Source organism: Kribbella pratensis, assembly GCF_004366075.1.
In the GTDB taxonomy this organism is placed as follows: Bacteria; Actinomycetota; Actinomycetes; order Propionibacteriales; family Kribbellaceae; genus Kribbella; species Kribbella pratensis.
Window position 1 is genome coordinate 1,579,561 of sequence record NZ_SODU01000003.1, and the last position, 52,309, is coordinate 1,631,869.

62 protein-coding genes, 5 tRNA genes and 1 riboswitch (2 of these 68 running past the window's edge) are annotated in these 52,309 nt (G+C 68.2%); of the genes, 29 read left to right on the forward strand and 38 right to left on the reverse strand.

All coding sequences use genetic code 11. The features are described 5' to 3' along the window. Positions 1-504, reverse strand: the beginning of a protein-coding gene (locus EV137_RS31815) for an L-serine ammonia-lyase (protein ID WP_134131813.1). 870 nt of this gene lie to the left of the window's left edge; only the first 504 of its 1,374 coding nucleotides appear in the window; its start codon is at positions 502-504; its stop codon lies off the left edge, out of view. 79 nt (positions 505-583) lie between these two features. Continuing rightward, a riboswitch (glycine riboswitch) is annotated at positions 584-676 on the reverse strand. Next, positions 674-1,027 carry a DUF3817 domain-containing protein gene (locus EV137_RS31820; RefSeq protein ID WP_134131814.1) on the reverse strand — a complete coding sequence of 118 codons (354 nt, stop codon included), beginning with the start codon at positions 1,025-1,027 and terminating at the stop codon, positions 674-676. It overlaps the preceding riboswitch by 3 nt. A gap of 97 nt (positions 1,028-1,124) precedes the next feature. Between EV137_RS31820 and EV137_RS31825 the strand changes: the two genes are divergently transcribed. Then, positions 1,125-2,540, forward strand: a complete 1,416-nt coding sequence (locus EV137_RS31825; RefSeq protein WP_134131815.1) for an alpha/beta fold hydrolase — start codon at positions 1,125-1,127, stop codon at positions 2,538-2,540. 4 nt (positions 2,541-2,544) lie between these two features. Here EV137_RS31825 and EV137_RS31830 read toward each other — a convergent pair whose 3' ends face one another. From EV137_RS31830 to EV137_RS31840, 3 genes are all read right to left on the reverse strand, one after another. Then, a complete protein-coding gene (locus EV137_RS31830; protein WP_134131816.1) occupies positions 2,545-2,772 on the reverse strand; it encodes a hypothetical protein in 228 nt (75 codons plus the stop codon). Between the two features lie 180 nt (positions 2,773-2,952). Then, entirely contained in the window at positions 2,953-4,383 is a 1,431-nt protein-coding gene (locus EV137_RS31835) for an aminopeptidase P family protein (RefSeq protein ID WP_134131817.1), read from the reverse strand. A 43-nt stretch (positions 4,384-4,426) separates the two neighbouring features. Then, entirely contained in the window at positions 4,427-5,188 is a 762-nt protein-coding gene (locus EV137_RS31840; RefSeq protein WP_134131818.1) for a GntR family transcriptional regulator, read from the reverse strand. Positions 5,189-5,279: 91 nt separating this feature from the next. Here EV137_RS31840 and EV137_RS31845 point away from each other — a divergent pair, with 91 nt between their 5' ends. From EV137_RS31845 to EV137_RS31855, 3 genes are read left to right on the forward strand one after another with little or no spacing between them, the layout of a single operon-like run. Next, positions 5,280-6,032 (forward strand): LamB/YcsF family protein, encoded by a 753-nt coding sequence (locus tag EV137_RS31845; RefSeq protein ID WP_134131819.1) that lies wholly within the window; start codon positions 5,280-5,282, stop codon positions 6,030-6,032. Further along, positions 6,032-6,637, forward strand: a complete 606-nt coding sequence (locus EV137_RS31850) for a 5-oxoprolinase subunit B family protein (RefSeq protein ID WP_134131820.1) — start codon at positions 6,032-6,034, stop codon at positions 6,635-6,637. Before EV137_RS31845 ends, EV137_RS31850 begins: the two co-directional genes overlap by 1 nt. Next, positions 6,634-7,473, forward strand: coding sequence for a 5-oxoprolinase subunit C family protein (locus EV137_RS31855; protein WP_134012413.1), 840 nt, complete (start codon positions 6,634-6,636; stop codon positions 7,471-7,473). Before EV137_RS31850 ends, EV137_RS31855 begins: the two co-directional genes overlap by 4 nt. On the opposite strand, the gene EV137_RS31860 is transcribed toward EV137_RS31855, so the two are convergent. Beyond that, on the reverse strand, positions 7,463-7,963 hold the full coding sequence (locus EV137_RS31860; RefSeq protein ID WP_134131821.1) for a VOC family protein: 501 nt from the start codon (positions 7,961-7,963) through the stop codon (positions 7,463-7,465). The two genes, EV137_RS31855 and EV137_RS31860, sit on opposite strands and share 11 nt — an antisense overlap. 37 nt (positions 7,964-8,000) lie before the next feature. Further along, entirely contained in the window at positions 8,001-8,978 is a 978-nt protein-coding gene (locus EV137_RS31865) for a GlxA family transcriptional regulator (RefSeq protein WP_134131822.1), read from the reverse strand. A gap of 70 nt (positions 8,979-9,048) precedes the next feature. On the opposite strand from EV137_RS31865, the gene EV137_RS31870 reads away from it, so the two are divergent. Continuing rightward, positions 9,049-9,681: an HD domain-containing protein gene (locus EV137_RS31870; RefSeq protein ID WP_134131823.1), complete on the forward strand. Its 633-nt coding sequence runs from the start codon at positions 9,049-9,051 to the stop codon at positions 9,679-9,681. Positions 9,682-9,729: 48 nt separating this feature from the next. Continuing rightward, positions 9,730-10,083, forward strand: coding sequence for a UBP-type zinc finger domain-containing protein (locus tag EV137_RS31875; RefSeq protein WP_134012405.1), 354 nt, complete (start codon positions 9,730-9,732; stop codon positions 10,081-10,083). A gap of 16 nt (positions 10,084-10,099) precedes the next feature. Here EV137_RS31875 and EV137_RS31880 read toward each other — a convergent pair whose 3' ends face one another. The 6 genes from EV137_RS31880 to EV137_RS31900 all read right to left on the reverse strand — a co-directional run bounded on the left by EV137_RS31880 (position 10,100) and on the right by EV137_RS31900 (position 15,800). Further along, positions 10,100-11,101, reverse strand: coding sequence for a proline racemase family protein (locus EV137_RS31880; RefSeq protein WP_134012403.1), 1,002 nt, complete (start codon positions 11,099-11,101; stop codon positions 10,100-10,102). Further along, a complete protein-coding gene (locus EV137_RS31885) occupies positions 11,098-12,000 on the reverse strand; it encodes a dihydrodipicolinate synthase family protein (RefSeq protein ID WP_134131824.1) in 903 nt (300 codons plus the stop codon). The genes EV137_RS31880 and EV137_RS31885 overlap by 4 nt, the downstream gene beginning before the upstream one ends. Beyond that, positions 11,997-12,275: a bacterioferritin-associated ferredoxin gene (locus tag EV137_RS40835; RefSeq protein ID WP_202871211.1), complete on the reverse strand. Its 279-nt coding sequence runs from the start codon at positions 12,273-12,275 to the stop codon at positions 11,997-11,999. The genes EV137_RS31885 and EV137_RS40835 overlap by 4 nt, the downstream gene beginning before the upstream one ends. Continuing rightward, positions 12,272-13,927 (reverse strand): FAD-dependent oxidoreductase, encoded by a 1,656-nt coding sequence (locus EV137_RS31890; RefSeq protein ID WP_166680064.1) that lies wholly within the window; start codon positions 13,925-13,927, stop codon positions 12,272-12,274. Before EV137_RS31890 ends, EV137_RS40835 begins: the two co-directional genes overlap by 4 nt. Continuing rightward, entirely contained in the window at positions 13,924-15,084 is a 1,161-nt protein-coding gene (locus EV137_RS31895; RefSeq protein WP_134131825.1) for an NAD(P)/FAD-dependent oxidoreductase, read from the reverse strand. The genes EV137_RS31890 and EV137_RS31895 overlap by 4 nt, the downstream gene beginning before the upstream one ends. A gap of 110 nt (positions 15,085-15,194) precedes the next feature. After that, positions 15,195-15,800 (reverse strand): helix-turn-helix domain-containing protein, encoded by a 606-nt coding sequence (locus EV137_RS31900; RefSeq protein WP_134012395.1) that lies wholly within the window; start codon positions 15,798-15,800, stop codon positions 15,195-15,197. A 57-nt stretch (positions 15,801-15,857) separates the two neighbouring features. Here EV137_RS31900 and EV137_RS31905 point away from each other — a divergent pair, with 57 nt between their 5' ends. Next, a complete protein-coding gene (locus EV137_RS31905; protein ID WP_238175676.1) occupies positions 15,858-16,754 on the forward strand; it encodes a hypothetical protein in 897 nt (298 codons plus the stop codon). On the opposite strand, the gene EV137_RS31910 is transcribed toward EV137_RS31905, so the two are convergent. After that, positions 16,755-17,807 carry an SDR family oxidoreductase gene (locus EV137_RS31910; RefSeq protein WP_134131827.1) on the reverse strand — a complete coding sequence of 351 codons (1,053 nt, stop codon included), beginning with the start codon at positions 17,805-17,807 and terminating at the stop codon, positions 16,755-16,757. A gap of 71 nt (positions 17,808-17,878) precedes the next feature. Here EV137_RS31910 and EV137_RS31915 point away from each other — a divergent pair, with 71 nt between their 5' ends. Together EV137_RS31915 and EV137_RS31920 are read left to right on the forward strand one after the other, a co-directional pair. After that, the gene (locus tag EV137_RS31915) at positions 17,879-18,772 is read left to right on the forward strand and encodes a LysR family transcriptional regulator (protein WP_134131828.1); all 894 of its coding nucleotides are present in this window, start codon (positions 17,879-17,881) and stop codon (positions 18,770-18,772) included. Continuing rightward, positions 18,765-19,697, forward strand: coding sequence for a cation diffusion facilitator family transporter (locus EV137_RS31920; protein ID WP_134012387.1), 933 nt, complete (start codon positions 18,765-18,767; stop codon positions 19,695-19,697). The genes EV137_RS31915 and EV137_RS31920 overlap by 8 nt, the downstream gene beginning before the upstream one ends. On the opposite strand, the gene EV137_RS31925 is transcribed toward EV137_RS31920, so the two are convergent. Next, positions 19,682-19,870: a DUF3099 domain-containing protein gene (locus EV137_RS31925; protein ID WP_134012385.1), complete on the reverse strand. Its 189-nt coding sequence runs from the start codon at positions 19,868-19,870 to the stop codon at positions 19,682-19,684. The genes EV137_RS31920 and EV137_RS31925 overlap by 16 nt on opposite strands. A 1-nt stretch (position 19,871) precedes the next feature. Beyond that, positions 19,872-20,321, reverse strand: coding sequence for a MarR family winged helix-turn-helix transcriptional regulator (locus EV137_RS31930; RefSeq protein ID WP_134131829.1), 450 nt, complete (start codon positions 20,319-20,321; stop codon positions 19,872-19,874). A gap of 118 nt (positions 20,322-20,439) precedes the next feature. On the opposite strand from EV137_RS31930, the gene EV137_RS31935 reads away from it, so the two are divergent. Further along, complete coding sequence (locus EV137_RS31935; RefSeq protein WP_134131830.1) at positions 20,440-21,624, forward strand: MFS transporter; 1,185 nt, start codon at positions 20,440-20,442, stop codon at positions 21,622-21,624. A 17-nt stretch (positions 21,625-21,641) separates the two neighbouring features. On the opposite strand, the gene EV137_RS31940 is transcribed toward EV137_RS31935, so the two are convergent. Both EV137_RS31940 and EV137_RS31945 read right to left on the reverse strand, forming a co-directional pair. Then, a complete protein-coding gene (locus EV137_RS31940; RefSeq protein WP_238175677.1) occupies positions 21,642-22,331 on the reverse strand; it encodes a class F sortase in 690 nt (229 codons plus the stop codon). Between the two features lie 46 nt (positions 22,332-22,377). Next, a complete protein-coding gene (locus EV137_RS31945) occupies positions 22,378-23,343 on the reverse strand; it encodes a hypothetical protein (RefSeq protein WP_134131831.1) in 966 nt (321 codons plus the stop codon). A 306-nt stretch (positions 23,344-23,649) separates the two neighbouring features. Between EV137_RS31945 and EV137_RS31950 the strand changes: the two genes are divergently transcribed. Then, positions 23,650-24,354, forward strand: a complete 705-nt coding sequence (locus EV137_RS31950) for a TetR/AcrR family transcriptional regulator C-terminal domain-containing protein (protein ID WP_134012380.1) — start codon at positions 23,650-23,652, stop codon at positions 24,352-24,354. A gap of 55 nt (positions 24,355-24,409) precedes the next feature. Here EV137_RS31950 and EV137_RS31955 read toward each other — a convergent pair whose 3' ends face one another. From EV137_RS31955 to EV137_RS31965, 3 genes are read right to left on the reverse strand one after another with little or no spacing between them, the layout of a single operon-like run. After that, positions 24,410-25,786, reverse strand: a complete 1,377-nt coding sequence (locus EV137_RS31955; protein ID WP_134131832.1) for a dihydrolipoamide acetyltransferase family protein — start codon at positions 25,784-25,786, stop codon at positions 24,410-24,412. Beyond that, positions 25,783-26,769 carry an alpha-ketoacid dehydrogenase subunit beta gene (locus EV137_RS31960; protein WP_134131833.1) on the reverse strand — a complete coding sequence of 329 codons (987 nt, stop codon included), beginning with the start codon at positions 26,767-26,769 and terminating at the stop codon, positions 25,783-25,785. The genes EV137_RS31955 and EV137_RS31960 overlap by 4 nt, the downstream gene beginning before the upstream one ends. Further along, the gene (locus tag EV137_RS31965) at positions 26,769-27,857 is read right to left on the reverse strand and encodes a thiamine pyrophosphate-dependent dehydrogenase E1 component subunit alpha (protein ID WP_134131834.1); all 1,089 of its coding nucleotides are present in this window, start codon (positions 27,855-27,857) and stop codon (positions 26,769-26,771) included. Before EV137_RS31965 ends, EV137_RS31960 begins: the two co-directional genes overlap by 1 nt. Positions 27,858-27,976: 119 nt before the next feature. Here EV137_RS31965 and EV137_RS31970 point away from each other — a divergent pair, with 119 nt between their 5' ends. Continuing rightward, positions 27,977-28,465 (forward strand): Lrp/AsnC family transcriptional regulator, encoded by a 489-nt coding sequence (locus EV137_RS31970; protein WP_130387870.1) that lies wholly within the window; start codon positions 27,977-27,979, stop codon positions 28,463-28,465. On the opposite strand, the gene EV137_RS31975 is transcribed toward EV137_RS31970, so the two are convergent. After that, on the reverse strand, positions 28,462-29,421 hold the full coding sequence (locus tag EV137_RS31975) for a LacI family DNA-binding transcriptional regulator (protein ID WP_134131835.1): 960 nt from the start codon (positions 29,419-29,421) through the stop codon (positions 28,462-28,464). The two genes, EV137_RS31970 and EV137_RS31975, sit on opposite strands and share 4 nt — an antisense overlap. 78 nt (positions 29,422-29,499) lie before the next feature. Here EV137_RS31975 and EV137_RS31980 point away from each other — a divergent pair, with 78 nt between their 5' ends. Continuing rightward, entirely contained in the window at positions 29,500-30,816 is a 1,317-nt protein-coding gene (locus tag EV137_RS31980; RefSeq protein WP_134131836.1) for a Gfo/Idh/MocA family protein, read from the forward strand. 12 nt (positions 30,817-30,828) lie between these two features. Here the strand turns inward: EV137_RS31980 and EV137_RS31985 are convergent, their stop codons facing one another. From EV137_RS31985 to EV137_RS31995, 3 genes are read right to left on the reverse strand one after another with little or no spacing between them, the layout of a single operon-like run. Continuing rightward, positions 30,829-31,332, reverse strand: a complete 504-nt coding sequence (locus EV137_RS31985; RefSeq protein ID WP_134131837.1) for an AAA family ATPase — start codon at positions 31,330-31,332, stop codon at positions 30,829-30,831. Further along, positions 31,329-31,673: a nuclear transport factor 2 family protein gene (locus tag EV137_RS31990; RefSeq protein WP_134131838.1), complete on the reverse strand. Its 345-nt coding sequence runs from the start codon at positions 31,671-31,673 to the stop codon at positions 31,329-31,331. Before EV137_RS31990 ends, EV137_RS31985 begins: the two co-directional genes overlap by 4 nt. Positions 31,674-31,689: 16 nt before the next feature. Further along, entirely contained in the window at positions 31,690-32,694 is a 1,005-nt protein-coding gene (locus EV137_RS31995; RefSeq protein ID WP_134012368.1) for a magnesium and cobalt transport protein CorA, read from the reverse strand. Between the two features lie 137 nt (positions 32,695-32,831). Here EV137_RS31995 and EV137_RS32000 point away from each other — a divergent pair, with 137 nt between their 5' ends. Together EV137_RS32000 and EV137_RS32005 are read left to right on the forward strand one after the other, a co-directional pair. Beyond that, entirely contained in the window at positions 32,832-33,794 is a 963-nt protein-coding gene (locus EV137_RS32000) for a 2-hydroxyacid dehydrogenase (RefSeq protein WP_134131839.1), read from the forward strand. A 53-nt stretch (positions 33,795-33,847) separates the two neighbouring features. Further along, positions 33,848-35,263 carry a serine hydrolase domain-containing protein gene (locus EV137_RS32005; RefSeq protein ID WP_134131840.1) on the forward strand — a complete coding sequence of 472 codons (1,416 nt, stop codon included), beginning with the start codon at positions 33,848-33,850 and terminating at the stop codon, positions 35,261-35,263. Here the strand turns inward: EV137_RS32005 and EV137_RS32010 are convergent, their stop codons facing one another. After that, positions 35,264-36,148: an RNA polymerase sigma-70 factor gene (locus EV137_RS32010; RefSeq protein WP_134012362.1), complete on the reverse strand. Its 885-nt coding sequence runs from the start codon at positions 36,146-36,148 to the stop codon at positions 35,264-35,266. A gap of 166 nt (positions 36,149-36,314) precedes the next feature. On the opposite strand from EV137_RS32010, the gene EV137_RS32015 reads away from it, so the two are divergent. Next, a complete protein-coding gene (locus EV137_RS32015) occupies positions 36,315-36,803 on the forward strand; it encodes a carboxymuconolactone decarboxylase family protein (RefSeq protein WP_134131841.1) in 489 nt (162 codons plus the stop codon). A gap of 1 nt (position 36,804) precedes the next feature. On the opposite strand, the gene EV137_RS32020 is transcribed toward EV137_RS32015, so the two are convergent. Beyond that, positions 36,805-37,329: a DinB family protein gene (locus tag EV137_RS32020; RefSeq protein ID WP_134012358.1), complete on the reverse strand. Its 525-nt coding sequence runs from the start codon at positions 37,327-37,329 to the stop codon at positions 36,805-36,807. Positions 37,330-37,392: 63 nt separating this feature from the next. Beyond that, positions 37,393-37,803, reverse strand: a complete 411-nt coding sequence (locus tag EV137_RS32025) for a VOC family protein (RefSeq protein ID WP_134131842.1) — start codon at positions 37,801-37,803, stop codon at positions 37,393-37,395. A gap of 119 nt (positions 37,804-37,922) precedes the next feature. Between EV137_RS32025 and EV137_RS40840 the strand changes: the two genes are divergently transcribed. From EV137_RS40840 to EV137_RS32045, 4 genes are all read left to right on the forward strand, one after another. Then, the gene (locus EV137_RS40840) at positions 37,923-38,297 is read left to right on the forward strand and encodes a VOC family protein (RefSeq protein ID WP_166680065.1); all 375 of its coding nucleotides are present in this window, start codon (positions 37,923-37,925) and stop codon (positions 38,295-38,297) included. Between the two features lie 332 nt (positions 38,298-38,629). Beyond that, entirely contained in the window at positions 38,630-39,388 is a 759-nt protein-coding gene (locus EV137_RS32035; protein WP_202871212.1) for an SGNH/GDSL hydrolase family protein, read from the forward strand. A gap of 43 nt (positions 39,389-39,431) precedes the next feature. Continuing rightward, positions 39,432-40,199 (forward strand): SGNH/GDSL hydrolase family protein, encoded by a 768-nt coding sequence (locus tag EV137_RS32040; RefSeq protein ID WP_238175678.1) that lies wholly within the window; start codon positions 39,432-39,434, stop codon positions 40,197-40,199. A gap of 315 nt (positions 40,200-40,514) precedes the next feature. Next, positions 40,515-42,407, forward strand: coding sequence for a heparinase II/III domain-containing protein (locus EV137_RS32045; protein ID WP_238175679.1), 1,893 nt, complete (start codon positions 40,515-40,517; stop codon positions 42,405-42,407). Positions 42,408-42,599: 192 nt separating this feature from the next. On the opposite strand, the gene EV137_RS32050 is transcribed toward EV137_RS32045, so the two are convergent. Then, positions 42,600-43,181, reverse strand: a complete 582-nt coding sequence (locus tag EV137_RS32050; protein WP_134131845.1) for a mycothiol transferase — start codon at positions 43,179-43,181, stop codon at positions 42,600-42,602. Positions 43,182-43,242: 61 nt separating this feature from the next. On the opposite strand from EV137_RS32050, the gene EV137_RS32055 reads away from it, so the two are divergent. Further along, the gene (locus EV137_RS32055; RefSeq protein WP_134131846.1) at positions 43,243-43,713 is read left to right on the forward strand and encodes an NUDIX hydrolase; all 471 of its coding nucleotides are present in this window, start codon (positions 43,243-43,245) and stop codon (positions 43,711-43,713) included. A gap of 20 nt (positions 43,714-43,733) precedes the next feature. Here the strand turns inward: EV137_RS32055 and EV137_RS32060 are convergent, their stop codons facing one another. Genes EV137_RS32060 through EV137_RS32070 form a run of 3 tightly spaced genes read right to left on the reverse strand, consistent with a single transcriptional unit; the run spans position 43,734 to position 45,273 of the window. Next, positions 43,734-44,126 (reverse strand): hypothetical protein, encoded by a 393-nt coding sequence (locus tag EV137_RS32060; RefSeq protein ID WP_134131847.1) that lies wholly within the window; start codon positions 44,124-44,126, stop codon positions 43,734-43,736. Then, complete coding sequence (locus tag EV137_RS32065; RefSeq protein WP_134131848.1) at positions 44,123-44,722, reverse strand: hypothetical protein; 600 nt, start codon at positions 44,720-44,722, stop codon at positions 44,123-44,125. Before EV137_RS32065 ends, EV137_RS32060 begins: the two co-directional genes overlap by 4 nt. Next, on the reverse strand, positions 44,719-45,273 hold the full coding sequence (locus tag EV137_RS32070) for a GNAT family N-acetyltransferase (RefSeq protein WP_134131849.1): 555 nt from the start codon (positions 45,271-45,273) through the stop codon (positions 44,719-44,721). The genes EV137_RS32065 and EV137_RS32070 overlap by 4 nt, the downstream gene beginning before the upstream one ends. A gap of 112 nt (positions 45,274-45,385) precedes the next feature. Between EV137_RS32070 and EV137_RS32075 the strand changes: the two genes are divergently transcribed. Then, entirely contained in the window at positions 45,386-45,745 is a 360-nt protein-coding gene (locus tag EV137_RS32075) for a YciI family protein (RefSeq protein WP_134131850.1), read from the forward strand. A gap of 94 nt (positions 45,746-45,839) precedes the next feature. On the opposite strand, the gene EV137_RS32080 is transcribed toward EV137_RS32075, so the two are convergent. The 3 genes from EV137_RS32080 to EV137_RS41805 all read right to left on the reverse strand — a co-directional run bounded on the left by EV137_RS32080 (position 45,840) and on the right by EV137_RS41805 (position 47,207). Further along, complete coding sequence (locus tag EV137_RS32080) at positions 45,840-46,217, reverse strand: hypothetical protein (protein ID WP_134131851.1); 378 nt, start codon at positions 46,215-46,217, stop codon at positions 45,840-45,842. 77 nt (positions 46,218-46,294) lie between these two features. Then, positions 46,295-47,032, reverse strand: coding sequence for a DUF4389 domain-containing protein (locus EV137_RS32085; protein ID WP_134012344.1), 738 nt, complete (start codon positions 47,030-47,032; stop codon positions 46,295-46,297). 49 nt (positions 47,033-47,081) lie between these two features. Beyond that, on the reverse strand, positions 47,082-47,207 hold the full coding sequence (locus tag EV137_RS41805; protein ID WP_255517859.1) for a hypothetical protein: 126 nt from the start codon (positions 47,205-47,207) through the stop codon (positions 47,082-47,084). A 235-nt stretch (positions 47,208-47,442) separates the two neighbouring features. Between EV137_RS41805 and EV137_RS32090 the strand changes: the two genes are divergently transcribed. Then, on the forward strand, positions 47,443-47,928 hold the full coding sequence (locus tag EV137_RS32090; RefSeq protein ID WP_134131852.1) for an NUDIX domain-containing protein: 486 nt from the start codon (positions 47,443-47,445) through the stop codon (positions 47,926-47,928). A 45-nt stretch (positions 47,929-47,973) separates the two neighbouring features. On the opposite strand, the gene EV137_RS32095 is transcribed toward EV137_RS32090, so the two are convergent. Further along, positions 47,974-48,540 carry a TetR/AcrR family transcriptional regulator gene (locus tag EV137_RS32095; RefSeq protein ID WP_134131853.1) on the reverse strand — a complete coding sequence of 189 codons (567 nt, stop codon included), beginning with the start codon at positions 48,538-48,540 and terminating at the stop codon, positions 47,974-47,976. Between the two features lie 121 nt (positions 48,541-48,661). Between EV137_RS32095 and EV137_RS32100 the strand changes: the two genes are divergently transcribed. After that, positions 48,662-50,119, forward strand: coding sequence for an MFS transporter (locus EV137_RS32100; RefSeq protein WP_134131854.1), 1,458 nt, complete (start codon positions 48,662-48,664; stop codon positions 50,117-50,119). Between the two features lie 267 nt (positions 50,120-50,386). On the opposite strand, the gene EV137_RS32105 is transcribed toward EV137_RS32100, so the two are convergent. After that, positions 50,387-50,932 (reverse strand): GNAT family N-acetyltransferase, encoded by a 546-nt coding sequence (locus EV137_RS32105; RefSeq protein WP_134131855.1) that lies wholly within the window; start codon positions 50,930-50,932, stop codon positions 50,387-50,389. Between the two features lie 46 nt (positions 50,933-50,978). Between EV137_RS32105 and EV137_RS42085 the strand changes: the two genes are divergently transcribed. Beyond that, positions 50,979-51,212 carry a tyrosine-type recombinase/integrase gene (locus tag EV137_RS42085; RefSeq protein WP_375372046.1) on the forward strand — a complete coding sequence of 78 codons (234 nt, stop codon included), beginning with the start codon at positions 50,979-50,981 and terminating at the stop codon, positions 51,210-51,212. Positions 51,213-51,225: 13 nt separating this feature from the next. On the opposite strand, the gene EV137_RS32115 is transcribed toward EV137_RS42085, so the two are convergent. Further along, positions 51,226-51,301 (reverse strand) — tRNA-Thr (locus EV137_RS32115). Between the two features lie 618 nt (positions 51,302-51,919). Here EV137_RS32115 and EV137_RS32120 point away from each other — a divergent pair. From EV137_RS32120 to EV137_RS32130, 4 genes are all read left to right on the forward strand, one after another. Continuing rightward, a tRNA-Pro gene (locus tag EV137_RS32120) sits at positions 51,920-51,995 on the forward strand. A 92-nt stretch (positions 51,996-52,087) separates the two neighbouring features. Then, positions 52,088-52,161 (forward strand) — tRNA-Arg (locus tag EV137_RS32125). A 2-nt stretch (positions 52,162-52,163) separates the two neighbouring features. Beyond that, positions 52,164-52,237 (forward strand) — tRNA-His (locus EV137_RS40845). 40 nt (positions 52,238-52,277) lie between these two features. Beyond that, positions 52,278-52,309: transfer RNA gene (locus EV137_RS32130), tRNA-Leu, on the forward strand (it continues 42 nt past the right edge of the window).

A 52,309-nucleotide genomic window follows, 5' to 3' on the forward strand; every position in this document is an offset into this window, starting at 1 on the left:
CGTGTCCGGCACGATCCGATCACCCGCGGCAGCTGTCTCGTCGACGACGAAGCCGCCGCCGACCGAGTAGTAGGTGCGTTCCCGCAGTACTGCGTTGTCCGCGTCGCGGGCGACGAAGATCATCCCGTTCGGGTGGTACGGGAGCGCCTTGCGGCGGTGCATGAGCAGGTCGGTGTTCTCGTCGAACGCGATCTCGCGGCTGCCGGCCAGCAGGATCCGGCCGCGTTCGCGGATCGTCTCGACGCGGGCGTCGACCGAGTGCGTGACGACGGTCTCCGGGTCGGCGCCCTCGAGGCCGAGCAGGACGGCCTTGTTGCTGCCGTGCCCGTGGCCGGTGGCGCCGAGCGAGCCGAAGAGCTGGGCCTGGACGGTCGTCGTCGCGGCCAGCAGGCCGTCGTCGGCGAGACCGCGTGCGAAGGTGCGGGCCGCGCGCATCGGTCCCACGGTGTGGGAGCTCGACGGGCCGATCCCGATACTGAACAGGTCGAAGACGCTGATCGCCATCGTGTGGAGGTTCCTTCCGGTCGTCGTTGACCGTTTGGTGTCCTCCCCGCTCTGTCAGGCGGATGCCTTCCAGAGGTGCCTCGCCCGCGCGGTGAAGGTGCCTGAGAGATTCTTGGGGAGAGTTGCTCCTACGGCGCCCGGTTCGTGGCCGGGTCTCTCCCGCACGGGTTCATGCGGCTGTTGAATTGACTTCTGTGGTGGACGGTACGGCGGTCTGCTGTACGGCGTCAATCCGGCCCGTGCGGACTGCCCAGATCTCGAAGAACCAGGTGAACAACGGAGGAATGCCGGCCGCCAGTGCGACCAACGTCACCGGCCAGGACCACCGCAACGGGCCGCGCACGGCCAGCACGGTGACCACGTAGGCGATGAAGATGCCGCCGTGGATCGGTCCGAAGATCTTGACCCCGATCTCGTTGTCGGACAGCACGTACTTGAACAGCATCCCGACCAGCAGTCCGGTCCACGAGATCGCCTCGGCGATCGCCACCGTCCGGAACCACGCCGCATGTTTGGTACTCATCAACGCCCGACCCTAACAAGTCCCCCAAGCCGCGCTCCGGGTCGCACGAGGGCGGCTCCCTGATGCCCTCAGCAAGCGATTGCCGAAGGATCGGCGCATGACGTTCACCCAGCGCGCCGTCACCGGCGCGGTACTGCTCGGCGTCGCGGTCGCCGGGCTGACAGCACTTCCCGCAGCAGCGACTACGACCGGTGTGCAGTGGGCCGACTGCAAGCCCGAAGGCAAGGACGATCCGGCCGAGGTTCGCGGTTCGCAGTGCGCGACGCTCAGGTTGCCGGTCGACTGGCGCGACCCCGCCGGCGCCACGTTCGAGCTCGCGATCGCCCGCCGTACGGCGAAGGTGCCGAGCGAACGCGTCGGCGTCCTGGTGTTCGGTCCAGGCGGGCCCGGCGACTCGGGGGTCGACCGGATCAAGACCGGCATCGACCGGTTCAGCACCGATCTCCAGGACCGCTTCGACATCGTGAGCTTCGACCCGCGCGGTGTGGCGCGCAGCAACCCGGTGCGCTGCTCGGCGGAACTCCTCAACAAGCAGCCGTCGCCGATCATCAAGAGCGCGGCCGAGTTCACCTCCACGATCAGCTACAACCGGCAGCTCGCCACGGACTGCCGCGAGCACACCGGCCCGCTGTACGACCACATCGACACCTGGCAGACGGTGCGCGACGTCGACGCCGTACGGCGAGCGCTCGGCGAGTCCACGATCTCCTTCCACGGCAGCTCGTACGGGACGCTGCTCGGAGCGCAGTACGCCGAGACGTACCCACACCGGGTCCGCGCGATGGTGCTGGAGAGTGTGAGCGACCACAGCTCGTCCACGACACGTGACTTTCTCGACGACCAGGCGGCCGCCGGCCAGGACTCGTTCGACGAGTTCGTGAAGTGGTGCGACGCCACAACGACGTGTGCGCTGCACGGTCGCGACATCCACGTTCTTTGGGCGGATCTGCTGGCGAAGTCGCCTGACCCGTTCACACTGAGCTTCTCCGTGTTCCGGGCGCTCTACGAACCGAAGTGGTCCGCACTGGCCGAGATGCTCAAGGCAGGCGGCACTCCCCCGAAGCCGGTACAGACGGGAGTCGCGCCGTACCCGCTGGCGGTCTTCTGTCAGGACTGGAACCTGCCGGTCCGCAGCTACCGCGAGTACGAGGGCCATCTCCAGCGGCTCGCACGGAACAACCAGGACCTGCGCTACCCCGGTCAGCTCATGGCTGTGTCCATCTGTCTCGGCTCACCGCTCGCGAACAACCCACAGCACCTGCTGAAGGTCCGTGGGCTCAAGACGCCCGTACTGCTCGCCAACGCGATCCACGACCCGGCCACTGGCTACGCCTGGGCGCAGAGCGTGGAGCGGCAGCTCGGACGGTACGGCGTACTGCTGACGTACGAGGGCTGGGGACACGGGAGCTACTCGAAGAGCCCGGGCATGCAGAGCACGATCGACGACTACCTGATCGCGCGGGACGTACCGGAGCGCGGCAGCAGCTGTGCCGCCGTACAGCCCGCAGGCTGACGGGTCAGACCGGTACGCCGGTCACTTCGAGAACACGGTCGAGGTGATCACCTCGAACCAGCCGGCCCGCCATCAGCCGGAGCTCGGCGCAGCCGCTCTCCAGCGCCTGCGTCTGGGTCCGGCAGTTGTCGACGAACCAGAACGGGTCGTCCGGTTGCGGATCGTCGGCGTCGTCGATGTCGGCGTACCAGTGCCGGCTGCCGTAGTTCATGACTCGCACTCGTAGGTTCATGCTGACTACCCCCCGTAGCCGGGGATGCCGGGTCCCCCCTGGACCCAGTTTCGAGGCCGACTCGGCCGGGCGCGTGATCCGCGGCCCCCCACTGCCACGCGCCGGGCCGAGTCGACCCTCCCCCGCCCTGTACATCGTGGGGCGGCGACGAACGTTACTGTTCGTGACGAGTAATTTTGATTACCGGGCGCCGAGGTGCGACCGGGTCCACTGCTCGAGGCCGTCGGTGGTGATCGGGAGGTCCTCGGTGAGGATCTCCAGCCGGTCCTGGTGGACGACGACGTTGTCCTCGATCCGGATGCCGATACCGCGCAGCTCCGGCGGGACGGTCTCGTCGTTCGGGTGGAAGTAGAGCCCCGGCTCGACCGCGAGCGCCATACCGGCCTCGATGGTGCCGGCGAAGTACGCCTCCGGCCGGGACGCGTCGCAGTCGTGCACGTCGAGGCCGATGTAGTGACCGGTCCCGCAGACGATGTACCGGCGGTGCTGCTGCCCGTCCGGGCCGAGCAGCTCGTCGAGCGAGACGTCGAGCACGCCCCAGTCCCGCAGCCCTTCGGCCAGCACCCGCAGCGCTTCGTACTGGAAGGCGCGGTACGGCGCTCCCACCTTGACCGCGTCCAGTGAGGCGAGCTGTGCCTTGTGCACCAGGTCGTGCACCTGCCGCTGCGCCGCGGTGTACTCGCCGCTGGCCGGGAAGGTCCGGGTCACGTCGGCGGTGTAGAGCGTCCGGGTCTCGACGCCGGCGTCCAGCAGGATCACGTCGCCTTCGTTCACGGCGCCGTCGTTGCGGACCCAGTGCAGGACCGGCGCATGGTTGCCGGCTGCAACGATCGACGCATACCCGACGCCGTTGCCCGCGGTCCGCGCGCGCCGGTCGAAGGTGCCCTGCAGCCAGCGCTCACCGCCGCCGCGGATCGCCTCCGGCAGCTCCCGCGCCACGTCGCCGAACGCGAGCACACTCGCCGCGACCGCCTCACGCAGCTGGTCGAGCTCCCAGTCGTCCTTGATCCGGCGCAGCTCGGCCAGCGTCTGGCGCAGCGCGTTGCCGTCCGTGGGCGACGTCCGTACCAAGGCGTCCAGCATCGGCTCGACACCGGGCACCGACAGCATGAACGGGACCGCGCCACGGACCGCGGCCGGCAGCTCCTCGATCGGGCGGCAGGCGATCTGCAGCGCGTCCGACCAGTCCTTCAGCCCGGGCACCGGACCGATCCACAGCTCGCCGTCGCGCGCGTTCGAGAAGAAGTCCGCCTCGTCCGGACCGGCCGTCTCGCGAAGGTAGAGCGTCGCGTCGCCGTCCGCCGAGATCACCAGTACGGAGCCCTCGGCCTGGCAACCGGTGAGCCAGACGAAATCGCTGTCGGCGCGGAACTGGTAGTCGGTGTCGTTCGACCGGACCGGCGCACGACCGGCGGCGAGCGCGATCCGGCGCCCCGGCAGCGCGGCGGCGAGCTTGCGCCGATGCTCCGCGGCCGCCTCCGCGAGCCCTTCCGGAACCGACACCGAACGGTCGACCGGCCCCCAGCCACGCGAGATGAAGTCCCGGAATCCCTTGGCGTCGATCGGGCGGTAGGACTTCGGCGTCTCGTCGGTCCGGTCGTCATCGGTCATGAGCTGAGCTCCCCTTTGCAGCTGTCGTTGTCAGTTCATCAACTCAGGTCCCGACGGGGCCGCGCAAGCCCTTATCGCGGAACGCGGCGAGGATGCCCTGTTCGGAGTCGAGCAGGTACTGGTGCAGGTCGGCCGCGGCCTGCTCGTACTTGCGGGCCTCGAGCAGTTCGAACAGTCCGCGGTTGCGCGCGATGTACGGCTCGTGCAACTCGCGCGGGGTCGCGATCACGTGGAAAAGGAGCCGCAGCTCCGCGAGCAGGCGGCCGGTCATCGCGTCCATCCGCGCGCTGTCGGCGAGCCCGATGAGGTGCTCGTGGAAGCGCATGTTCGCCGTACCGACAGCCGGCCAGCGGTCCGCGCTCGCGGCCGCCTCGGCAGCTTCGACATCGTCGTGCAACGGCTCGAGCCGGCCGGCGGGGAGCTCCGGATCACGGTCAGCCAGACCGCGTACGACGTCCACTTCGAGGACCCGCCGGAGCCGGTACAGGTCGATCACGTCGTGCTCGTCCAGCTCCGGCACGAAGACACCACGGTGCAGTTTGTAGACGAGCAGGCCCTCGTGGGTCAGCAGCCGGAACGCCTCGCGCAGCGTGTTCCGGCTGACCTCCAGGACCTCGGTCAGCTCGACCTCGGAGAGCTGGGCGCCGGGCGGCAGCGCACCTTCGGTAATACTGCGGCGCAGGATGTCCGCGGCGCGCTCGGCCGAACTGCTCCGGTCCAGCCGCGCGACGTCGGCGGCGACGGTCCGCAACCACGCCTGCCGACCAGTGTCCGATGCCGTCCCCTCGGCCCCACCCGTACTCATGCCCGCATCATCCCAGGTGGCACGGAAAAGTGGAACAAGCCTCTTGCAGGATTGTTCAACAATCCCTACGCTCGGGGCCAGGAGGTGGCAGATGGACCTCAACGCGGACATGGGTGAAGGATTCGGCTCCTGGTCGATGGGTGACGACTCGGCGCTGCTCGACGTCGTGACGAGTGCGAACGTGGCCTGCGGCTTCCACGCCGGCGACCCGTCGATCATGCGCCGGGTGACGGCCGAGGCGGTCGAGCGCGGCGTCGCGATCGGCGCGCATGTCGGGTACGCCGACAAGGCCGGCTTCGGGCGCCGGTTCGTGGACATCGAGCCGGCCGCGCTGCGCGACGAGGTGGTGTACCAGATCGGTGCGCTGGACGCGTTCGCCAGGATCGCGGGCGATCGGGTCAGATACGTGAAGCCGCATGGGGCGCTGTACAACACGATCGGCCACCACACGGAGCAGGCCGCCGCAGTCGTCGCGGCTGTTGCGGAGTACGACAAGACCCTTCCGGTGCTGGGACTTCCTGGCTCAGAGTGGCTCCGGCTCGCTGCGGAGGCCGGTCTGACCCCAGTACATGAGGCCTTTGCTGATCGCGCATATACGCCGGCCGGCACCTTGGTGTCGCGACGCTCGTCCGGTGCGGTTCTGCACGACGCGGACGAGATCGCCTTGCGGTGTACGGCGATGGCGACCGGGGAGCCGATCCGTGACATCGAGGGTGGCTCGCTGGTGGTCGACGCGGCGTCGATCTGTGTACACGGCGACACTCCGGGAGCTGTGGAGATCGCCCGCCGGGTGCGTGCCGCGGTGGAGGGAGCGGGCGTGACGCTGCGCCCGTTCACCGGCTGATGCGTCTACTCCCGTCGGGTGATCGGGCGTTGCTGGTCGAACTCGACGATCTCGACGAGGTGCTCGGGTACTACACCGCACTGACCGCGGATCCGCCGGCGGATGTCGTCGACGTCGTACCGGCCGCGCGCACCGTGCTGGTCACGACGTCGGGCAGTCTCGACGTACTGTCACGAACTCTGCGCGCGGTCACCCCGATCGCCGGGGCGCGGACGGCGGGGGACCTGATCGAGATCCCGGTCGTCTACGACGGCGAGGACCTGCCGGACGTGGCGGAGTTGCTCGGGTGCTCGACGGCCGAGGTTGTCGAGCGTCATACCGGGGACGAGTGGACGGTGGCGTTCTGCGGGTTCGCGCCGGGGTTCGGTTACCTGACGTCTGCCGGCTCGTGGGACATCCCGCGGCGGGAGTCGCCGCGGACGAAGGTGCCGACGGGCGCCGTCGCGCTTGCGGGAGAATTCAGCGGTGTGTATCCCCGTGAGTCGCCGGGCGGGTGGCAGTTGATCGGCCGGACGCCGGTGCGGATCTTCGACTCCTCGCGCGAACCCGCCGCGCTGTTCCACCCCGGGCGCCGGGTCCGGTTCGTCGACGCGGGTCGTGGATGAGCAGCCTGACCGTTCTCGAACCGGGGCCCTTGGCAACGATCCAGGACCGCGGACGATCCGGCCAGGCGGCGCTCGGCGTACCGGCGTCGGGAGCCTGCGACCGGGCCTCTTACTCGCTGGCCAACCGGCTCGTCGGCAACCCGGTCGGTGCAGCCGCTGTCGAGGTGACGTACGGCGGTCTGGTGCTGCATGCGGATGGGGATCTTGTTGTCGCGATCACCGGCGCGCCATGCACCGGCGTACCGCTCAACGCTCCGACGATGCTGCGCGCGGGTCAGGTACTGCGTCTTGGAGCACCGGCGAGCGGACTACGGACGTACGTCGCCGTCCGCGGCGGGATCGACGTACCCGCGGTGCTCGGCTCGCGCTCCACCGACTTGTTGTCCGGTCTCGGGCCGGCGCCGCTCGTCGCGAATCAGACGCTGCCGGTCGGGTCATCGGTCGAACCGATGCCCGGTGTGGACCTCGCTCCCGTCGCGCATCCGGCCGACGGGACCGTCGTACTGCGGGTTACGCCGGGACCGCGCCGCGATTGGTTCACCGACGCCGGGTGGGCGTCGCTCGTGTCGCAGGTTTATGAGGTGAGCAGCAACAGCAACCGCGTCGGCGTTCGGCTCGACGGGGAACCACTCGAACGCGCCCGCACCGGCGAACTCGCCAGCGAAGGCATGGCCCGCGGCGCCATCCAGATCCCACCGTCCGGCACGCCGGTCGTCTTCCTCGCGGACCATCCCGTGACCGGCGGGTACCCGGTCATCGCGTACGTCGCCTCGGCGGACCTCGACGCGTGCGCCCAGGTCCGCCCCGGCCAGCCGGTGCGACTGCTCAGTTCTTGATGCGCCTGCGCATCTCGTCGGCGAAAGTGTCCTGGGCGTGGCGCATCTTGGCGGCCTCTTCGGGGTCCGCGAACAGGGCCGGGATCGTGCTCGGGTCGACGTCTTCGACGTGGGTCTGCAGCCACCAGACGTTGCCCAGCGGATCCCTCACCCGGCAACCGCGGTCGCCGGTGATCCCGGAGTACATCAGCTCGGTCACGACGGTCGCGCCGGCGTCGATTGCCCGCTGGTAGGTCCTCTCCACGTCGTTGACGTACACGCTCAGGAAGCTCGGGGTGTCCGGCCAGTCCGGTGCCGCGTCGAACGTCATCAGGACCGATTCGCCGACGGTGATCTCGGCGTGGCCGATCGTGCCGTCCTGGTTCGGGAACCGTCCACTCGTCCGGACCTCGAACGTCTGCTCCACGAAGTCGAGGAACTTGTCGGCGCCCTTCACCGCGACGTACGGCGTGATGGTCGACTTACCGCCGGGGATCTGCTGTGTTGTCATGCCTTCAGTCTGGACGAGGTAGCGGACAGATTCTGTCCTATACGGTTTTGAACCGGCGAAGGTACTCCGTTGGCGTCGCGCCGAGGTGGCGGGCGAACGCGCGGCGCAGGGTCTCGTCGCTTCCGAGGCCGCTGAGACGGGCGGCCGTGGTGATGCTGTGCCCGTCGAGCAGGAGCTGCTGCGCACGGTCCAGCCGTACGCGTTCGACCCAGCGGCCCGGCGTGGTGCGGAACTCGTTCTGGAACAGGCGGGTCAGGTGACGCGAGCTGACGGCGGCCGTGGCAGCGAGCCTTGGCAGAGTGTGATCGCCGGCTGGGTCTGCAACGACTGTGTCGGTGATCGTGCGCATCAACTCGGTCCGCGCCGGCGGGGTCGCCATCGCAGTCGAGAACTGTGACTGGCCGCCCGGTCGTTGCATGAACACCACGAGCTCGCGCGCGACAGCCCTGGCGGTGTCGGCGCCGTGGTCCGCTTCGACGAGGGCGAGTGTGAGGTCGATGCCGGCGCTGATGCCGGCCGAGGTCACGTACCGCCCGTCGGTGATGTGCAGCGCGTCCGGCACGACCTCTACCTTCGGGTACTGCCGAGCCATCGCCGCCGCGTGCCGCCAGTGCGTCGTCGCTCGCCGCCCGTCCAGCAAACCGAGCGCCGCCAGGACGAACGCGCCACTACAGACCGACGCCACCCGCGGGGCGTTCGCCGCCAACGCCGCCGTCACGTTCAGCACCTCGCTCGGCACCCCATCGACCAAGTGATCGGCCCCAGCCACGACCACCGTGTCAACCGTCCCTGCTTCGTTGGGAGTGATCGTGCCCGCCAGCACCAGCCCCGACGCAGCAGTCACCTGCCCACCCGCCGCAGATACAAGCACCGTCTCGTACTGCCCGCTCCCGACCTGGTTTGCCTGGTGGAGCACCTCCACGGGCCCGGTGACGTCGAGCAGCGTCACGCCGTCGTACACGACGAACGCGACCCGGCGTGTCCGAATCTGTGGTTCATGTGGCGATAAGGACATGGCGTCAGCATAGCGATCCCGGCGAACCTGAGACCACTGATCCCACCGTTGCCGATGTGAAAGGACCACCATGACCGAGGAGATCGCCGGCATCCGGATCCCCGACAGCACACTCGCCCGCGAGGCGACCGAGCTCGTCCGCGAGGCCGCGTCACCGCTCCTCTTCGACCACTCCCGCCGCGTCTTCTTGTTCGGATCCCTCCGCGGCCAAGGACTCGCGTACGACGCTGAGTTGCTGTACGTCGGCGCGATGTTCCACGACCTCGGTCTGACCGAGCGCTACCGCCGTACCGACCAGCGCTTCGAGATCGACGGCGCCGACGAGGCCCGCCGGTTCCTGCAGCGGCACGGCATCACCGGCGACGCCGCCGACCGCGTGTGGACGGCCATCGCGCTGCACACCACCCCGGAGATCCCGCTGCACCTGCCCGCCGAGATCGCCCTCGTCACCCGCGGCGTCGAACTCGACGTACTCGGCATCGGGTACGACGCCGTCACCGAAGCGCAACGCACCGCCGTAACCGCCGCCCACCCACGGCCCGACTTCAAGAACCGCATCCTCGCGGCGTTCACCGAGGGTATCCAGGACCGCCCGGCGACGACCTTCGGCAACGTCAAGGCGGACGTGCTGGAGCACTTCGTCCCCGGCTTCCACCGCACCGATTTCGTGGAAGTCATCAAGAACTCGTCCTGGCCCGAGTAGCCGGGGGTTCCTTGTCCAAGGGCCGCGGGACGGGACAGGATGGGCGGTATGACGGAGAGTTCTGGAACGCCAGGCATCGACAGCACAGTTCCCCCGAGCGGCACCGGATGCGTTGAGTGTCTGCAGGCCGACGGCTGGTGGTTCCACCTCCGCCGGTGCGCGCAGTGCGGTCACATCGGCTGCTGCGACTCGTCACCCGCCCAGCACGCCTCCGCCCACGCGAGCGAGACGGGCCACCAGATCGTTCGCAGCTTCGAGCCCGGCGAGGACTGGTTCTGGCACTACGGCGAGTCCCAGTACTACGACGGCCCCACCCTCGCCCCACCACTCTCCCGCCCCGAATCCCAGCCCGTGCCCGGCGGCAACGTTCCCACCAACTGGCAATCCCAACTCCACCGCTGACCCGCGCGAGCTGGGCCTAGAGGACGAAGCCGGTGGGGAAGGGGTCGTCGGGGTCGAGGAGGTAGTTGGCGGTGCCGGTGATCCAGGCTCGGCCGGTGACTGTGGGGACCACGGCCGCGTGGGGGCCGACTGTGGTTTCTTCGATCAGGCGACCGGTGAAGCGGGTGCCGATGAAGGACTCGTTGACGAAGTCGGTGTCGAGGGCGAGCTCGCCGCGGGCGTGGAGCTGCGCCATCCGTGCCGACGTACCGGTGCCGCACGGCGAACGGTCGAACCAGCCGGGGTGGATCGCCATCGCGTTCCGGGAGTCGGCACCGTCGAGACCGGGTGCGGTGAACTGCACGTGCTTGCAGCCGTTGATGCCGGGATCGAGTGGATGCACCGGACGGTCGGTGGCGTTGATCGCGTCCATGATGTCCAGCCCGGCCTTCAGGATGCGATCCTTCTCGGCCCGATCGAACGGAATCCCGAGCTGCTCCAGCGGCAGGATCGCGTAGAAGTTCCCGCCGTACGCCATGTCATAGGTGACGCGGCCCAGCCCGGGCACCTCGACCGACGCGTCCAGAGCATGCGAGTACGCCGGAACATTGCGCAACGTCACGTGCTCGGCGCGACCGTTGCTCACGGCAACGTCCACGACGACGAGGCCGGCCGGCGTGTCCAGCCGGACCTCGGTCACCGGCTCGGTCACCTCGACCATGCCGGACTCGACCAGCACGGTCGCGACCCCGATCGTGCCGTGCCCGCACATCGGCAGCAGGCCGGAGACCTCGATGTACAGCACGCCCCAGTCCGCGTCGGCCCGCGTCGGCGGCTGCAGGATCGCGCCGCTCATCGCCGCATGACCGCGCGGCTCGTTCATCAGGAACAACCGCAGGTCGTCCAGGTGCTTGATGAAGTACTCGCGCCGCTCAGCCATCGTCGCACCGGGGACCACGCCGACCCCGCCGGTGACGACGCGGGTCGGCATACCCTCGGTGTGCGAATCGATGGCACTGATCGTCCGGACGGACCTCATACCAGTGACTCCACTGCTTTCTTCATGTCCTGCTCCAGCTGCGCGACGTGCTCGGGAACCAGCGGTCCGCGCGGCGGCCGGCACGGTCCACCGAACCGCCCGACGTAGTCCATGCCGTACTTGATCGCCTGGACGAACTCGGTCCGCGAGTCCCACCGGAACGCGGCGACCAACGGCTCGTACAACGCGCGGGCCTCCTCCAGCTTGCCCTGCGTGGCGAGCTCGAACAACCGAACGGATTCCTTCGGGAACACGTTCGGGAAGCCGGCGAACCAGCCGGTCGCACCCATCAGCAGCGCTTCGAGGGTCAGGTCGTCGGCGCCGGCGATCACGGCCAGATCCGGCGCCAGTTCGCGGATCTCCAGGATCCGCCGTACGTCGCCGGAGAACTCCTTCACCGCGACGATGCTCTCGATCTGCGCGATCTCCGCGAGCAGGTCCGGGGTCAGGTCGACCTTCGTGTCGAGCGGGTTGTTGTAGACCATCACGGGCAGGCCGGCCTTCGCGACCTCGGTGAAGTGCGCGATCACCTCGCCGCGGTTCGCGCGGTACATGGTCGGCGGCAGGCATAGGACACCGTCCGCGCCGTCCTCGGCCGCCTTCTCCGCCCAGGCGCGGGCCTGGTGGGAGCCGACCCCGTGAACACCGACGACCACGACACCGTCGTCACCGACAGCCTCGATCGCGGTCTTCGCGACGGCGCGGCGCTCGTCGTCGGAGAGCGACGAGTACTCACCGAGCGACCCGTTCGGCCCGACGCCACGGCAGCCGTTGTCGACCAGCCAGCGGCAGTGCTCGGCGTACTTGTCCAGGTCGGGGCGCAATCCCGCCGGCGCCGACGCGTCCTCGGCGTACGGCAGCGCGGTCGCGACGATCACGCCGTCCAGCTTCTCGCTCATTGTTCCTCCATGGTGTCCGGCATGGTGTCCGGCACGGTTTCTGGTGATTCCGCGACCTCGGCGTCCGCCAGATCCCGCAGCCTCACTGGTACGGCGATCGGTCGTTTCATGCTTGGTTCCGGTACGTCGCCCGGCGCGGCCAGCAAGGCTGCGACGGTGCGCGAACACACCCGCCCCTGGCACATCCCGAGCCCTGCGCGGCTGCTCAGCTTCATCGCCCGCCCGTCGTCGAGCCCACGCTGCTGCGCGGCGGCTTCGATCTGTCCGCGGGTCACTTCCTCACAGCGGCAGACGAGCGTGTCCGCAGTGCTCCAACTCTTCCACCCGTCCCGCACGGGATAAGCCCGCCCCAACGCCACCGCAAACCGCCGCCCCCCTCAACCGCCCTCCGAACACCCGCAACCCCATCCACTCCAGATCCGGGAAAGGTGTGGTGGGCCGCCGTCGTGAGGGTCTGGTCGCCTGCAGCGGTCCGGGCGTGGTCGGCTGCCGTGGTGAGGGCGTGGTGGGCTGCGGTGGTGCCGGCGAGGGTGCCTTCGGCGGTGGAGAGGGCGGCGCCGCCGATGCCGGTGAGTTCCCCGGCTGCGAAGACACCGGGGGTGCTGGTCTGCTGGTTGGCGTCGACGGCGACAGCTGGGCCGCCGTCGGGGCCGGTGGCGATCGTGCAGCCGGCGGAGACTGCGAGCTCGAGGTTCGCGGTGAAACCGAAGCCAACGCAGATGGCGTCGACGTCCACCCGGCGTTCGCTGCCACGGATCGGACGCCAATCACTGTCCAGGCGCGCGATCGTGGCTGCCTCGACGTGGTCGGAGCCGTGCGCGGCGATCACGGTCCACCCGTGGCGGAGCGGGATGCGATGACGGGCGAGCAACGCGCCGTACCCGACGGCCTCCCGAAGCTTGCTCGGGGCAACCAATGGATCGCTGGACCAGCCCTTCCGGACGGTCGTCAGCGAGTTGGCTTCGAGGAGCGCGACGACGTGTGCACCGACGCCGACCAACGATTCGGCGACCGGCAGCAGGAACGGGCCGGTGCCGGCGACCAGGACGCGACGGCCGACCGCGATCCGCTGCCCCTTGGCGAGCGCCTGTGCGGCACCGGCGGTGTAGACGCCCGGGAGATCCCAACCAGGAAAGGGAAGCACGCGATCGTAGGCACCGGCGGCCAGCACGACAGACCGTGCGTCGATGGCGAACGGTTGCCGCCCGCTGGCGTCGGCCGGACCGGTCTGAGCCCAGACCCGGAGGCCTTCGATTGCCCACACCGAGGTGTCCGGCAGATACGTGATCCGCGGATGGCTTGAGAGCCGGTCCCGCTGTTCGGCGAACGCCTTCCACTCATGCTGCAGCCGATCCGGCCGCCGAGCAGCAAACTCCTCCGGCAACTGCCGGTTGTACTGCCCCCCAACCGCCCGCCCGCTATCCACGACCAGCACCTGCGCCCCCGCATCCCCCGCCGCTAGCGCAGCCGCAACCCCGGCCGGCCCACCCCCAACCACAACAACCTCCGCGACCCGGCGCCCCCGCCCCGCCACGGGTCCAGCGTCCCTCGCAGCCCCCGCATCCTGCACAACGTCCGCTCCTGCATCCTCCGAGCCTGCGGTGGAGGAGGTAGTGGGGAGGACTGCGCCCGGTTGGGTTGTGATCGTGTCGTTGGGGGTGATGGTGCGTTGGCAGGCGCGGACGTCGGGGAGGCCGTTGACTGTGACGAGGCAGTCCTGGCAGGCGCCGATTCCGCAAAAGATGCCTCGGGGGCGGTCGTGCACGCGGGTGGTCCGCCAGGTGTCACGACCGTTGGCCAGCAGTACGGCGGCCACCGTCTGACCCGCCTGAGCCACGACCGGCTGCCCGTCGACCGTCACGTCCACTGCCGTCGGCGTACCGACCTCCGCCGGATCACCCGCCCGCGGGCGAAGGTATGCGCTCATGCGGCGATCACCGCCCGCCGGTCGACGCGGAACGGGGATGGGTCAACGTGCGGCGTGAGGCCCAGGAACTGTTCCGTGATGAGACGGCCGGTCGAAGGAGCCAGACCGATCCCCGCACCCTCATGTCCCGTCGCGTGCCACAGCCCCAGCACACGCGGATCCGCGCCGATCACCGGCAAGTGATCCGGTGCGTACGGGCGAAACCCGCCATACGTCCGCATCACTGGCACGTCGCCGAGGAACGGAAACAATCCGACCGCCTTCCGCGCCAACTCCCGCAGCACCCGGACGCGGACCGCCTCGTCGAACCCGATCCGCTCCCGGCTCGATCCGATCAACACCGTCCCGGCCCGCGTCGACTCGACCACGGTGGATGTCTGCAGGTCGGCGTCCCCGCTACCGACCGCGCCGACGTAGTCCGCGTCGTACACCTTGTGACGCACACACTCCGGCAGCGGCGCCGTCACGAGGATCATGCCGCGCCGCGGCAGCACCTCGATCGGCGCACCGGCCGCCGCACTGAACGCGCCGGCCCACGGCCCGCACGCGTTGAGCACCGCACCGCAGGCGATGTCGCCGTCCGAGGTGTCCACACCGACAACGCGACCACGCGACTGCCGGATCCCGAGCGCGGTGACCCCCGATCTCACCTCGCCGCCGCGCTCGCGAACTGCTGCCAGCAACGCCGTTGCCGCCAGCACCGGCTGCACCTGCGCGTCATCCGGGTAGTGCACCCCGACCGTGACCCGTGGCGTCACCAACGGCTCGAGGTCGAAGACCTCCGCGGGCGTGATCACCCGCGCACTGACCCCGGCCGCGCGCTGCTTTGCAGCGAACGCGGTCAACGGCTCCGGGTCACCGGTCGCGACCACGACGCCGCCCTTCGCCTCCCACTCCACGTCGGCGACCCACTCGGGCAGCCGGCCGCGGACCGTCTCCCACTCCGCCCGGGACGCGACGGCGAGCTCCAGCTCCGGCCCCGGCTCCTTGTCCGACACCAGCACGTTGCCCTCGCCGGACGCCGTCGTACCCGCGGCCGGGCCGTCGCGGTCGATCACCAGCACCCGCACGCCGGCCGCCGACAGCGCCTCCGCGCACGCGGCCCCGACCATGCCCGCGCCGACCACCACCACGTCGGGTGTCGCGGACCGGTGCATGGCGAGCCTCCTCGGCAGGCGTTCGCTAAAATGAACGATACCGAGCGTACGCGTGCTCCCGGCGGCCGGTCAATGCACGCAACCGGACCTCGTCCGGACCTTTCCCGGAACTATCCCGGCAGGTGCGGCCCGCCCGCCGCCGTCGGGTACACGTCCGGCGGGTACTCGAGCAGCAGCACCGACCGCACCGGCCCCTCCACGGCCTCGTACGAGTGCGGTCCGGCCGCCCGGAACGCCAGGTAGTCACCCGGACCGAGTTCCTCGATCTGCCCGTGGGCGTTGATCCGCAGGCATCCGGACAGGACGATGTGGTGCTCGGTCCCCGGATGACCGTCGGACTGCTGGACCGCGTCCGGCCGGATCTCCTGGTTGTAGATCTCGAACAGCCCGCCCGGGTGCTCCAGCCGCCGCAGCATCCGCAGGTCGATCGCGTCGCCGGACAGTACGTCGACGTCCGCGGACCGCACCAGCACCACGTCGGAGGCCGGCGTATCGGCCAGCAGCGCCGACACCGGCACGCCGAGAGCGTTCGACAAACTGAACACTGTCTCGATCGTCGGGTTGCCCGCGCCGGACTCGAGCTGCGACAGCGTGCCCTTCGCGATCCCGGACCGCCGGGCGAGCTCGGACAGCGAGATGCCCTGTTCGTCCCGCCGCGCCCGCAGGTTCGTCCCGAGAAGTTTTCCCGCACCCATCGCCGTCACAGCCCGGAGCATGCCACATCAGGCCGGTAACTTCGGATCCGTTGCGGGCATCAACCCTCAGTGAGAGGAATGGTGACGATGATCTACCCGAAGCTTCTGCGAGGCCTGCCGGCGCTCGCACTGCCCTTGTCCCTGCTGGTTGCCCCGAGCTCTGCGACCGCCACGCCGACAGCGACCGCCTGCACGATGGACCTCGGTTCGGTGACCAGTCAAGGCGTCGTTCAGTACCGCACCGTGACCGCCACCCAGCCGGTATCCGTCTCCGCGATCCAGCGACAGGTCGACGTCTTCGGCCCCGGCGAGGCCCGATTGAGCACGATCTGGAACTGGAGCAGCAACCTGCCGTCACTGGAGTCCGGCATCGTGGTCAAGAACACAGGTGTCATCGGACAGGCGTCGTACAACTCCAACACCGCCGAGCCGGCGGACCCGGCGTTCACCCAGATCAGCGCCGGCTGGGGCGGGTACTCGGCCATCGGGCTCTCCGTCGACGATGACCGTCGTACGGCGCGGAACCAGTTCTACGGGCTCAGCAACGGGACGGTGCGCCGCTGGGTCATCAACTCGTTCGGGTGGACCCCAACCGGGCAGACCGGTGGCTTCAGCGCCGTCAAGACGTGGGCGTTGCTCGGCCAGTCCACGACGTACGACACGTTCCTGGCCACGACCCGCGGAGGCGCGCTGTACACGATCCGGCTGCCACTGACCAGGACGATGACGCCGGTGGTCAAGCAGGTCCGGTCGCGGACCTGGCAGGCGTTCGATTACCTGATCGCCCAGCGATGCGGGCAGGTGAGCACTCTCCTGACAGCGATCGACAAGGACACCGGCACTGCCTACCTGTACGCCATGAGCCACGCGAACGGCCCGTCGACGGTCATCAAACTGCTGGGCAAGCTCCCCGGCACCTACACGGACCCGATCTACTTCCTCCGCACCCACGGCACCTATCTGCGCGGCGAGTGATCACGGGATGATGCGGCGGCTGCGGAGGTCGGCGAAGATTCCGTAGAACATCTGCTCGGTGTCGACGTACTCGTGGAAGCCGGCCCGGCGTGACTTCGAGGCGTCGGCGAAGAAGTCGTAGTCCCACCCGAACACGAAGTCGGCGAACGGCCAGGACGACACCTCGGCGAACGACGTCGAGGTCAGGCCGTGCGCCACTTGCAACTGCTTCCAGATCGGCTCCTTGTCCGCCATCACGTCCTGCAGTGACAGCTGCAGCGGCGGCGCGACCTCCAGCCCGAACCACGCGCCGAGCTTGGGCCACAACTCGCTCCAGCGGAACAGGTCGCCGTTCGTGATGTTGAACGCCTGGTTCGCCGCAGCCGGCGCGGTCGCCGCCCAGACCGTTGCCTTCGCCAACAATCCGGCGTCGGTCAGCTCGAGCAACGAGTGGTACGCACCGGGCTTGCCGGGGAAGCGCAGCGGTACGCCGAGTTCCTTCGACATCGACGCGTACACGGCGATCGCGACCGCGAGGTTCATCGGGTTGCCGAGCGCGGACCCGCCTACCACGGACGGCCGCAGCGCCGACCACGTCCACGTCTTACCCTGCTGACGTTCCTCCAGGAAGCGCTGCTGATCGACGTTGAACTCCGGCGGCAGATGCGGCGGATCGTCCTCCCGGGCGGGTGTCTTGAACGGCCCGAGATGCGCGCCGTACACCTTGTAGCCCTGCATCAGGCTGACATGCCGCAGTCCGCGGGCGACTGGTTCGATCGCGTCGACGACGTTGACCAGCATCGCGAGGTTCGGCGCGACGAGCTCCGCCCAGGTCGGCCGGTCCTGGTAGGCGACGTAGAAGACGTGCGTCACGTCGGTCAGCCCGGACAGCTTGTCCCGGGTGTCGTCCGGGTCCAGCAGATCGACGGCGACCTGCCGAACCCGCCCAGGGATGTCCGTACCGCCGCGACGCGACAGCCCGATCACCCGCCAGTCGTGCAGCGACGCCAGATGCTCGACCAGATTTGTCCCGATGACGCCTCGGGAACCAACGACCAACGCAACGTTCTCCATGCCCAACAGCCTCGCTGACCTGCGGAGATAAAACCAAGGCATAGTTTTCACCGAAGCCATAAGCTGAGGACATGGCAACGCTCAGGCAGCTCGAGTACCTCGTCACCGTGGTCGATCAGGGCTCGTTCACGAAGGCCGCCGAGCTCCTGCACGTCACCCAGCCCGCGCTCTCCCACCAGATCCGCACCCTCGAGCGTTCGGCCGGCGGACCGCTGCTCGAGCGGCTCCCCCGCGCCGTCCGCCTCACGCCGACCGGTCGCGCGATGGTTCCGCACGCGCGCGCCGCCCTGGCCGACGCGGAACGGGCTCGCTGCGCCGCCCGGCAAGCCGCCGGGCTCGAGGTCGGCGAGCTGCAGATCGCGACGCTCTACTCGATCACCTTGGGCGTGCTGCCTGCCGCGCTCCGCGAGTGGCGACGGACTTGCCCGAACGTCGGCATCCGCCTCTTCGAGCACCGGCACACCGACGAACTCGTCGACGCGATGAACGCCGGCGAAGCAGACCTCGCCGTCGGCCCCGAGCCGCCGCACTGGCCCGGCGTCACGCGTGTGCTGGGCACCGAGGAACTCGTGGTCGTGGTCGCCGCCGACGATCCCGCCGCCACCGGAGACACCGTCAAACTGCAGGACCTGGCGGACCGCTCCTGGGTCCACTACGCACCAGGTCACGGCCTCGCCGACGTCCTCGACAACGCTTGTGCACAAGCAGGATTCGAGCCGCGCATCGCCGTACGGACGGAACAGACTGCCGCCGCGCCCGCGCTGGCCGCGGCAGGTCTCGGCCCCGCCTTGGTCCCCGACAACATTCTGCCGAAGGACTTCGACGGCCACATCCTGCACCCGGAACCAGCAGTACGTCGGACGCTCACGGCGTACACGCGCGGCGAACCAGATCCGCTCGCCGCCGCCTTCATCGACGTACTGTTTCGATCCGCAGGCATCCGGGCACGCGAAGGTGATGCCTGACGAAGAGTCGGACGCCACAGTCCTCCTGGCCGGTACGGCGAATCTCGCGATCGCGATCGCGAAGATCGTCGCCGGTCTGCTCTCCGGCTCGACCGCGCTGCTGGCCGAGGCGGCGCACTCCGTCGCCGACACGCTGAATCAGGCGTTCCTGCTGACCGCGCTGCATCGCAGCCGCAAGCCGGCCGATACGCGGCATCCCTTCGGCTACGGGATGGAGCGGTACTTCTGGTCGCTGCTCGCCGCGGTCGGCATCCTCGTGCTCGGCGCCGGCTTCTCGATCACGGAAGGGCTGCGCTCGATCCTCTCCCCCGAGCCGATCGCGGCCCTCGCCGTGATCTACCCGGTGCTCGGAGTCTCGTTCCTGTTCGAAGGCGCCTCCTGGCTACGCGCGATGCTCCAGCTCCGCCGCGAGGCCCGGGAGGCCGGCGTACCGTTCCTGCAGCAGTTCCGCGGCGCCGAACCTGCCGTCAAGACCGTGGCGCTCGAGGACTCCGCCGCACTGATCGGCCTGCTGATCGCCGCGATCGGGGTGACCATGGCAGTCGTCACCGGCGAGCACCTCTGGGACGGCGCCGCGTCGATCGCGATCGGCCTGCTGCTGATCGTTGTCGCAGTCGTCCTCGGCCGCGACAACAAGGCGATGCTGATCGGGCGCGCCCTACCGCCCGACGTACAGCGCGAGATCCGCGCGATCATCGCCGGCGAGCCTGGGATCGACGAGGTACCCGACCTGCTCAGCCTGCGGCTCGCACCGGAGCAGGTCCTGGTGGTCGCGACCGTCGACCTGGATGATTCCGAGACCACCGGTGCCGCCGTCGAGCAGCTTGCCGAGCGGATCGACAAGAAGGTGCGCGAGGCGTTCCCGATGGTGCGGCACCTCTATCTCGACCCGACCCCCGCGGACGTGCGTCAACGTTTGTCGTGACCCCAGTTCGCGACGATGACGGCGATCGGAGGGAGTACGGCGGCGACCGCGCTCATCCCGACCGCTGCCGGGATCGAGAACAGGCGCACGACGAACCATGCCATGCCGATGAGGGCGAGGCAGCTGCCCATCAGCCAGTAGTAGAGCTTGCGATTGTCGTACCGGCGGGCCATGTCACACCATCAGCGGGAGCTTCCCCAGCGCGGTGACCAGCGGGGACAGCTCAGGTAGCTCAGCGGCACGCTCCAACGCAGACGTCAGTACGGCGTCGTGGGTCGGCTGCGCCTGGTCGAGCAGGTCGCGGCCTGCCTCTGTGACCTCTGTGTAGATGCCACGCCGGTCCGTCGGGCACAGGTACCGCTGCAGCAGCTTGCGGTCCTCCAGCCGGTTCACCAGACGGGTAGTGGCGGACTGGCTGAGCACCACCGCGTTCGACAGCTGGTTCATCCGCAGGTGGTAGTCGTCCTGCCGGGCCAGCACGTCAAGGACGCTGTACTCACTCACGGACAGCCCGTGCTGCTTCTGCAGCGCTCGCTCCAGCTCGTCCTCGATCCGGGCGTGCAGCGCCGCCAGAGTTCGCCACCCCTGAGCCCGCGCCTCCGCGGCGTCATCCGGTAGTCCCACGACACCTCCACTTGAACATCACGCTTGTATGCGCAATCATGACGCTTGTGCAATAGCCCGCGTGTGCAACTATCGCGCACGCCGGTAATAGTCTTCAGCTTACATTCGAAGGAGCGTTATGCCAGCGGCTCTGCTCGCACTCGCGATCGGTGCGTTCGGGATCGGCACCACCGAGTTCGTCATCATGGGACTGCTGCCCGAGGTCGCCACCGACTTCGGTGTCAGCATCCCGTCCGCGGGACTGCTCATCTCCGGCTACGCGCTGGGCGTCGTGGTCGGTGCCCCGCTGCTCACCGCGATCGGCTCCAAGGTCTCCCGCAAGACGGTGCTGATCGCGCTGATGGGCGTCTTCATCGCCGGCAACCTGGTCTCCGCGGTCGCTCCGTCGTACGGCGTTCTGATGACCGGACGGATCGTGGCGGCGCTGTCCCACGGCGCGTTCTTCGGCGTCGGGTCCGTGGTCGCGGCCTCGCTGGTCCCGAAGGCGAAGCAGGCGAGTGCGATCGCGTTGATGTTCACCGGGCTGACGGTCGCCAACGTGCTCGGCGTACCGGGTGGGACCGCGCTCGGTCAGCAGTTCGGCTGGCGGTCGACGTTCTGGGCGGTGACTGCGCTTGGTGTGATCGGACTGCTCGGCATCGTGTTCCTGGTGCCGCGGCAGGACACTGCGGAAGGTCCTGGGCTGCGGAGCGAACTGGCGGTGTTCAAGAGCCTGCAGGTGTGGCTGGCGTTGGCGATGACCGCACTGGGCTTCGCTGGGGTGTTCGCGTCGTTCACCTACATCGCACCGATGATGACCGAGGTCGCGGGCTTCTCCGCGGGTGCGGTGACCTGGCTGCTCGTGCTGTTCGGCGGTGGGCTCGTAGTGGGCAACCTGCTGGGCGGTAGAGCAGCGGACCGCTCGCTGATGCCGAGTCTGTACGTGATCCTCGCACTGCTGGCCGCCGTACTGGTCGTCTTCGTCTTCACGGCGCACGCCAAGGTCGGCTCTGCCGTGACGATCGCGCTCTTCGGTGCTGCTGGGTTCGCCACGGTCGCTCCGCTACAGAAGCGGGTGATGGACAAGGCGAAGGGCGCTCCGGCGCTGGCGTCCGCGGCCAACATCGCCGCGTTCAACCTGGGCAACGCGGCCGGCGCATACCTCGGTGGACTCACCATCGAGCACGGCCTCGGCTACACCGCCCCCAACTGGGTCGGCGCTGCACTGGCTGTTGCCGGTCTGCTCGTCGCCCTCGCCTCCGGCCTACTGGACCGCCGTCACAGCAGCCAGGCCCCCGCACTAGTACTTGAAGGAAGCCGCTGATCCGGGATCCCGTTTCGCTACGTTGTGGGGACTGCGATCACTACGGCGTTGCTGAGGTAGCCCGTGCCGTCCCAGTCCTCGCAGGTGACGAGTACGAGTCGCCCGGGGACACCCTGGCTGAAGACTTGCTGGGCCCGCTTGGCAAGGGTCTTCTTGCGATAGATGGCCACCGACGTTACGACGTACTTGATCGTCCCGTGCCGAGTCGTCACGGAGACCTTGTCGCCCGCGCCCAGCCGGTCCAGATCGTCGAACGCTCCTCCACCGGTGTGCACTGTGTGACCGGTGATGACCGCGGAACCTGTGGTCGCCCCGGGCCGGGCGCCGTCGGACCACCAGCCAACCAGCCGCGGGTTCGACGGCGGGATGAGCGAACCACCACGGGCGCGGATCGACAGCACGCGCGCGGACACTCCGAGGCTGGGCACCGACAGCGAGATCGGGTCCCCAGGCCGAACCGGGGCCGTGCTCAGAACCTCCGCCGGAGGTGTTTCCTGCGGCGTGGTCGGTTGTGTGGTCGGTTCTGTGGCCTGCTGCGAGGTGGTGCCGGACGACGTCCGGCCCGGTACGACGGATGTCGTGCCGGGCCGCTGCGTCGGGCCGGCAGTGGTTTGCTGCCGACCCTCGTCAGAGTTGTTCATCCTGAGCTGGACGTAACCGCCGACCAGGAGGAGTACGACGCCGACCGCCAGGGCCGAGATCGTCAACCACGACGACCTGGCACGACCCTGGCGACGGCGCTTGCCGGATACCTCAGGCAGAGTGCTGCCCGCGACGCTGCCGAGCCTTCAGAACACCGGCGAACACGAGCAGACCGCCGAGGGTCAGCAACGCGATACCCCAGGCGCTCTGACTGCTGGTGGTCGCGGACGCGTTCTTCATCCCACCGGACAGACCAGCGTCGACATCGGTCGGAACCCCGACCGGAGCGCTGCTGGTGGTGCTGGTCGGGCTGACGGTCGGCGACTCCGACGGCGTCGCCGTCACAGTCACAGTCGGGCTCTCGGACGGCGTTGTGGACGGCGTCTCAGAAGGCGTCGTCGACGGAGTCTCCGAGGGGGTCTCCGAAGGCGTCGTCGACGGGGTCTCGGAAGGCGTCTCGGACGGTGTCGTCGACGGGGTCTCCGAAGGCGTCTCGGACGGTGTCGTGGACGGCGTCTCGGAAGGCGTCGTCGACGGAGTCTCAGACGGCGTCACCGAGGGGGTCGGCGTGATCACCAGTTTGGTCACGCAGAACGTGATGTGGCTGATGTCCTGGAACTTCTGGTTCTTCTCGTTGACCGGCGTGTGGAGGCCGATGCCGGCCACGGTCCCGGCCGGAGCGTAGTCGTAGAAGTTGGCGCCTTGATTGCCACCCTTGACGATGACACCGAGCACGGTGCCGCCGGTCGCGGTGAAGTCCGCAACCTCATTACCGGTCTGGTCCCCGTCGTGCGCGGGGTCGTCGACCGCCAGATTGCGCTTTTGCCACTTCACCGTTACGCCGTCAGCGGTCTTCTCGCCCGAGTTCGGCGGGTCGAACTTGATCTCGGTCGAGCCCGGCACAAGTTCGGCGCAAGTCGGGTTGCCGGGCTTCACGATGCCGTCCGCCGAGGCCGAGGGGGCCAGGGCGAGGGTGACGCCACCCAGGGCGAGCGCTACTGCGCCGGCGCCGCCGAGCAATGCGACCACGCGTGAGTTCTTGAGGCGCCCGTTGGCGCCTACCGATGTGTCTTTCACAGTCTCCCCTAGGTTGATGCCGGTCTCTCGCGACCAGCAGCGCGCCGGTAACCCCGGGCGTTGTCCCCAGGGCTGAATCAGGCGGTCCGTCGTCGTTCTCGATCCGGTCGAACCGGTCCCCCGACAGAAGTCGACCTTCGCGATTGTGGTGATTCGGATCACCGCACGCAAGTCTCATCGCCACGACTCGCCGTGTTCCTTACGTTTCGCGACGCACCGTGGCCGCTGTGGACGAGGAGTAGTTGCCGATCGCTACTAAAACACCGTTTTAGGATCTGATACGGCGTATTCGCTATGCTCCGCCGGATGGCGCGCGAAGCGGATCGGAAGACCGCCCTGGGATCGGTGTGGCTGCGCGAGGAACCACCTCCGACGCGGGCGCGGCTGAGCCGGGAGGACATCGTCCTGACGGCGATCAAGGTGCTGGACCGCGAAGGTCTGGACACGTTCTCGATGCGGGTGATGGCGACCGAGTTGGGGACCGCCGCGACGTCCGCGCTGTACTGGCGGATCGCGACCAAGAACGACCTGCTCGAGCTCGTCGTCGACACGGTGCTCGGGGAAGCACTGATCCCGGCGGAGGGCGACTGGCGCGAGCAGGTGACTGCTGTCGTGCAGGCGGCGTACCGGGCGCTGTGGGAACACCCGTGGGCCGCGCAGTTGCTCCCGACGCATGCCGGTCTCGGGCCGAACTACCAGGCCCTGACCGAACGTGTGCAGTCCATCCTCAACGAGGCCGGTTTCAGGGGCACTCACCTGGATTCGGCGGTGTCGGCGATCTTCCACTACTTGATCGGGTCGGCGGTGACCGATTCGGCCTGGCTGGCTGTGGTACGGCGAAGTGGGCTGGACGAACCGCGCTGGGCCGCCAGGTCGGCGGACCAGATGGGGGTCGATGCCGAACACCTCGCCGCCTACCTCAACCGCGAGAGCACCGCCGGCCCAGAAGCACGCTTCGCCTCCGGGCTGCGGGTAATCCTGGTCGGCCTCCGGCCTCGCCAGATCTCCTAGATGTCGGCGGCGCCGCGCCAGGTCTCGGGTAGGTCGGCGGCGCCGCCGTGACTTCTCAGAGGTCGGCGAAGGCGGACGCGGGGTTTTCGAAGGCGTCGGCGACGAAGCGGAGGAAGGCTGCTGCCGTACCTCCGTCGCAGACGCGGTGGTCGAACACCAGCGACAGCTGGGTGAGCTTGCGGATGGCAAGCTCACCGTCGACCACCCACGGACGGTCGATGATCCGGCCGACGCCGAGAATCGCGACCTGCGGGTGGTTGATGATCGCCGCGCTGCCGTCCACCCCGAAGCTGCCGTAGTTGTTCAACGTGAACGTCCCGCAGGTCAGCTCCTGCTGAGTCAGCCGGCCGTCGCGCGCCGATGCCGTCAGGCGGCGGATCTCGGCGTCCAGACCGCGCGTCGTCAGAGCATGAGCGCCCGCCACGGCCGGGACCATGAGGCCACGATCCGTCTGCGCCGCGAGGCCGAGGTTCACGCCGTCGTACTGGACGAGTTCCTCGCGCTCGGTGTCGACGTACCCGCTGAGCTCCGGATACCTCAGCAGTCCGGCGACCACGAAGCGCGCCATCAGCGCGAGCAGCCCCGGCCCGGGGTCCGTTGCCGATCGCAATGATTCGCGCAGCTCGACCAGGGCGGTCGCGTCGACGTCGACCCAGGTGGTCGCCTCGGGGATCTCGGCCCGGCTCCGGCTCAACGTCGCGATCACGGCCTTGCGGAACCCACTCATCGGCGTACGTCGCAACTCAGCCAACCCGGTCCGCGACTCAGCCGACTGCACTACAGAAGGCTGAGGTAGTGCGGCCCGCGCTACGGACGATCCCGGCGCGGCCGGCTGCGCCGCAGCGGGCACTGTTGCAGCGGGCACTGCTGCGGCGGGCGCTGGTGCGGCGGGCGCGCTCTCCGTTTGCAGGCGGTGCGCTATCGCGAGCTCCACGTCGCGGCGGACGATCAACCCATCGGGGCCTGAGCCCGTCAGGGTACGCAGATCCACCTCGGCGTCGCGCGCCAACCGACGTACCAACGGCGAAATCACCAGGGGAACCCTTGTTTCCGGAACTTTTTCTGCAGCAGGCGCAACATTTGTTCCGGAAACCCGAGGCCGACGCCGTCGCCCGGCCGCGGAAGACTCGGACGTCCCGTACCCGACCAGCACGTTGCCCGACCCGGCCCGCTCCTCAGCGCGATACGCCGCCCCGTCCGGATCCCCCACCGTGATCAGCGGCTTCCCGACCGGGACCGTCGTACCGGGCTCGCCATGCAGTTCCTCGATCACCCCTGCGTACGGACACGGCAGTTCGACGATCGACTTCGCGGTCTCGACCTCAGCAATCGGAGTGTCGACCGCGACCACATCGCCGACCTTCACCAGCCACCGGACGATCTCCGCCTCGGTCAGCCCTTCACCGAGGTCGGGGAGATGGAACGTGTTCACGAGTCCTCCCACTGCAGGTCGTCGACCGCGTCGAGGATCCGGTCGACGCTCGGCAGCTGGTACCTCTCCAGTTTCGGCGGCGGGAACGGGATGTCGAACGCGGTCACCCGCCGCACCGGAGCGGCCAGCGAGTGGAAGCACTTCTCGGTGACCCGGGCGACGATCTCCGACGACACGCTGGCGAACCCGCTCGCCTCGGCCACCACGACAGCCCGTCCGGTACGCCGTACTGCCGCGCACACCGTCTCGTCGTCGAACGGCACCACCGACCGCAGGTCCACCACGGTCAGCTGACGCCCCTCGGCGGCGGCGACCTCGGCCGCCTCCATCGCGACCGGAACAGCCGGCCCGTAAGCGATCAACGTCGCGTCCGCACCCTCCCGGCGTACGACGGCCGTACCGATCCCCGGCTGCGACTCGGTGAGGTCGACCTCTTCCTTGGCCCAGTACAGCTTCTTCGGCTCCATGAACACGACCGGATCCGGGAACTCGATTGCCTTGCGCAACAATCCGTAGGCGTCCGCGACCGTTGCCGGGGTCACCACGGTCAGCCCGGGTGTGTGCGCGAAGTAGCTCTCCGAGGAGTCGCTGTGGTGCTCGACCCCGCCGATGCCGCCGCCGTACGGGATCCGGATCACCATCGGCAGCTGCACACGCCCGCGGGTCCGGTTGCGCATCTTGGCGACGTGCGAGACGACCTGCTCGAACGCCGGGTACCCGAACGCGTCGAACTGCATCTCGACCACCGGGCGCATCCCGTTCATCGCCATCCCGACCGCCATGCCGACGATGCCCGCCTCGGCCAGCGGGGTGTCGAAGCACCGCTTCTCGCCGAACTCCGCGGTCAGCCCGTCGGTGATCCGGAAGACCCCGCCGAGCGCGCCGACGTCCTCACCGAACATCACCACCGACTCGTCGGCCGTCATCGCGTCCCGCAGCGCCTGGTTGAGCGCTTGCGCCATCGAGATCTTCGTGTGCGTCATCAGGCCTCCTCGCGGGCGAGCTCGTCGCGGAGGAACGCGGCCTGCTCCCGCAGCTGCTGCGTCTGCCCGGCGTACAAGTAGGCGAACAGATCGGCCGGATCCACTTCCGGCTCCGGCATCAACCCGTCACGCAACTGCGCGGCGACCTCCACCGCGCCGGCCTCAGCGGCCGCCCGAACGTCGTCGTCCAGCCAACCCTGCTGCTCGAGGTACGTCGTCAGGCGCGCGATCGGATCGCGGTCCAGCCACGGAGCGACCTCGTCGTCCTGGCGGTACCGGGACGCGTCGTCCGCATTGGTGTGCGCCTGCACGCGATAGGTGTGCGCCTCGATCAGCTGCGGACCTTCACCTGCCCGTGCTTTCTCTACAGCCTGTCCAAGAACCGCGAGCAGGCCGGCCAGGTCGTTGCCGTCGGCACGTTCGCCCGGGACGCCGTACCCGATGCCCTTGTGTGCAAGGGACGGCGCGGCGCTCTGCCTCGCGAGCGGCACGGAGATCGCGTACTCGTTGTTCTGGATGAAGAACACCACCGGCGCCTGGAAGACCGCGGCGAAGTTGAGGGCCTCATGGAAGTCGCCCTCACTGGTGCCGCCGTCGCCGACGAGCGCCATCACGACCGTGTCCTCGCCCTTGAGCCGGGCCGCGTGCGCGACACCGACCGCGTGCGGGAGCTGGGTCGCGAGCGGGGTCGCCTGCGGCGCGACCTTGTGCTCGTACGGGTCGTAGCCCGAGTGCCAGTCACCGCGGAGCAGCGTCAGCGTCTCGATCGGGTCGACGCCGCGACTCATGATCGACACCGAGTCGCGGTACGTCGGGAAGAGCCAGTCGCCGTCGCGCAGCACCATCGTCGCCGCGAGCTGACAGGCCTCCTGACCGAAGGACGACGGGTAGACGGCGAGTCGGCCCTGGCGGACCAGAGCGCTCGCCTGATCGTTGAACCGGCGGCCCCGGATCAACTGTGTGTAGCCGTCGAGCAGGGCTTCCTTGGTGGGCAGCCGGTACGACGGGTGGTCGTGCGGTACGCCGTTCTGATCGATCAGACAGACGGGTTCCGCGGACGGGAGCAAACGCTCCTCGACGGTGGTCATGGGGCCCTCCAGCAGGAGACGGACGGTAGCCACATCGTCGTCCCTACTGGCCAAGTGGATCTATAGCTGGAATTATTGAGAGACGTTTGGCCCGGACCCGAGCCGAGGAGGTCGCACGAATGTCCGACGAGGTGATGGTCCACCGGGCCGGCCCTGGACAGATTGTCGTCGCTCCGGCGCTCGACGAGATCGATCGGCAGATCATCGAGGCGCTCGGACGGGACGGACGGCTGTCGATCCGGGCCCTCGCCGACGAGGTGCACATCTCCCGCGCGAACGCGTACGCCCGCGTCGAACGGCTCACCAACACCGGCGTGATCACCGGTTTCACGGTCACCGTCGACCCGCTCAGACTCGGCCTGGCAACGTCGGCGTACGTCACCCTCAGTCTCCGGCAGAGCTCCTGGCGCACCCTCCGGAAGCAACTGCAGGCGATCCCGGAGATCAAGCACATGGCCCTCGTCGGCGGCGACTTCGACGCGATCCTGCTGGTCCGTGCCGCCGACAACGAGGGTCTCCGTCGCCTCGTCCTGGAGAAGCTCCAGGCGATCCCCGAGGTCCTGGCGACCCGTACGGCGCTGATCTTCGAGGACGTCGGGACGCTTTAGCAGCCGCAGGACCTGCGCAGGATCAGCTCGGTCGGGACGGTCAGGGCCTCCATCGCGTCCTCACCGTCGATCAGCCGGCGGACGGCCTCGCGCGCCACCAGCTCGACAGGCTGGCGTACGACGGTCAACGGCGGCCAGGTGTACTCCGTTTCAGGAGTGCCGTCGAAGGCAGCTACCGCGACGTCCTCCGGCACGCGCACACCAGCCTCGTGGAGTGCCCGCAGTACGCCAATCGCTTGCAGGTCGGAGCTTGCGAAGATCGCGGTGGGCTCGGCCGACAACAGTGTCTGCGCAGCGCGGTAACCACCCTCGCGGGAGAACGTCGCGCGCGCGATCGGCCCCTCGGGGAGACCCGCGGCGGTCAGCGCGTCACGCCAGCCGAGCTCGCGTTCGGGGTGACCGGCGCCTCCGATGACCAGCCCGATCACGCGATGACCGTGCGAGACGAGGTGCTCGACACCCGCGCGTGCACCCTCGCGATACGCCGGCCGCACCGAGCTGACCGTCGGCAGTACGCGGTTGATCGCGATCACCGGGACCTCGACGTCGTCCAGCGACGGATCCGCGGTAGGCGCCACCAGGACGAGCCCGCTGACCTGGCGCGTGAGCAGCTCGGCGATCTTCGCCCGCTCGGTTACGGGGTCCCCGTCGGCACTCGTCTGCAGTACGACGTACCCGCGGGCCGCCGCCTCCCGGTCGATCGCCTTCGCGAGCTCCGCGAACAGCGGGTTGCCCCCGTCGGGGGTGATCAGCCCGAACGTCCGCGTCGTACCCATCCGCAACGCCCGCGCGGTCGCATTCGGGCGGTACCCGAGCGCGCGGATCGCGTCGAGCACCCGCTCACGGGTCTCCGGCGCAACCTTCCGCGGACCCTCGTTCACCACGTAGCTGACGACGGCTGTGCTGACTCCGGCGTACTCCGCCACGTCGTTGCGGGTCACCGGATCTTTGGGCATGCAGTGATGGTACGACGGTTGACCGGTCTGGAAAGCGGTTGCTAGCGTCGGTGTCTACACGAGTAGAAGGAGTTCACCGTGGCCAGACGCTATGCAGTCGCCGGGACCGGTTCGCGAGCGCAGTCGTACATCCGCGCGATCCTCCAGGAGCACCCCGAGGAGGCGGAGCTGGTCGCCCTGCTCGACCCGAACCCGGGCCGGCTGGCGTTCCACCAGCGCTTCGTCGCGGGGCTCGGCGGCACCGAGCTTCCGCAGTACGGCGCCGACGACCTGGAGCAGATGGTCAAGGAGCAGTCCGTCGACCGCGTGGTGGTGACCAGCCCCGACTACACGCACGCGTCGGTCGTGTCGCGGCTGCTGCGGGCCGGTGCGGACGTGATCGTCGAGAAGCCGCTGACCATCGACGCGGGCGGCACCCGGCAGATCGTCGACGCGATGAACGAATCGGGCAAGTCCGTGGTCGTCACGTTCAACTACCGGTACTCACCGCGGAACAGTGCGCTGCGGCAGCTGATCCAGGACGGCGAGATCGGTCAGGTGACCAGCGTCGAGTTCCAGTGGGTGCTCGACACCCGGCACGGTGCTGACTACTTCCGCCGCTGGCACCGCGAGAAGAAGAACTCCGGCGGTCTGCTCGTCCACAAGGCGTCCCACCACTTCGACCTGGTGAACTGGTGGATCGCCTCGACACCGACCCGCGTGTTCGCGTCCGGCGCGCTGGCGTTCTACGGCTCCGAGAACGCGGCGGCCCGCGGCCTCGGCGAGCGTCCGGCGCGCGGCACGATCGACGGTGCCGCCGACGACCCGTGGCTGCTCGATCTGCGCACCGACGACACGAACCGGCAGCTGTACTACGAGGCCGAGAAGTACGACGGGTACCTGCGCGACCAGGACGTGTTCGCTCCCGGGATCACGATCGAGGACAACATGTCCGTGATCGCGGAGTACGCGAACGGCGCGCGGCTGAGCTACTCGCTGAACGCGCACTCGCCGTGGGAGGGGTACCGGGTCTCAATCAACGGCACGCTCGGCCGCGCCGAGCTCGAGGTGGTCGAACGGGCCGCGGTCGTCGACGACCAGATCGACCCGAGCTATCCGTCCGACCGCGTGATCGCCGGCGACGTCCGCACCAACGGCGAGCGGCTCGTGCTGCAGAAGCACTGGGCGCCGGCCGTCGAGGTCGAGATCCCCCGCGGCGAAGGCGGCCACGGCGGCGGCGACAAGCTGATCTACAACGACCTCTTTGTTGGCCCCGGCAACGATCCGCTGGGTCGCGCCGCCGACGTCAACGACGGCGTCCGCGCCGTCGCGGTCGGCATCGCGGCCAACCAGTCACTCGCCACCGGCCAGCCGGTCGTCGTCGCCGACCTCAACCTCGGCGGCTGGTCGTCCTAGGTCCTGTCTGGATCACCAGACAGGACCTAACCCTGTTTCGGTGAGGATCTGCTGGACGGTCGCATCGAGCGAACTCGACTCGTCGATGATCGTCTCGCGCGGCCGCTCCAGCAGATCCCTCGGCCGGTACCAGTCGGCCATGTCCTCGGCCGTGAAGGCGCTCGCCTTGTCGCGGGTCGCGTGCCGGCGCACGGTCTCCTCGAACGGGATGTCCAGGTAGTAGAAGTGCCCGCCGTGGTCCCGGGCGAGCTCCGCAAGCATCCCGCCGTACCGGACCGTCGGGAGGATTCCCTCCACCACAGCGTGGAATCCACGAGCGAGTGCGTATCGGGCCATCTGACCGATGAGCTCGATGTTCGCACCGTCGGGCTCGGCCAGTTCCTGGAAGACGGTACGGCGTACGTAGTCCTGCTCGATGTAGGCGATGCCGTGACCGTACTGCCCGCGAATCCCTTCCACGACCGAGCTCTTGCCCGATCCGGAGTTGCCCCGGACAACGATCAGCTGCGGCGTCACGACCGCAGGTGCTTGCTGACGTCGCCGGGCACCGCCTGCAGGACTGTCACGCACGAGCGCGCGAACGCCTCGTCGTCGTTGGCGTCGTCGCGCTCGATCGCGAGGTTGGTCGTGACGTGCTGCGTGCGCGGGGTACCGTCCGGATAGACGATCAGCGTGTCGCGGAACCATTGCTCGATCTCCGCTCGGCCGTGCAGCGGTGCACCACTTCCGCGGTACGTCGTGTGGGCGAGGAGCTCGCCCACGCCGGCGAAATCACCGTCGTCCACCAACTCGGCGTACCGAACGATCAGGTTCTCGATCTCCCGGCCGTCGGCGGGGTCAAGGGGTACTCGCGCCACGGATCGCGACTGTATCTCAGGCGGCTTCTCGGCGGGCTGCTCGTTGGCGGCGGAACCAGATCGCCAGGGCGATGCACGGGACCAGGAGTCCGCCGACGCCGAGGACGATGAAGTCCCATTCGGCGCCGATGTGGTCGACCAGCCAGCCGAAGTTCTGGCCGAAGAAGCCGGTGACGAAGGTCAGTGGGAGGAACACCGTGGCGAGGATGGTGAGCTGCTCGATCGTCGCGTTCTGCCGGACGCTGACCTTGGTCTGCTCGACACCGATCACCGCCATGTTCGCCTCCAGGACCGTCGCGAGCAGGTCCCGCTGAGCGGCGACCTCTTCGTTCACCAGGACGAGATGGTCGTGCACGTCGCGGAAGTACGGCAGCAGCGCGGTGTCGCGGGCGCCGCGTTCCAGGGTGGCTAGCACTGCTAGCAGCGGGTGTACGGCGCGGTAGAAATCGGTCACCTCGCGGCGCAGGAAATATATCCGCTCGGTCGGGGCGACCGAACCGGCGAACACCGTCCGCTCGACCTCCTCGATGTCTCGCTCCAGTTCGGCGACGACCGGACCGTAGCCGTCGACGACCTGGTCGAGGATCGCCCAGAGCACCGAACTCGTGCCGGCCTCCAGCAGCTCGGGCCGCTGCTCGAGCCGGATCCGCGCACCGTGCAGGTCACTGGCCACACCCTGACGGACGGTGATCACGAACGCCGGCCCGACGAAGATGCTGACCTCGCCGAAGTCCACTTCCTCGCGCTCTTCGTCGTACCGGGCGGTGCGGAGGATGACGAGGCGGATGTCGCCCTCGTACGGCTCGACCTTGGGGCGGAGGTGAAACGTTTGCGCATCCTCAACGGCCAGCTCGTGCAGGCCGAAACTCTCCCGGACCTCGGTGAGTTCCTCGGCGGTGGGCTCGTACATGCCCAGCCAGACGAACCCGCCGGCCCGGCAACTGGCGGCGGCGTCCGCGACCGACATCGCCTCGACGTGCTGGCGGCGTCCGTCCCGGTAGTAAGCGCAGTCGATGATCATGATGACCTCCTCCCCTGATCGTCGTCCTTTCCCGCACCGAGGCGACAGTGGGCCGGGTGAACTCCGGTTCCTGTCCAGGCCGTGAGAAATCCGGGGCGGTTCCTGTCCGGCCGCCGACGGTCGACAAGGATGAAGGCATGGGACTACCAGTCGTACTGATGCCAGGACCGATGCACGAGGCCGTCGCCCCCGGGCTGGACGGTCACTGTGAGCTGATCCGGCTCTGGGAGGAGACCGACCCGGACGCCGTACTCGCGGCCCGCCGGGACGAGATCGTCGCCGTCGCCACGGGCGGTACGGCGATCGACGGCCCGTACCTCGACCGCCTGCCCGCGGTCCGCCTGGTCGCGAGCTTCGGCGTCGGCTACGACCGCATCGACGCGACCGCCGCCGCCGAGCGCGGCGTCATCGTCACCAACACTCCCGGCGTCCTGGACGACGAGGTTGCCGACACCGCACTCGGTCTGCTGCTGATGACGGTCCGCGAACTGGGGCAGGCCGAGCGCTACCTTCGCGACGGCAAGTGGGCCGACGGCACCCCGTATCCGTTGACCCGCGCAACCATGCACGGCCGCCGGATGGGCATCCTCGGCCTCGGCCGCATCGGCCAGGCGATCGCCGACCGCGTCCAGCCCTTCGGCATCACCGTTGCCTACCACAACCGCCGCCCGAAGGACGTCGAGTACCAGTACTACCCGTCGCTCGTCGAGATGGCTGCCGACGTCGACGTACTGATGATCGTCATCCCCGGCGGCGACACCACCCGCCACCTCGTCAACGCCGAAGTACTGAGGGCTCTCGGCCCCGACGGCATCGTCATCAACGTGGCCCGCGGCACCGTCGTCGACGAACAGGCTCTCGTCGACGCCCTCCGCACCAACACCATCCACGCCGCCGGCCTCGACGTCTTCGAACACGAACCCAAGGTCCACCCCGACCTCCTCACCCTCCCCAACGCCGTCCTCCTCCCCCACGTAGGCTCCGCCACCATCCCCACCCGAACCGCCATGGCCAACCTGGTGGTCCAAAACCTCACCACCTACCTGACCAAAGGCACCCCCGTAACCCCCGTCCCCGAATCCACCCACCTGCTCGACTAACTGAGCCGGAAAAGCACGGGCGTAGCGTCCCTTGGCGTTGTTAGGGTTTCGGGATGGTTGGTCTGTTGCCGCGGTCGGCGCCTGGTGCGGCGGGGGTTTCGGCGCGTTCGATCGTTGAGTTGCTGGATCGGCTCGAAGCGGAGTCGGTCGAGTGTCACTCGATCATGGTCGTACGGCGCGGTCACGTCGTCGCGGAGGGCTGGTGGGCGCCGTACTCGGCGGAACGCCCGCACCTGCTCTACTCGCTGACCAAGTTGTTCACCTCGATCGCTGTCGGGCTCGCGATCGCCGATGGGCTGCTCGCGCTGGACGATCGGTTGGTCGACGTGTTGCCCGACCACGTTCCGGATGACGTCTCCGAGCAGGGCCGCCGGATCACCGTTCACCACTTGCTGTCCATGACGGCCGGCCACGCCGAGGACAGCCTCGAACAGGCCTGGCAACTGGAGCCGGGCGATCTGGTGAAGGGCTTCCTTCGTACGCCGTTCTCCGCGCCGGAGGGATCCCAGCACACCTACGACAACTCGACCACGTTCCTCCTGGCTCGGATGGTGGAGCGGGTCACCGGCCGCGGTCTCCCGGAACTGCTCGACGAACGCATCTTCCAGCCGATGGGCATCGATCACGCCGAATGGGACCGGGTGGCGAGCGGCGCCGCGTTCGGATTCCACGGCCTCCACCTCACGACCGAGGCCGTCGCCGCCTTCGGCGAACTGCTGTTACGCGGCGGCCTGTGGCACGACCGCCAGCTCGTCCCGCGCGAGTGGGTGGAGCTGGCGACGAGCCGGCACGTCGACACTCTCCCCCTCCCGAACTGGAGGCGGAACCCGGAATTTCTGTACGGATACGGCTACCAGTTCTGGATGTCGCAGCACGGTTACCACGGCAACGGCGCCTTCGGTCAGTACTGCGTGGTTGCCCCGGAACACGATCTAGTGGTCGTGGTGACCGGCTCCAACGAGCAGGAACACGCGCTGCCCGGCCTGTTGTGGGAATGTCTGTTGCCCGGCCTGGACGACCCAGGAAGCGCCGAGGACGAGGAACTGCTGGCCGATCGGCTGCGGCAGCTGTCGTTCGCGCCGGTGCCGGGTTCGGCCGCGCCGGAGCGTTCCGTCAAGGCGAGGCTCGACGGCTCCGCAGCGGATTCGCCGCTGCCCGACGGCACTACCGTGACCGTCGACCCCGTGGGCGGTGGATGGCGCCTGCGGCTCGGGTCGCTGCTCGACTTCGAGGTCGGCCACGGCGGATGGCGGGAGAGCTCGCCGCTCGGCCGTCCGGTTGTAGCGACCGGCGCCTGGCAGGACGACACGTTCGTCGCCGAGCTGTTCGTCATCACCACCCCGCACCGGGTCCGCCTGGTGGTAGAAGCGGGGACCGCGGTAGCGACCTGGAACACTCTGCCTCTGACCGGGCCCAGCCTGGTGCTGCATGTGCAGTCGCCACTGATGACCAGGCCCGACGTCTCCTAGTCAGCGGGTCAGGAAGGTCTCTTCTTTGAGGTGGGCCAGCTTGGCCGGGTTCCGTACGGCGTAGAAGCCGGCGATCTTGCCGTCCTCCACGTGGAGGACGGTGACCGTGTCCACCTCGTCGGTGAAGCGGAGGATCAACGCGGGTTGCCCGTTGATCTGGGTGATTTCGAGGGACCCCTCGGCCAGATGTTCCAAGCCCACCGCGAGGATGCGGGCGACCTTATCGGCGCCGACGACCGGGCGTGGGAGAGCCTGGACCACGCCGCCGCCGTCGCCCAGGAAGACCACATCGGGGGCGAGGATGTCGACCAAGCCCTGGAGGTCGCCGGTGTTCACAGCGCGTTGGAACGCTTCGAGGGCGTCGCGGGTCTCGGTGGCGGAGACGACGCCGCGCGGGCGGCGGGCGGCCACGTGGGAGCGGGCCCGGTGGGCTACCTGGCGGACGGCTTCGGGAGTCTTGTCGACGGCCTTGGCGATCTCGTCGTAGTCGAGGCCGAACACCTCGCGGAGGACGAACACGGCGCGTTCGGTCGGCTTGAGGGTTTCGAGGACCAGCAGCATCGCCATCGAGACGCTGTCGGCGAGTTCGACGTCCTCGGCGACGTCCGGCGCGGTGAGCAGCGGTTCGGGAAGCCACGGGCCGACGTACGACTCCTTGCGGCGGCCGAGGGTGCGGAGGCGTTGCAGGGCCTGGCGGCTGGCGATCCGGACCAGGTACGCGCGGTTGTCCTGCACCGTGTCGAGGTCCACCTTGACCCAGCGCAGCCAGGTCTCCTGCAGCACGTCCTCGGCGTCCGCGGCCGAGCCGAGGAGCTCGTAGGCGACAGTGAACAGGAGGTTGCGATGGGCAACGAAGGCCTCGGTGGCCCGGTCCGTACCGGTCATGGTCTGGTCTCCTCGTACGCGCGTGTGTCACCCACCAGATGCCGCTCGGCCGGATTCTGTGACAGCTCCGGCGGTATGGCGCTCGTCACGTCGTCGGGTCGTCACGGGAGTCGCGCCGACGGCATCTCGTGTTCGTCCAGTAGATCCCATAGTGAGGACGACGACGATGGAACCCCGTATCGACCTGTTGCAGAACGAGCTCGGTACCAAGCTCGCGAAGCGGATGTTCGCGGTCCACAGCCTCGTGCAGCAGACCGGCCTGCCGGCGGCGACCCAGAACCTGGTGATGCTCCGGGCCAGCCAGATCAACGGCTGCGGACACTGCATCGACATCCACGCGAAGGAAGCCGCGGCCGAGGGTGAGACGACGACTCGGCTGAACCTGGTCGCCGGCTGGCGTCACTCGACCGTGTTCACCGAAGAGGAGCAGGCCGCGCTGGCGATGGCCGAGGAGGCGACCCGGCTCGCCGACGCGTCCGAGGGCGTCTCGGAGGAGACGTGGGCCCGTGCGGCGAAGTACTACAACGAGAACCAGCTGATCGGACTGGTCACGCTGATCGCCATGATCAACGCGAGCAACCGGATCGCCGTCACCCTGAACCAGCTCGGCGGCTCCTACGAACCCGGCCTGATGGCGGCCACGATCAGCAGCTGACCTACTCCGCCGCGGCGGCCGGGGCGGGAAGGTCCCAGATGCGCTCGGTCTCCCAGGCGTATTCCCAGGCCTGGATGTCCGGGGGCTCGATGCCCATGCCGGTCAGAATGGCGCAGACCTGCTCGCGGTGGTGGTTGGCGTGGTTGATCGCCTGGGCGACGAAGATGCCGGCGCGGGTGCCGCGGGTGTTGTCGTCGACGACGATCACGCGTTCGACGTCGAACGGCTGGGTGAGGAAGTACTCCCAGAGGGCGCCGGCCTCGGCGTTCCAGGTGGCGAGGGTCTCCAGGTCGGTCGCCGGTTCGCTGTCGACGTACTCGAGGGGCCGGTCCGCGATCCGGCGCAGATAACTACCGTCGCAGCGGACGATGTGGTCGAGGGTGGCGAGAATGCCGCCGTACGTCCCGACGCCGGTGATCTCGAGCTGCTCGGCGGTCAGGTTCTGCGCGAGGCAGAACCTGATCAGGCTCCCGGTCGCCCAGTTGTTGTGCCGGATCGGGTCGTACAGCACGTCGTTGAGTCCCATACCGGCCCAAGCTAGCGGCGCGACGCTCCCCGGGGACACCCATTTTCCCCGGGGAGGCGGGTGTCAGCTCGCCGCGATGTTGACCATCCAGTTGATGCCGAACTTGTCGGTGACCATGCCGAACTCGTCGCCCCACATCTGCTTCTCGAGCGGGACCGTCACCTTGCCGCCGTCGGCGGACAGCTTCTCGTAGTAGCCGCGCAGCTCGTCACCGTCGCCGCTCAGGCTGATCGCGATGTTCTCGCCCGGGTTGTACGACATGCCCTGCGGCGTGTCGGCCGCCATCAGCGTGAACCCACTCGGCGTCTCCAACTGGCTGTGCATCAGCTTCTCGTCGTCGTCCGGTCCGTGACTGGCGCCGAACTCCTTGAAGGTGTTCGACGACAGATCCCCGCCGAAGACCCCCTGGTAGAACTCCATCGCCGCGCGCGCGTCGCCGTCGAACTGGATGTACGGATTGAGCCGAGATGCCATCGAACTGTCCTTCCCCCAACCGGCCGGGCCCTCTGGCCCGGCACCCATGTCCCGCACAGTAGACCCGGCCCCCGACAGTTCGCGACCCCCTGAATCCAGACATGCCTTAAGGTCTCGGCATGGTGCTGCGACACATCACGATCGATGCCGGAGACCCGTACAAGCTCGCGCAGTTCTGGAGTGCCGTGACCGGCTGGCCGATGGCCGACGGGGACGTGCCGGGCGACGACGAGGTCCTGCTTCAGGCGCCGGCGCCGGTCCCCGGGCTGCTGTTCATCAGGGTCCCGGAAGGAAAGACCGTGAAGAACCGGGTGCACCTCGACTGGGGCCCGACTGAGCGTACGCGCGACCACGAGGTCGAGCGGATCCTGTCGCTCGGCGGCACGATCTACGAGGACCACAGGGTCCCGGACGGCCGTGGCTGGGTCACGATGCGCGATCCCGAAGGCAACGAGTTCTGCGTCGAGCGCAGCGAGGCGGAGCGGGCGGGCTGAGCTACCCGACGGGTGTCCAGGCACGGCGCGGGCGCGCGGCATCGTCCACCAGTCGTGATCGAACGCCCACGTACCGTCACTCGCTCACGGGTGACGGGTTCCGGTATGGCCGGAATTTGGGTCTTCGGGGATGCTGGGGTGGGAACCGGGGGGTTCGCTCCGGGGTGTTGAGGGTAGGAGCATGCAGCGAATTCGGGGGTCACCGCGTCATGTCTGTGTAGGGAGCGGCGACGGAGGCTGGGGGGTGTGTCGAGATGTTGCAACAGGTACGGGAACGGCCGGGTCATGCGCATCATAAGAAGCCATCCGCGCTACGGGCGTTTCTGGAGTCGGTGGCCGCGATTGTCGTGACGCTCCTCGTGGTGGCGTTGCTCGGCGGCGTCCTCGTCGTACTCGATCCGCGGCCGACGAGCGCCGACACCACGGTCGGCGGGTCGTACAGCGTCCCGTCGAGCGGGCCGGGGCGGTACGGATCGGGCACGCTCGGCCCGTGGCAGAACCTGATCCACCGGATCAGTCCTGAGGACCAGATCCGCGAGGTGCTCGCGTTCGACGGGATCCTCATGTTCGGCGACAGCATCGCCGTCCAGGACAGCGCCGCGCTCGAGCGGTTGCTGGCGGATCGCACCGGCGACTCGATCGCCTTCCACGACTGGTCCGGACAGCCGGCGTCGGCAGCGGTCGACGCGCTCGAAGAGTGGTCGCGCAACTACGGTCTGCCGCGGCGGATCGTGATGGCGGTCGGTACGAACGACATCTTCGACCCGCCCGCGTTCGCGGCACAGGTCGAGCGCGCGCTGCGGATCGCCGGGCCGGACCGGACCGTGTACTGGGTGAACGTGTACGCGGACCGCACCAAGCAGCCGGCCGCGGTACGCGAGGCCGATCTCGCCAACAGCGCGTGGATCAACCAGCAGCTGCAGGACGCGGCGCTCCGCCACCCGAACCTGCGGATCATCGACTGGTCCGGGTTCCTCACGTCCCGGCCGAACCGCCCGGCACAGTACCTGCGCGACGGCGTCCACACCCGTCCGCCGATGGGCGGATCCGCCCGCAACGAACTGATCGCGGACGCGATCCAAAGTCGCTAGCCGACGTGCCAGCCTCAGTGCCAACCTCAGTGCCAACCTCAGCGTGAACAGAGGTGTGTTCATCAAGCGCTGGTCGGCCTCGGCCGCCGTCATCGTGGTCCTGACCGCGTTCTTCCTGACCCTGCTGCACCTCGAAGCCCCGTCGGCGCACGCGAAGGCGGCCGCACCGGTGGTCAACGCGGGAACCTACGGATCCGGCGCGCTCGGATCCTGGCAGGCGAACAACCGCGTGATCTCGAGCAGTGCGGAGGTCCGCCACGTCGTCGCGTCCGACGGCGTAGTGCTCTTCGGGGACAGCATCGCCGTACAGGACGGCGCGGCTCTCGGCCGGCTCCTCGGGCAACAACTGGGTACGTCGTTCGCGCAGTACAGCTGGGCCGGTCAGCCGACATCCGCCGCGGTCGACGCGATGGCAGTCTGGGCCCGCGAGTACGGCCTCCCGCGACGGATCGTGATCGCAGTCGGGTCCAACGACATCTTCGATCCGCCCGCGTTCGCGGCGCAGGTCGAGCGTGCACTCCGGATCGCGGGCCCGCAGCGGACCGTGTACTGGGTCGACGTACAGGTCTCCCGGACCGACGAGCCGACCACGGTCCAGGTCGCCGATCAGCGCAACAGCGAGTGGATCAACCTGCAACTGGAGCAGGCGGCACTGCGGCATCCGAACCTGCGGATCGTCCATTGGGCCGAGTTCCTTGCCGAACGCCCTGACCGGCTGCACACCGACCTACGTGACGGCCGCCACACAACCGTGCCGGAGGGTCAGAACGCGCGGAACGCCCTGATTCTGCAGGCGATCCGGCCCAACTGACCCTGCCCTTCCGGGCAACGGAACCGAAGTCGCCGATCCGCGCAACTTTTCGGCCCGCTCGCGACATCTATCAGGTAGCGGCAACAATCCGACCTCGGGGGGAACCGATGGCGACGTACCTGACAGGAGCTGACCGGCAGATTTGATGCCGGGTGCAACCTTCGACGACTCGCTCCGCGTTTTCTGAAGGACCGCGTTTCTGAAGTACCGCGACTCAGCAACACAACCACTTGACTCTGTCCCGGGGATCGCCCAACCCGAATTCAGGTCTAGGCCAGAATAGGTATGCCTTCGGGTGTGCGGGGAGGACCAACGATGCCTGCGAGACATCTGCGCACGTCCGGTACGACGCTGCGACTCACGATCGCGTTGCTCGCGAGCGTCGCCGTACTGGGCGCCGTACTGATGATCCCGTGGGGCGGCTCCGAGCCGGAGGCTGCTCCGGACCCGACCATGAGCCATACGCCCGAGCCGCCGACCGCCCCACCGGCACCGGTGCGGCAGAACGTCTACACGTGCCCGGCGTACAGCGGGATCGACCACGCGAACCCGGTCGCCAACCTCTACAAGGACACGTTCACCTGGGGTACGACGCCGCCCACCAAGGTCGGTGACGGCGAGGGGAACATCAACTGGCGGATGAATCCGCCCAACAACCCCAGCTGGTACATGTGGCTGCACTCGCTTCGTTGGCTGGGGCAAGGAATCGACGCCGCCGCGGCCGGCGACAAGGCCGCCCTGCAACGGGTGAGCGCGATCACCCACGACTGGGTCAAGGACAACCCGTACTCGTGGAAGTCCGACGTCGGCGCGTACGAGTCCACGATGCATCGCACCAACGTGCTGATCTGCCTGCGGCAGGCGGTGCTGTCGGGGCTGCACGTGGCGCGGCTGCCGCTGACGTACGCATGGCTGGACAAGGCGCTGCTGGAGCACGCGTGGTTCCTGCAGAAGAACTACAGCGGCGACTGGAACCACGGCACCGACGAGAGCCTGGCGTTGTTCGGGATCGGGTGCACGCTCCAGCGCGACGATCTGAAGAAGATCGCGTCCGACCGGTTGACGAGTGCGATCAAGACGTCGATCGACACGCAGGGCTCGACGAACGAGCAGTCGACGGCGTACGCGCAGTTCAACTACGTGCTCTGGGGGCGGGCGATCGACGTACTGCGGAAGTGCGGCGCCGACCCCGGTACGACGATCACGGCCCGCCGGCGGGAACTCGCGAAATGGCTCGCGCTGGCGACCAACTCGCTCGGGAACCTGCCGCAGCTCGGCGACTCCGAGGTGGTGCGCACGACGCCCGTCACCGGGACGGTCCTCGAGTACGCCGGGACCCGCGGCGTCCGCGGGATCCGGCCGACACAGCGGATCGGGATCTTCGACGCCGGGTACATCTTCGGGCGGACCGGATGGGGCGAGACGCGGCCGTTCACGCAGGAATCGACGTACAGCATCCGGTTCGGGCCGTCGCAGAAGCTGCACGGGCACAACGACCACACCTCGGTCACGTACACCTCGCGCGGGCGCGACATCCTGGTCGACGGCGGGCACGCCGGGTACAAGATGGACGACTGGCGGTTCTGGGCGAGGAGCCAGTTCGCGCACAACGAGATGACCGTGAAGTCGGCGACCGGGCACCCGGAGACCAAGCTGGTGCGGTCGTCGATCCAGGCGACGTCGGAGTTCTACGAGCTGCACGACTCCCCGGGCGCCGGGATCGACCGGACGCGGGACGTGCTGGTGCTGAAGGATCCCGATCTGATGGTGGTGCTGGATCGCGGCTCGTCGGCTGCGGAACAGGAATACTCGACGCTGTGGCATCTGCCCGCGGACCAGAAGGTGGTTGTCAGCGGCAAGGACCGGGCGGTGGCCGCGCGGCCGGGCGACAAGGTGAAGACGACGTTGCTGCAGATCCCGTTCCAGCAGCAGACGACGCCGATCGAGGTGACCACCGGGCAGCAGGACCCGATCCAGGGCTGGCACTACAGGACGATCGACAAGCGGCTGCCGTCACCGGTGGTGAAGTTCAACCGATCGGGGCGGAACGCGAGCATCCTCTCGGTGATCGCACCGACCCGCACGAACGCGACAGTGTCGTACACCACGTCCTTCCAGGGCTCGCGGATGATCGTGAACCTGACGGTCGACGGCGTGACGACGGTGATCGGCGTCGCGGCAGACGGGACGATGCAGCGGATCAAGTAGTCGTTGCGGACCGCCAGCACTACACAACTGCCGCTCGCGGCGCGCGCTGAGCGTGAGCCGACGTCGCCGGAGGAGGTTGTGCAGTGCTGGCGGTCCGCCCCAGCGCCAAGCGGCGGCGGGCGGCAGGCGGCGCCGGGCGGTAGGGGGCGGGCGGCGCCGGGCGGTAGGCGGGGAGGGCGGTAGGCGGCGGCTTCAGGGCTTGGGGCCGACGGGGTTCCAGTCGTGGGGCGGGTCCTCGCCGACGCGGCCGTCGACGGCCTCGCGGATCAGGTCGGCGTGGCCCGTGTGGCGGCCGTATTCCTCGATGAGGTCGCACACCAGCCGACGGAGGCTCGCGTGCCGCCCGTCCGGCCAGGCGATGTCGGCCGGCTGGTCGAGCCCGCCCTCGGCGATCGCCGCCGCCAACGTCTCCCGGGACCGCGCGACCGCGCCGTCCCACAGCGCGTACAGCTCTGCCGGCGTGTTGTCGGCCGCGGAGTTGAACTCCCAGTCGTTGTCGTCGCGCCAGCCGTTCTGCAGCCACGGCCCACCCATCGGCTTGCCCTGGAACTTCACGTCGAACATGTAGTCCTCGTTCGCCGCCAGATGCTTCATCAACCCACCGAGCGTGATCGACGACGCCCCGATCCGGGTGTTCAACCCATCCGCGTCCAGCTCGTCGACCTTGTACCGGAACGTCGTACGCAACCGGTCCAGCGCCCCGACCAGATGCTCGACATCACTCCCCGCCACCGGCGGCTCCCACCACGGCGAAACCCACGCGCTCTCACTCATAAACAGCACGGTAAATCCAATTCCGGACACTCCCCTTCCGGAACCTGGAATACTCCTCCGCATGCAGCGGTATGCGGGCGTGATCGCACGGTACGACGGGATGGTCGCGGTGGTCCGGGAGCAGTACAAGGCCTGGGATGCGCCGTACTGGAACCTCCCGAGCGGAGCCGTCGAAGACGGGGAGACTCCGGCGGACGGCGCGGTGCGGGAGCTACGCGAGGAGTCCGGGCTGCTCGCCGCGGCCCATGAACTCGAACTGGTGTGGACGACACGGACAGTTGTCGACGGTCGGATGACGTCGCAGTCCTGGAACTACGTGGTGGACGTGAGCGATCCCGCGTTCGCCGTCGACGATCCGGACGGGTCGGTGATGGAGGTCCGGTGGTTCCCGGTAGAGGACGCCGTACGGCTGCTGCGCGACCAGCCGTACCCACCGATCGCCCTACCCGCGGTCGACTACCTGACCCACGGCGTACGCGGACGGAACTGGGACTTCACCTTGGATGGTGAAGTCTGGAGCTGGGAGGCCTGACGTCAGACGGCCCTTGCCGCTCAGCCGGCGGCGTCGCCGAGCGCGCGGGCTTCGCGATCCAGGCGACGCACGGTCCGCACAGTCCAGATCACCAAGTAGACGACGAACACCATGCCGGCCAACGACACCGCCCTGATCGGCCAGTCCGGAACGAAGATCGCAGTCCAGCCAAGGGTTGCAAGCACCGCGAGAGTTGCCGCTCCACCGAGCACCGCGCCCACCACGACGGGCGCCCTGGTCAACGGTTGGGGCTTCGGCGGATGCTTCATGGTGCGATAGGCCCCGAACGCCATCAGCACGGCGATGACGGCGGGCAGGACAGCACCCAAGGCGTCACCGGCCAGCCCGTTACCGACTGCGGCGCCAAGATTGACGACCACGGTCACCCAGAGCAGAGCCACCAGTCCCCTCATGGACTGATGATAGGGAGCCAGTTGGTGCGTTCGTAGATGTTGCGGTTGCCGAGCCAGTCGCGGTACTCGTCGTACGTCGACGCGCCGCCGTCGAGGACCGCCTGGTACAGCCAGTAGCCCCGCGCGCGCTCGCCCCGGGCTGCGGCCTCCTCTTTGATCGCGAGGATCGTGTCGCGGGTGTCCGGTGTCAGATGGCGTCGGAGCGCTTCGGCGAACGGTCCGCCACCGGGGGCATCAGGGCCGAACACCCACATGTCGACGGTCCAGGTGTCATCCGGCGTTTCGTATTCGAGCTTCCAGTACTGCCCTTGCTCGTGGCGGTCGCGCGCGTCGAGATACGTGATCCGCCGTACCTGCGGAAGCTCCGCCAGGACACTCATCACGGCGAACCCGTCCGCGGCGCGCGGCTCCTCCGAGCGGATCTCCAGATCGATGTCCGGGTCCACGACCAGCTCGATCGCGACGGAGCCGACGACGGTCACCTCGCCGTAAACGCTCCATCGTGCGATCAGGTCCAGGTCCCGCAGCAGCTCGTGCGCCGCCTGCAGACGGGCCCCGGCGCGAGCGGCGCGGGCGGCTCGGGCTTGGGCGTTCACAGGCTTCGGCGTACGACGACGTTGCGTTTGGCCGTCGTACGGCCTTCGGCGTACGTCGTGAAGCCGGCAGCGAGGAACGTGCTGAGTACGCCACGGCCGGGATCACCGGGCATCGCCTTCACCGGGTACGCCTCCACGATCCGCGCGCCCGAGCTCCGCGCGTACTCGACGGCCGCGTCGACCATCGGCGACGTCAGCCCTCGCCCGCGGTACCCGCTCTTCACGAACAGGCAGTTGATCGCCCAGATCGTGTCGTCGTCCGGCTCGTCGATCGGCAGCGTTCGCGAGTGCAGGATCGCGTAGTACTCCGTCCGCGGGGCCACGGCGCACCAGATCGCCGGGCGGTCGTCGACGTACCCGATGAGCCCGACCGGGACGCCCGCCTCGACGAAACCCTCAAGTGCGGCACGGTTCTCGGCGCTCCCGTTCGCGGCAACAGTTGCTGCCGGCAGTCGACGGGCCATGCACCAGCAACCCCGCGTACCGCCGCTCGGCCCGAACAGCTCGACCAGGTCCGCCCACCGCGCCTGATCAACCGGGTGCGCCTCCATCCGCGCATTCAACCATGATTGATTTCAGCAGCCCTGTCGGATCCGGAGCTCGGCGTTCGTTGCAAGGGTGAGCGGCGGCCGGAAGAGGTCGTCAGGACAAAGGAGTGATGAGATGCCGCGGTACCTGATCTCGTTCGAGAAGGGCGCGATGGACCACATCCCGGAGGAGGACTTCCCCGAGGTGGGCAAGGCCTCGCACGCAGTGTGTCAGGAGGCGAAGGACGCCGGCGTGTTCCGGTTCGGCGGCGGGTTGAGCTACGACGACGGCGACGTGGAACACGCGGTGGTCGGCACCGACGGGCAGGTCGTCGACGGCCCGTACCTGGAGGGCAAGGAACTCATCGGCGGCTTCATGACCGTCGACGTCCCGACCCGCGAAGAAGCCCTGGCCTGGGCCGCCAAGATCGCCGCCGCCTGCCGCTGTCCCCAGGACGTCCGCAAGTTCGTGCACGACCCCGAACTGATCGAGTGACGCGCGGACAGGGTGGCCGACCATGAGCAGTTACGAAGCCTGGGGCGCCGAGCAGTGGATGGGTTTCTGGACACCCAGGACCGCTGATCGAGTGTCAGCGCCAGGGATCGCCCGGGGTCCGGACGTAGCGCTGCCAGGCGTAGCGCCACGGGATGACGGCCACGATGACGACGATGAAGGTGCAGTTGAACAGTACGTCGCGCGCTTCGGTGCTCAGATCGTTGGCGATCAGGTGGGGAATCGCGACCGTACCGAGCCAGATGACCTTCCAGGTCACCTCGAACAGCAGGATCGGCAGCATCCGCACGGGGTATCTGAGCCCGAGGAACGCCAGCAACGACATGGCCGTCAGCAGGCAGGCGACAACTCCTTCCATCACCGGCAGCGATCGAACGTCCTGAACCAGAACCGGCCACTTGACGATCGCCAGCCCCATCCCCATGAACGCGTACCCGAGCCGCATGACGTTCATCCGCCGGACAGTCAGCTCCTGATCGCGACCTGGGCTGGGCGTTCGTACGTCGCGACTAGCGGTGTTGCTTCGTCCGCTCACGGCGTGTCTGATGCCCTCAGCAGGCGCTCAGAACTCGGGTCGCCGGACGGAGGCGGTACGGCGAGGACGGGATCACTGCCGCCCTGGTCGAGACGGAACGGCGGATACACATCAGTCATCAGAGCGGCATAGCCTGCGACCCGGAGAGCCCAGCGGTTCATTCCGAGAATCACGTCGTACAGCGGTCGAGGGTATGCGCCGGTGAAGGCCAGGATGACCGCGGCGATGATCACCAGGATTCCCACCAGACCACCGCTGCCGCCGACGTTCCACTGCCAGTTGTCGGACCGGTTCGCGGCCCACATTCCACCGCCGACGAAGAAGCCGACGATGATGTAGTGCGGGATCGCAAGCAGCCACCACTTCACCAGGACCAGGCCTCGGGACAGGCGTTCGGGGTAGTCGACCGACAGGTGCGCGGGATAGTCCTCGACCTCGGCCAGCGTGAACGGCGGGTACTGGTCGGTGCCGAGTGCTCCATAGGCGTAGTACGTCACGCGCCACGACCACCGCATCACGCCGACGTTGTAGTCGAAGATGCCGCGCGGATAGCGACCGGTGAACAGGATCGCGAAGAACGCCACGACCGAGCTGACCATGAAGCCGATCCACAAGAACAGCAACACGACGTAGTGCGGGATCACGAGGATCCACTTGACCAGCCAGAGCCACCTGGACGGTTTCGGATCGGATGCGGCGTTCACATGCACCGGGTACACCACAGATGTTGTCATCAGAAATATCCCCCAAAGGGATTGCACAACGAATGAAGTCGAGGAGGGCTCAGATGGCAAAACTGACTGCGCTGCCGTCACGCAGAATCGGTTGATACCGCAGTAGCGCCGCGACCGAGGTGATCTCGGTCGCCAGATAGAACACGCCCGCGACAGTCGCGGTCCGTGCGCTCATGTTCGCCACGCGTCTGAGTTCCCCCTGCAGGCAGCACAAGACCCCGGCGTCCGTGCCCGTCGACAACGAACACGCCCGACACCCCCACCCGCTCACGCCCCGTGCTGCTCACCATCCTCGCAAGCCCAACCCCTGTCAACGTTGAGATCAACCACCCGGTAGAAGGCGTTGCCCGGCGGCGCCCGCTAACCCCACGAACCGAACTGGGGAACGCGAACTGTGGTTGGCTGGCGACGTGGCCGACGACGTGCACTTCACCGGGAGGTTCCCCACCAAACGGATGGCTGCCGACTGCCTGTTCACGGATCAAGCGGACCGGTTGCTGGTGCTTCAGCCGCCGTACAAGACGACCTGGGACATCCCCGGCGGCATGGTCGAACGCGACGAATCGCCACGCCTCGCCGCCCAGCGCGAGGTGCTGGAGGAGATCGGCCTCTTCGTCGAGCCGGGCAGTTTGCTCGCCGTGGATTGGATCCCGCAGACGGGAGACTTCACAGAGATCGTCGCGTTCCTGTTCGACGGCGGGGTGCTGGCACCGGCCGATACCGACCGCATCGTGCTCCAGCCGGCGGAGGTCACCTCCTCCAGGTTCGTCACACTCGAAGAGGCCGGCCACCTCCTCGACCCAGAACAGTTCGCACGCGTCGCGGCCGGGTTCAAAAGCCGACGTACGCCGGAAGCCGTGTACCTCGAGAACGGCGTTCCACCGCACGGCACCTGACCGCGCCCCGGAACGACGGACCCCAGCGCCGCAGCCGGGTTGAGGTCACAGCAATCGGTCGACCAGCCCGTCGACGTACTCCGGGGTGAGCGGGCCTATGCCGAGCAGGACGCGGACATACATCGGGGCCAGGATGTGGTCCACCACGCCTAACGCATCGGGTGCCTGCTCGCCGCGTTCCACGGCGCGATCGAGCATGGACTGCAGTTGCCGGGTGCGTTCGGCGAGGAGGTCGTCACCCGCCTGCTGGCCCTGGCGCCCTTGGCTGGACAGCGCGACGGCGAGGCGCAGCAACGCCAGACCGTCGGGTCCGGTGATCTCGCGGGCCACCTGGGCCGCGTAGGTGCGTAGGTCGCCGGCCAGGCTCCCGGTGTCGGGCATCGGCGACTGCGCGTTGAGCCGGGTGAGCGCAACGTCGGTGAGCAGGGTTGCCAGGTTGCCCCACCGGCGATAGATGCTGCTGTCGGCCACACCAGCGCGGGCCGCAACGTCGCCGACGGTGAAGTTGCCGTAGCCGCGCTCGTTGATCAGGTCGGTGACCGCCTGGTGCACCTCCGCGGCGACGCGGGCGCTACGCCCGCCGGGCCGCCGGGCTCGCTCTCGCTCGTTCATGAACCCCACCTTAACGCAGTTGCGACTTGCGTTTGCTACGCATACCTTCCTACACTCGCCTAACGCAGCTGCTGGCTGCTTTAGAGCGCCCGAGGCGCACCTGACGATTGAGAGGATCCCCATGGCTGCATCGCCTGCGGCCGTAAGCAGTCGACCGAACCGGTCCGTACTGCTCACGGTGACCTGCCTGGGCCAATTCATGGTTCTGCTCGACAACACGATTGTTGGAGCTGCGCTGCCCGACATGCAGCACCGGCTGCACACTCAGCTGACTGGTCTGCAGTGGATCGTCGACGCGTACGTACTGCTGGTCGCCATGCTCCTGCTGTCCGGCGGTGTCTTCGCCGACCGGTTCGGCCGCAAGCGGGTGTACCTGACCGGCGTCGCGGTCTTCACCGCCGCGTCGGTGGTGTGCAGCCTCGCGCCCTCGCTCGGCTGGCTGGTCGCCGGCCGGGTGCTGCAGGGCATCGGGGCCGCGGCGCTGAGCCCTGCCTCGCTGGCCCTGCTCGCCGCCGCCTATCCCGTGCCGCAAGAACGAATCAAGGCGATCGGGCTGTGGGCCGGATTCAGCGGAATCGGTCTGGCAGCAGGCCCCGTGGCCGGCGGCGTACTGACAGAGGCCTTCGGCTGGCCCGCCATCTTCCTGGTCAACCTGCCTATCGGCGTAGTCCTTCTGCTGGTCGGTCTGCGCAGCCTTGCAGAAGCCCGCAATCCGAGCGCCCCCGCGATCGATGTGCCGGGGATGGTGTTGTCCGTTCTGGGGGTGGGAGCGCTGACCTACGGTCTGATCGAGGGTGGTGCCCGCGGCTGGACGTCGCGGGTGATCCTGGGCAGCTTCACCGCCGCCGTGATCCTCCTCGCCGCCTTCATCGCCGTCGAATCGCGTCGTACCGCTCCGATGCTGCCGCTGCGGCTGTTCCGGCAGCAGCTGTTCACCGTGTCCAACACCGCCATGGTCGTGGTGGGGTTCGCACTCATGGGGTCATCGTTCTTCTTCTCCCAGTTCTTCGTGTACGTCCAGGGCAGCTCGATCCTGCGCGCCGGCCTGCAGACCCTGCCGGCAACCCTCGCTATGGTGATCGTCAGCCCGTACGCGGGCCGGCTCGCCGCCCGGTACGGCTTCCGAATCGTGGTGACCACCGGTCTGGCCCTGGCCGGCCTGGGACTGCTGGCGCTCGGCATGGTGCACGCCGACACCGGCTACGGGAACGTGTGGTGGCGGCTGGGAGTCGTCGGCATCGGTTTCGCCCTGACCATGTCCCCACTGACGGGAGCCGCCATCCAAGCGGTCAGCCCGCAGGAAGGCGGCCTCGCATCAGGCATCAGCAGCACCACGCGACAGATCGGCGCGGTGCTCGGCGTGGCAGTTCTCGGAGCCATCGTCCGCACCCGGCAATCCGACGGCGCCTCCTTCGAGACCGGCCTCAACAGCGCCTTCCTCGCAGCCGGCACCGTCACATTGACCACCGCCGTCTTCACCGGCCTGTGGCTCACAAGATCCAAGCCCGCAGCGCCACAAGGTCCCACCGACCCAGCCGCAGTCACCACCTCAACCGAGGCACCCGCAAACAGCCGCTGAACGACGAACCCCCAGCTTCAGAGAGATCTCTGACCTGGGGGTCTGGGTGGAGCCGCCTGTCGGAATCGAACCGACGACCTTCTCATCACGAGCCCGTTGCCATAAGCACCAACCATGCGACGACTCCCGGCCTGGGGCTGTGATCGTGCCTCGGCGCCTGAAACCGATGCCTACAGCACCCCCTGAGTGACCGCCACTGACCATCGGTTAGGGCACGTGGAGGGCACGATGCACGCCCTGGTCGTCATTGCGAACTCAAAGGACCAGTCACGGTGTCTTCGTTGGAAGCGACATCCACAATCGGACCTCATCGAAGACGAGACCATCGTGATCGTGGTAGCCGCCGGGCAACTGACCCCACACCTGGAATCCGAGTCCGATGTAGGCCTTCTCGGCATGAGTGCCTCCGCGACAGCTGACCTCAAGGATCGAGCAACCCCAGTCACTGGCGTGACTGCCCGCAGCGTCCACAATCCCTCGAGCGAGACCTGTCCCACGAGCGACGGGAAGAATGACAAGGCCGCCCAGCTCGGCCCGATGCCTGCACAACCGATGCTCCAGGCGCTTTACCGTGGTCATCCCCACCACGCCGCCGTCCTTTTCGGCCGCGACGAGAAAGCGGGAGTCGCGCCCGTGTTCCTCGTCGATCGCCGACATGACCAGCGTGGTGGTCTCGTCGATGGTGAGCCCGCACAGACGGTTTTGATGAAGGCTCTCAATGTCGCTCTCACGAACGGGGCGAATGATCACTTGGCCGACGATAGTTGCGCTGCCCCGAGCGTGGCCAAGGACTTCGTCCGTCAGCGTCTCCACACCCGCCCCGTCCCCCTCATAGCTGCCAAACCCAGGCCAGCTCAGGATCCACGGTCTGCGTCACACGGCGGCGTCGGTCTGGCTTGGGTCCGGCGCTGATCCGAAGGTGGTTCAGCGCATCGTGGGGCACGCCTCGGCGGCGATGACGATGGACCTCTACGGGCACCTAATCGACCAGAACCTGTGGGACGCGGCCAAGAAGCTTGGGGGCACCACGGGGGCACCGAAGGCGATCGAGGCGGGGAACGACGAACCCCCAGCCTCAGAGATTGATCTCTGACCTGGGGGTTTGGTGGAGCCGCCTGTCGGAATCGAACCGACGACCTTCTCATTACGAGTGAGACGCTCTGCCGACTGAGCTAAGGCGGCGGGTGCCGAGGCAAGAGTGTAGCGGGCGGAGGGGGAGGATTCCGAATCGGATCCTTGGGAGGGGTACGGCGGGGTGCGGGGTGTGGTCGGGGTCACGAGGTGGACGGGTGTCTGCGTCGGGGGTGAGCGGCCTCGTACGGCGGAAGGGGCGGACGGCGGCGTACCGGAACCGGTGCGCGGCGGCGTACGTCGGAGGGGCGACGGAATTGCGGCGGAACAATTGTTTGAGGAAATGCGTTGACTTCGTCGTAGGTGGTGGGTGAAACTAATTCCGGCAAGACCGAGACCCTGAGGAGAAGATCGTGTACAGGACGCAGATCGCGAATGAAGCCTGGCGGCCCGGCCGTGTGGCTTTGTCGGCGTGCCTGCGATCCGTGGGCGACACCTTCTACCACCAGCTCAGCCTGTGCATGGGCGGCCCGCCTGGGTGATCTCCGAGTGGAGAGATCTCCAGGAGCCGTCTGGGCCGGATACCGGCAGCAGGCGGCTCTTTTCTTTTGCCCGGCGACGGGATTACTTCACCGAGACTATTTTCCGGTATTCACGGATATCGGCACGAACAATGACAACTGGACATTCATCGCATTTCTCCCGGCCTGTCCGAGGGCCGGGAGAGGACCAGTTGTAGGCCAGCGGCCAGGCCACCTCATTTGGGATGAGGGGATCGGGGGTTCGAGTCCCTCCAACTGGACCAGGCGCCCGCAGGATGCTCAGCTACCGGCCGAGCGGGCGCCACAAGCGTGCCCTGCGACGGAAATCCGCAGTACATCCGGCGCAGGGCACCGAACGCCCGTGGCTCAACCGGACAGAGCGCCTGCCTACGAAGCAGGAGGGTGCAGGTTCGAATCCTGCCGGGCGTGCTGTGTCCGAGGTCGAAGTGGGCGAGGCACCGGGATGTGGCCCCGGAGGAAGCGGGTTCGAGCCCCGCCGGACACCCTCTAGTACGACGTGCTCACGCAGCGTACGTCGTACGCCCGCGGCTCTGGCCCAACTGGGAGAGGCGCCTGG

Excerpts from the sequence above, each read along its gene's own strand:
- EV137_RS31820 (WP_134131814.1), bottom strand. The coding sequence starts at position 1,027 with ATGAGTACCAAACATGCGGCGTGGTTCCGGACGGTGGCGATCGCCGAG.
- EV137_RS31825 (WP_134131815.1), top strand. The coding sequence starts at position 1,125 with ATGACGTTCACCCAGCGCGCCGTCACCGGCGCGGTACTGCTCGGCGTC.
- EV137_RS31830 (WP_134131816.1), bottom strand. The coding sequence starts at position 2,772 with ATGAACCTACGAGTGCGAGTCATGAACTACGGCAGCCGGCACTGGTAC.
- EV137_RS31835 (WP_134131817.1), bottom strand. The coding sequence starts at position 4,383 with ATGACCGATGACGACCGGACCGACGAGACGCCGAAGTCCTACCGCCCG.
- EV137_RS31840 (WP_134131818.1), bottom strand. The coding sequence starts at position 5,188 with ATGAGTACGGGTGGGGCCGAGGGGACGGCATCGGACACTGGTCGGCAG.
- EV137_RS31845 (WP_134131819.1), top strand. The coding sequence starts at position 5,280 with ATGGACCTCAACGCGGACATGGGTGAAGGATTCGGCTCCTGGTCGATG.
- EV137_RS31850 (WP_134131820.1), top strand. The coding sequence starts at position 6,032 with ATGCGTCTACTCCCGTCGGGTGATCGGGCGTTGCTGGTCGAACTCGAC.
- EV137_RS31855 (WP_134012413.1), top strand. The coding sequence starts at position 6,634 with ATGAGCAGCCTGACCGTTCTCGAACCGGGGCCCTTGGCAACGATCCAG.
- EV137_RS31860 (WP_134131821.1), bottom strand. The coding sequence starts at position 7,963 with ATGACAACACAGCAGATCCCCGGCGGTAAGTCGACCATCACGCCGTAC.
- EV137_RS31865 (WP_134131822.1), bottom strand. The coding sequence starts at position 8,978 with ATGTCCTTATCGCCACATGAACCACAGATTCGGACACGCCGGGTCGCG.
- EV137_RS31870 (WP_134131823.1), top strand. The coding sequence starts at position 9,049 with ATGACCGAGGAGATCGCCGGCATCCGGATCCCCGACAGCACACTCGCC.
- EV137_RS31875 (WP_134012405.1), top strand. The coding sequence starts at position 9,730 with ATGACGGAGAGTTCTGGAACGCCAGGCATCGACAGCACAGTTCCCCCG.
- EV137_RS31880 (WP_134012403.1), bottom strand. The coding sequence starts at position 11,101 with ATGAGGTCCGTCCGGACGATCAGTGCCATCGATTCGCACACCGAGGGT.
- EV137_RS31885 (WP_134131824.1), bottom strand. The coding sequence starts at position 12,000 with ATGAGCGAGAAGCTGGACGGCGTGATCGTCGCGACCGCGCTGCCGTAC.
- EV137_RS31890 (WP_166680064.1), bottom strand. The coding sequence starts at position 13,927 with ATGAGCGCATACCTTCGCCCGCGGGCGGGTGATCCGGCGGAGGTCGGT.
- EV137_RS31895 (WP_134131825.1), bottom strand. The coding sequence starts at position 15,084 with ATGCACCGGTCCGCGACACCCGACGTGGTGGTGGTCGGCGCGGGCATG.
- EV137_RS31900 (WP_134012395.1), bottom strand. The coding sequence starts at position 15,800 with ATGCTCCGGGCTGTGACGGCGATGGGTGCGGGAAAACTTCTCGGGACG.
- EV137_RS31905 (WP_238175676.1), top strand. The coding sequence starts at position 15,858 with ATGGTGACGATGATCTACCCGAAGCTTCTGCGAGGCCTGCCGGCGCTC.
- EV137_RS31910 (WP_134131827.1), bottom strand. The coding sequence starts at position 17,807 with ATGGAGAACGTTGCGTTGGTCGTTGGTTCCCGAGGCGTCATCGGGACA.
- EV137_RS31915 (WP_134131828.1), top strand. The coding sequence starts at position 17,879 with ATGGCAACGCTCAGGCAGCTCGAGTACCTCGTCACCGTGGTCGATCAG.
- EV137_RS31920 (WP_134012387.1), top strand. The coding sequence starts at position 18,765 with ATGCCTGACGAAGAGTCGGACGCCACAGTCCTCCTGGCCGGTACGGCG.
- EV137_RS31925 (WP_134012385.1), bottom strand. The coding sequence starts at position 19,870 with ATGGCCCGCCGGTACGACAATCGCAAGCTCTACTACTGGCTGATGGGC.
- EV137_RS31935 (WP_134131830.1), top strand. The coding sequence starts at position 20,440 with ATGCCAGCGGCTCTGCTCGCACTCGCGATCGGTGCGTTCGGGATCGGC.
- EV137_RS31950 (WP_134012380.1), top strand. The coding sequence starts at position 23,650 with ATGGCGCGCGAAGCGGATCGGAAGACCGCCCTGGGATCGGTGTGGCTG.
- EV137_RS31960 (WP_134131833.1), bottom strand. The coding sequence starts at position 26,769 with ATGACGCACACGAAGATCTCGATGGCGCAAGCGCTCAACCAGGCGCTG.
- EV137_RS31965 (WP_134131834.1), bottom strand. The coding sequence starts at position 27,857 with ATGACCACCGTCGAGGAGCGTTTGCTCCCGTCCGCGGAACCCGTCTGT.
- EV137_RS31970 (WP_130387870.1), top strand. The coding sequence starts at position 27,977 with ATGTCCGACGAGGTGATGGTCCACCGGGCCGGCCCTGGACAGATTGTC.
- EV137_RS31975 (WP_134131835.1), bottom strand. The coding sequence starts at position 29,421 with ATGCCCAAAGATCCGGTGACCCGCAACGACGTGGCGGAGTACGCCGGA.
- EV137_RS31995 (WP_134012368.1), bottom strand. The coding sequence starts at position 32,694 with ATGATCATCGACTGCGCTTACTACCGGGACGGACGCCGCCAGCACGTC.
- EV137_RS32000 (WP_134131839.1), top strand. The coding sequence starts at position 32,832 with ATGGGACTACCAGTCGTACTGATGCCAGGACCGATGCACGAGGCCGTC.
- EV137_RS32005 (WP_134131840.1), top strand. The coding sequence starts at position 33,848 with ATGGTTGGTCTGTTGCCGCGGTCGGCGCCTGGTGCGGCGGGGGTTTCG.
- EV137_RS32010 (WP_134012362.1), bottom strand. The coding sequence starts at position 36,148 with ATGACCGGTACGGACCGGGCCACCGAGGCCTTCGTTGCCCATCGCAAC.
- EV137_RS32015 (WP_134131841.1), top strand. The coding sequence starts at position 36,315 with ATGGAACCCCGTATCGACCTGTTGCAGAACGAGCTCGGTACCAAGCTC.
- EV137_RS32020 (WP_134012358.1), bottom strand. The coding sequence starts at position 37,329 with ATGGGACTCAACGACGTGCTGTACGACCCGATCCGGCACAACAACTGG.
- EV137_RS32025 (WP_134131842.1), bottom strand. The coding sequence starts at position 37,803 with ATGGCATCTCGGCTCAATCCGTACATCCAGTTCGACGGCGACGCGCGC.
- EV137_RS40840 (WP_166680065.1), top strand. The coding sequence starts at position 37,923 with ATGGTGCTGCGACACATCACGATCGATGCCGGAGACCCGTACAAGCTC.
- EV137_RS32045 (WP_238175679.1), top strand. The coding sequence starts at position 40,515 with ATGCCTGCGAGACATCTGCGCACGTCCGGTACGACGCTGCGACTCACG.
- EV137_RS32050 (WP_134131845.1), bottom strand. The coding sequence starts at position 43,181 with ATGAGTGAGAGCGCGTGGGTTTCGCCGTGGTGGGAGCCGCCGGTGGCG.
- EV137_RS32055 (WP_134131846.1), top strand. The coding sequence starts at position 43,243 with ATGCAGCGGTATGCGGGCGTGATCGCACGGTACGACGGGATGGTCGCG.
- EV137_RS32060 (WP_134131847.1), bottom strand. The coding sequence starts at position 44,126 with ATGAGGGGACTGGTGGCTCTGCTCTGGGTGACCGTGGTCGTCAATCTT.
- EV137_RS32070 (WP_134131849.1), bottom strand. The coding sequence starts at position 45,273 with ATGGAGGCGCACCCGGTTGATCAGGCGCGGTGGGCGGACCTGGTCGAG.
- EV137_RS32075 (WP_134131850.1), top strand. The coding sequence starts at position 45,386 with ATGCCGCGGTACCTGATCTCGTTCGAGAAGGGCGCGATGGACCACATC.
- EV137_RS32080 (WP_134131851.1), bottom strand. The coding sequence starts at position 46,217 with ATGAACGTCATGCGGCTCGGGTACGCGTTCATGGGGATGGGGCTGGCG.
- EV137_RS32085 (WP_134012344.1), bottom strand. The coding sequence starts at position 47,032 with ATGACAACATCTGTGGTGTACCCGGTGCATGTGAACGCCGCATCCGAT.
- EV137_RS41805 (WP_255517859.1), bottom strand. The coding sequence starts at position 47,207 with ATGAGCGCACGGACCGCGACTGTCGCGGGCGTGTTCTATCTGGCGACC.
- EV137_RS32095 (WP_134131853.1), bottom strand. The coding sequence starts at position 48,540 with ATGAACGAGCGAGAGCGAGCCCGGCGGCCCGGCGGGCGTAGCGCCCGC.
- EV137_RS32100 (WP_134131854.1), top strand. The coding sequence starts at position 48,662 with ATGGCTGCATCGCCTGCGGCCGTAAGCAGTCGACCGAACCGGTCCGTA.